Consider the following 56,934-nt stretch of genomic DNA (forward strand, 5'->3'; position numbering starts at 1 on the left):
CGTCGGGAGACGGAGACGTCCACGGTGGGCGGCGAGGCGAGCCGCTCGTTGATCGCGGCGAGGTCCTCGGGGGAGAGGCCGATGCCGGTGTCGTGGATCTCGATCAGCACCCGGCCGTCGGGCAGGGCGTGACCGGTGACCTTGACCTTGGTCTGCGGGGAGGAGAACGAGGTCGCGTTCTCCAGCAGCTCGGCGAGCAGGTGCACGAGGTCGTTGACCACACGGCCGGCCACTTCGGTGGTCGGCACCGAGGCCAGTTCGATGCGCTCGTACTGCTCCACCTCGGACGCGGCGGCGCGGAGCACGTCGACCAGCGGGACCGGGCGGGTCCAGCGGCGGCCGGGCTCTTCACCGGCGAGAACGAGGAGGTTCTCACCGTTACGGCGCATGCGGGTGGCGAGGTGGTCGAGCTTGAACAGCGAGGACAGCTGGTCCGGGTCCGCCTCGCGGGACTCCAGTTCGGAGATGAGCGAGAGCTGACGCTGGATAAGACCCTGGGAGCGGCGCGAGAGGTTGGTGAACATCGCGTTGACGTTGCCCCGCAGCAGGGCCTGCTCGGCGGCGAGGCGGACCGCCTCGCGGTGCACGTCGTCGAAGGCCGCGGCCACTCGGCCGATCTCGTCCCGGGAGTGCACACCGACCGACTCCACGGACGTGTCGACGTCCTGCGGGTCGGACTCGGACAGCTGCTTGACCAGCTCGGGCAGTCGGTCGGAGGCGACCTTGGTGGCGGTCTCCTCCAGCCGGCGCAGCGAGCGGATCATGGAGCGGGCCACCACGAAGGCGCCGACCAGCGAGACGCCGAGCACGAGGAGGATCAGCGCACCGGAGATGATGGCGTCCTGCTCGGACTCGTTGCGCAGCTCGCGCGCCTTCTGCTCCATCTGCTCCAGCAGCGTGCGCTCGACGTTGCCCATCTGCTCGATCTTGATCGAGCTGTCGTCCACCCAGTCCTTGTACGAGCGCCGGTCCACCGTGGCCAGACCACTGGTGATGGCGCGGTCGCCGTAGGTGTCGGTGGCCTGGATCGTGGAGTTGCCCTCCTCGACCGGCTTGAGCAGCTCGGCCGCCTCCTCACCGCCGTAGATCGCCTTGAAGCTGGCGAGTTCGGAGGTCTGGCTGGCCATCGACGACTGGGCGTAGAGCCGGTCGTTGTCGGAGAGCCTGCCGGAGGACTTGGTGTTGACCGGCAGGGCCGCGGCGAGCACCGCGCGCTGGATGGAGGCGTACTCCTTGGCGGAGGAGAAGGCCGCCAGCGCACGGGTCCGCTGGATCATGTCGGGGTTGCTGGTCGCCTCGGCCATGTCCTGGGAGAGGTCCAGCAGGTGCTCGATCAGCCGGTGGTACGCCTCGACCGTCTGGGTGGCGTTGTCCTCGGCCTGGTAGGCGTCCTTGCGGATGCCGCTGAGGGTGCGCAGGTCACGGACGACACCGACGAGGGTGTCGTGGACGCCCTGGAGGTTGCCGTTGCCGGTGTCGACCTCCTCGGCGGACTCGATGAAGTTGTCCACCAGGCGGTCGGTCTTGTCGGTGTAGCCCTTGACCGTGTAGCCGGTGGCCTTCTCGCCGTGCGCCAGGGGACCGGCGGACTGGTCGCGCTCCTCCTGGAGCGCGGCGGCCAGCTCGGTGGCCTGCTTGGTCATCTCCGTCAGCAGCTTCATGTTGTCGAGCTGCTGCATGTCGTCCATGGAGTCGCTGATACGCAGGGCGCCCAGCGAGGTGGCCGCGACCACCGGGAGTGCGAGCAGCGACACCAGGCGCGTGGAGATTCGCCAGTTGCGCAGGGCTATTCGCGGGCCGGGGTTGGTCGAACCCTGCGGCGGCTTGACGGGCGGGGCGGCCGGGCCCGTGGAACCCGTGCCGGCCGGTCCGCCGGGGCGCCCGGAGCCGTCACCGGACTGGACCGGGCTCTGGGCGTGCTGGGTCGAGGGACTGCCGACTTTGGGGCCAGTCCCGCCGTGCGGCTCCGGCTCCGCCGAAGCACTGCCATCCCTCTTGAAACGTCCCTGCACTAGCGTCGCAACCTCTGGACCAGGCGCTCCTCCGCGTGAACGGAATGAGCGGTGTCGGCGTATTGGGGGGCGTCCTGAATTACGTCCCCTGATGGTCTGAGTGACCGGCGCTGGCTCCCCCTTCCGCCGCCGCCCGGCGCTGCTTCGCGCCCTGCGCGCCGGGTCGTTCCTGCGGCGGTCCGTGGAATTCCAGCACAGTGCAGGATCTCCAACAAGGGCCGTGGACCGAGCCGTGACCTACGTGACACCACGTGAGTGACGAGTTACCGGTCGTAGAAAGGGATCCGTATCAAACCGGACCCAACCTGGCGATTCGCCGGAGCCCGGCGGGTGTCCCAGTCGCCATGATCAGGAGCGGAATGGTCGGTTCAGTGGCCCAATGTCCGTTTCGGAGGGCTGAATCGCCGGTCCGATTTGCCTGACTTGCGCAAGAAGCCGTGAGCAAACTCACACGAGGATCGTGGGGTCTTCACGTCTTCTCCGGGGAAACGCATGTTTAGCCTGACGCTTTACAAGATGGCGCAATCTGCCAACTCCCACCCCACCGCACACGACAGGTTACGAACAACCGTGAAGACGACGCTGATGTTCCGCTCGACCGCCAACCCGCGTCGCACGACGCTGGCCCACCTGGAGGGCGCCGCCGACCTGCGGCCCCTGGAGCAGCCGGAGCACACCCTCGACCTTCCGGCCCAGACCGCCAACCCCCGTCGCACGGTCCTCGACGTCATGCCGGTCGCCGCCACCGTCGCGGAGTAATGCCGCGAGGTGCCCGGCCCCGGTCACGTTAGCCTGGAGCGTCAGACTCCAGCCGCTTCAGTCAAGGGGCCAAGCATCCCGTGCGCATCGCCAGATTCTCCATCGACGGGAACGTCGCCTTCGGCGCGGTCGAGGGCGACAAGCCTGACGAACTCGTCCTCGACATCATCAAGGGCATCCCGTTCGCGGAGTTCCAGCTCAGCGGCGTCAAGGTGCCGCTGAGCAAGGTGCGGCTGCTGCCCCCGGTGCTCCCCAACAAGGTCGTGGCCTTCGGCCGCAACTACGCCGAGCACGCCCGGGAACTGGGCAACGAGGTCCCCGACGCGCCCTTCGCCTTCTTCAAGCCCTCCACCTCGGTGATCGGCCCCGGCGACGAGATCCAGTACCCCTCCTTCTCCGAGGAACTGCACCACGAGGCCGAACTCGCCGTGGTCATCGGCCGGATGTGCCGGGAGGTCCCGCGCGAGCGCGTGGCCGACGTGATCTTCGGCTACACCTGCGCCAACGACATCACCGCGCGGGACGTCCAGCGGCGCGAGAAGCAGTGGGCGCGCGCCAAGGGCTTCGACACCTCCTGCCCGCTCGGCCCCTGGGTGGAGACGGACCTGGACCTCGCCACCGCGTCCGACCTCACGATCCAGCTCACGGTCGACGGCCAGCAACGCCAACTCGGCCGCACCAGCGAGATGACCCACTCCATCGCGGATCTGATCGTCAACATCACCGAGGCCATGACGCTGCTCCCCGGCGACGTGATCCTCACGGGCACCCCGGCAGGGGTCGGCCCCCTGGCTGTCGGCGACGAGGTCGCCGTCACCATCGAAGGCATCGGCACTCTCACCAACAAGGTTGTCAAGCGTGGCTAGCGCACCCGCCTCCCCCGTACGCGTCCGTTTCTGCCCGTCGCCGACCGGCAACCCCCATGTGGGCCTGGTCCGCACCGCCCTGTTCAACTGGGCGTTCGCCAAGCACCACGGCGGCACGCTGGTCTTCCGCATCGAGGACACCGACGCGGCCCGCGACTCGGAGGAGTCGTACGGCCAGCTGCTGGACGCGATGCGCTGGCTCGGCTTCGACTGGGACGAGGGCCCGGAGGTCGGCGGTCCGCACGCGCCGTACCGCCAGTCGCAGCGGATGGACCTCTACAAGGACGTCGCCGACAAGCTCCTGGACGCCGGGCACGCCTACCGCTGCTACTGCTCCCAGGAGGAGCTGGACAGCCGCCGCGAGGCCGCCCGCGCCGCCGGCAGGCCCTCCGGCTACGACGGCCACTGCCGCGAGCTGAGCCAGGAGCAGGTCGACGGGTACGAGGCCCAGGGCCGCGCCCCGATCGTCCGCTTCCGGATGCCCGACGAGACGATCACCTTCGACGACCTCGTCCGCGGCGAACTGACCTTCACCCCCGAGAACGTCCCGGACTACGGCATCGTCCGCGCCAACGGCGCCCCGCTGTACACGCTGGTCAACCCGGTCGACGACGCCCTGATGGAGATCACCCACGTCCTGCGCGGCGAGGACCTGCTCTCCTCCACCCCCCGCCAGATCGCCCTGTACAAGGCGCTGACCGAACTGGGCGTGGCCAAGGCGACCCCGGCCTTCGGGCACCTGCCGTACGTGATGGGCGAGGGCAACAAGAAGCTGTCGAAGCGGGACCCCCAGGCCTCGCTGAACCTCTACCGCGAGCGCGGCTTCCTGCCCGAGGGCCTGCTCAACTACCTCTCCCTGCTCGGCTGGTCGCTCTCCGCCGACCAGGACATCTTCTCGATCGACGAGATGGTCGCGGCCTTCGACATCGCCGACGTCAACCCCAACCCGGCCCGCTTCGACCTCAAGAAGTGCGAGTCGATCAACGGCGACCACATCCGCATGCTCGACGTGAAGGACTTCACCGAGCGCTGCGCCCCGTGGCTCGCGGCCCCGTTCGCCCCCTGGGCCCCGGAGGACTTCGACGAGGCCAAGTGGCAGGCCGTCGCCCCGCACGCCCAGACCCGGCTGAAGGTGCTCTCCGAGATCACCGACAACGTCGACTTCCTGTTCCTGGCGGAGCCGGTCCTGGACGAGGCCAGCTGGGCCAAGGCGATGAAGGAGGGCAGCGACGCCCTGCTGCGCACCGCCCGCGAGCGGCTGGAGGCGGCCGACTGGACCTCCGCCGAGTCCCTCAAGGAGGCCGTCCTGACCGCCGGTGAGGCCCACGGCCTCAAGCTCGGCAAGGCCCAGGCCCCGGTCCGGGTGGCCGTCACCGGCCGCACGGTCGGCCTGCCGCTCTTCGAGTCCCTGGAGATCCTGGGCAAGGAGAAGACCCTGGCCCGCATCGACGCGGCGCTCGCGAGGCTCTCGGCCTGAGACGCGATCCCGAGGGGCGGCATCCGGAGACGGGTGCCGCCCCTCGGGCGTTCCCGGGACGCGCGCGCCGCCCGGCGGTTACGGTCGGACCATGGGCATTCGGGCGGTGGTCTGGGACGTCGACGACACGATCTTCGACTACACCACGGCGGACCGGTCCGGGATGCGGGCGCACCTGGCGGCCGAGGGGCTGCTGGAGGCCCACGGCGGCGTCGACGCGGCCCTCGACCGCTGGCGGGAGTGCACCGAGCGGCACTGGACGCGCTTCTCGGCGGGCGAGACGTCCTTCGAGGGCCAGCGGCGCGACCGGGTGCGGGCCTTCCTGGGCGAGCCGCTGAGCGACACCGAGGCCGAGCGGTGGTTCCTGCGGTACATGGGCCACTACGAGGCCGCCTGGGCCCTCTTCCCCGATGTCCTGCCGGCCCTCGACCTCCTCGCCGCCGGCCACCGGCACGCGGTGCTCTCCAACTCCAGCCTCACCGTCCAGGACCGCAAACTGCGCGTGCTCGGCGTCCGGGACCGCTTCGAGGCCGTCCTGTGCGCCGCCGAACTGGGCGTCTCCAAGCCCGAGGCAGGGGCCTTCCTGGCCGCCTGCGCCGCACTGGAGCTGGCCCCGCACGAGGTGGCCTACGTCGGCGACCACCCGGAGATCGACGGGCGGGGAGCGGCGGACGCCGGTCTGCTCTCGGTCTGGATCGACCGCGGCACCGCGCCCGCCGGCGCCGGCGGGCCGAGCGGGGCGCACCGGATCGCCACCCTCGCCGAACTCCCCGCGCTCCTCGGCTCCGATACCCGTTTTGGAGCCCCGTCCACCTTCGGGTAATGTTCTTTCTGCGCCGCCGAGGAGCGGGCCGAAAGGCCGGTGACCGGAGGCGCAAGCTAGAACGAGACCCCTTCAGGGGCTTGCGTTCCAGTGGCCTATGGTGTAATTGGCAGCACGACTGATTCTGGTTCAGTTAGTCTTGGTTCGAGTCCAGGTAGGCCAGCTCGCAGAGCTCATCTGCAAAGCCCCCGTTGTGTAGCGGCCTAGCACGCTGCCCTCTCAAGGCAGTAGCGCCGGTTCGAATCCGGTCGGGGGTACGGCAATCGTCTTCGCGATGATCGCTAGGGCCCCCGTTGTGTAGCGGCCTAGCACGCCGCCCTCTCAAGGCGGTAGCGCCGGTTCGAATCCGGTCGGGGGTACTGTCTGGTCTAAACCACATTGGTCTATGGTGTAATTGGCAGCACGACTGATTCTGGTTCAGTTAGTCTTGGTTCGAGTCCAGGTAGACCAGCTCGGACCTGCGGAAACGCAGTGTCCATCGCCCCCGTTGTGTAGCGGCCTAGCACGCCGCCCTCTCAAGGCGGTAGCGCCGGTTCGAATCCGGTCGGGGGTACAGACAGGCAAGGCCCTCCACTTCGGTGGGGGGCCTTCGTCGTGCCGCCCCGGCGACGGGGGCCGAAGAGATCGGGTGGCAGGGGAGCGGGGAGGGCCCGCCGCGGCGTTGGGGCGGGCCCTCCCCGTTGCTGTCTGGGTACGTCAACCGGTGCGGCGCAGGGCCTCCGAGAGACGGGAGGCCGCGTCGATGACCGCCTGGGCGTGCATCCGGCCCGGGTGGCGGGTGAGGCGCTCGATGGGACCGGAGACCGAGACGGCGGCCACCACGCGGTTGGAGGGGCCGCGGACCGGCGCGGAGACCGAGGCCACGCCCGGCTCGCGCTCGCCGATCGACTGGGCCCAGCCGCGGCGCCGCACGCCGGAGAGGGCCGTCGCCGTGAAGCGGGCGCCCTGCAGGCCCCGGTGCAGCCGCTCGGGCTCCTCCCAGGCCATGAGGATCTGGGCGGACGAGCCGGCCTTCATCGTCAGCGTCGAACCGACCGGGACGGTGTCCCGGAGTCCGGACAGCCGCTCCGCCGCGGCCACGCAGATGCGCATGTCGCCCTGGCGCCGGTAGAGCTGCGCGCTCTCGCCCGTGATGTCACGGAGGTGGGTGAGGACCGGGCCCGCCGTGGCGAGGAGGCGGTCCTCGCCGGCCGCCGCGGCCAGTTCCGCCAGGCGCGGGCCGAGGATGAACCGGCCCTGCATGTCGCGCGCCACCATGCGGTGGTGCTCCAGGGCCACCGCCAGCCGGTGGGCCGTGGGTCGTGCCAACCCGGTCGCCGCCACCAGACCCGCGAGGGTGGCCGGACCGGACTCCAGGGCGCTCAGGACAAGGGCTGCCTTGTCCAGGACGCCGACGCCGCTACTGTTGTCCATGAAACGATACTCGCGTCTCACTCTGTGAAACGCAAGTTCAATTTTCCGTGGAACACGCCACTCTGGATGACACGAAGGCAAAGAGGCCCGCAGACAAACGGGCCCGGTGGCGGACGCCCGAACAGGGGCGGCGGGCGCTGCTTCCTCAAGATCTCTAGTTGGGCCGGTGGACCGTATGCCGGCCGGAGGGAAAGCGATGGGTAGGACACTCGCGGAGAAGGTCTGGGACGACCACGTCGTCCGGCGCGCCGAGGGCGAGCCCGACCTCCTCTTCATCGATCTGCACCTGCTGCACGAGGTGACCAGCCCGCAGGCCTTCGACGGCCTCCGCAAGACCGGTCGCCAGGTGCGCCGCCTCGATCTCACCATCGCGACCGAGGACCACAACACCCCGACGCTCGACATCGACAAGCCGATCGCCGACCCGGTCTCCCGGGTCCAGCTGGAGACGCTGCGCAAGAACGCCGCGGAGTTCGGCGTGCGGCTGCACCCGCTGGGCGACGTCGAGCAGGGCGTCGTGCACGTCGTCGGCCCGCAGCTGGGTCTGACCCAGCCGGGCATGACCGTCGTCTGCGGCGACTCCCACACCTCCACCCACGGCGCCTTCGGCGGCCTGGCGTTCGGCATCGGCACCTCCCAGGTGGAGCATGTGCTGGCCACCCAGACGCTGCCCCTGGTCCGTCCGAAGACCATGGCCATCACCGTCGAGGGCGAGCTGCCCGACGGCGTCACCGCCAAGGACCTGATCCTGGCGATCATCGCCCGGATCGGCACCGGCGGCGGCCAGGGCTACGTCCTGGAGTACCGCGGCTCCGCCATCGAGAAGCTCTCGATGGAGGCCCGGATGACCATCTGCAACATGTCGATCGAGGCCGGCGCCCGCGCGGGCATGATCGCCCCCGACCAGACGACCTTCGACTACTTGGAAGGGCGTGCGCACGCTCCCAAGGGCGAGGACTGGGACGCGGCCGTCGCGTACTGGAAGACGCTGCGCACGGACGACGACGCCGAGTTCGACGCCGAGGTCGTCATCAAGGCCGAGGAACTGTCCCCGTTCGTCACCTGGGGCACCAACCCCGGCCAGGGCGCGCCGCTTTCGGCGTCCGTCCCCGACCCTGCTTCGTACGAAGACGCTTCGGAGCGCCTGGCCGCCGAAAAGGCCCTGGAATACATGGGGTTGGAGGCCGGCCAGCCGCTGCGCTCCATCAACGTGGACACCGTCTTCGTAGGCTCCTGCACCAACGGCCGCATCGAGGACCTGCGGGCCGCGGCCGAACTGCTCCAGGGCCGCAAAGTCGCCGACGGCGTACGCATGCTGGTCGTCCCCGGCTCCGCCCGGGTCGGTCTGCAGGCCGTCTCCGAGGGTCTGGACGTGGTCTTCAAGGAGGCCGGCGCCGAGTGGCGGCACGCGGGCTGCTCGATGTGCCTGGGCATGAACCCCGACCAGCTGGCCCCCGGGGAGCGCTCCGCGTCCACCTCCAACCGCAACTTCGAGGGCAGGCAGGGCAAGGGCGGCCGTACGCACCTGGTCTCGCCGCAGGTCGCCGCCGCGACCGCCGTGCTGGGCCATCTGGCCTCCCCGGCCGACCTGTCCGACACCGAGACCCGTACGCCCGCTGGAGTCTGAGAAGCCATGGAAGCATTCACCACGCACACCGGCCGGGCCGTCCCGCTGCGCCGTTCCAACGTCGACACCGACCAGATCATCCCCGCCCACTGGCTCAAGAAGGTGACCCGGGACGGCTTCGAGGACGGGCTGTTCGAGGCCTGGCGCAAGGACGAGACGTTCGTCCTCAACCGGCCCGAGCGCAACGGCGCCACGGTCCTGGTCGCCGGCCCCGACTTCGGCACCGGCTCCTCCCGGGAGCACGCCGTCTGGGCGCTGCAGAACTACGGGTTCAAGGCCGTCATCTCCTCCCGCTTCGCCGACATCTTCCGCGGCAACTCGCTCAAGAACGGCCTGCTCACGGTGGTGCTGGAGCAGAAGATCGTGGACGCGCTGTGGGACCTCACCGAGGAGAACCCCGAGGCCGAGATCACGGTCGACCTGGAGAACCGCGAGGTGCGCGCCGAGGGCGTCACCGCCTCCTTCGAGCTGGACGAGAACTCCCGCTGGCGGCTGCTGAACGGGCTGGACGACATCTCGATCACCCTGCAGAACGAGGCCGACATCGCCGCCTACGAGGCCAAGCGGCCCTCGTACAAGCCGCAGACGCTCCAGGCGTGAGCCGGGCGGACCTCCGCCACAACTGAACAGGTCGAGTTTCGGCCACCGAAACACCCCCGCCGTACCCCCGATCGGACCGATCGGGGGTACGGCCATGTCTGCGCCCGGACGGTCGCCGGAGGCTCGGCCGACGGCGCCAACTTCCCGTGTTAGCTGGGCTGTTGTCGGGGTAGCCGGTCATCGGGGCAACCTCTTCCACCGGTGCGGGGAGGGCCGTTCGAGGCGGCAGTTGCACCCTGGGCAGGCGACAACTCGCCCCAGATGGCACAATCTGTGCATGGAACACGACGGCCAACTCGAGCTCTATGCGGCGGTCGCGGACCAACTCAAGGAAGCGCACACAACAGTGCGCGCACTGCAAGTCCCGGAGGGCGTACGGATGGCGCTGACCCGGAAGCTGCTGGTCATTACGGCCGTGGCCAAGCACGATCTCGCCGATGCGGCAAGGCGTCTGGAGGCGTTCACGGCAGACCTCGACGCGGGTCGATTCCCCGACGAGGAACGCTGATCGCTCCGGAGACCGCCGAACCCGTTGCGGCACAAGGGTGATAAGCCCGTTTCGTGTTTGATTTGCGGTATATATCTGCCTAACGTGCGAAAAAGCTTGAACACTTTCGTTCTGGCGATGTCTCCGAAGGGGAAGACGTGAACAAGGCGCAGCTCGTAGAAGCGATTGCCGACAAGATGGGCGGCCGCCAGCAGGCCGCCGATGCTGTCGACGCAGTCCTGGACGCCGTCGTGCGCGCGGTGGTCGCCGGTGACCGGGTGTCGGTGACCGGCTTCGGATCGTTCGAGAAGGTCGACCGGCCGGCGCGTTACGCCCGGAACCCCCAGACGGGCGAGCGGGTTCGGGTCAAGAAGACCTCCGTGCCGAGGTTCCGCGCGGGTCAGGGCTTCAAGGACCTGGTCAGCGGCTCGAAGAAGCTCCCGAAGAACGACGTCGCCGTGAAGAAGGCCCCCAAGGGCAGCCTGACCGGCGGTGCTTCCGCCACGGTCAAGAAGGCCGCGGCGAAGAAGACCGCCGCCAAGAAGGCCACCACCGCCAAGAAGGTCACGGCGAAGAAGACCACCGCGGCGGCGAAGAAGACCACCACGGCGGCCGCGAAGAAGACGACCGCCAAGAAGACCACCGCGGCGGCGAAGAAGACCACGGCGGCGGCCGCGAAGAAGACGGCGGCCAAGAAGGCCCCGGCGAAGAAGGCGACCGCCAAGAAGGCCCCGGCCAAGAAGTCGACGGCCCGCAAGACCACCGCCAAGAAGACCACCGCCCGCAAGAGGTAGGGGCGCGACGGTACTCACGCGCCGGGCCGGACTCCCCAGGGAGTCCGGCCCGCGGCGTGTCGGGCGGGTGCCGGGCGCTACAGGGTCTGGAGCGTGACGAGGGTGATGCGCGGCCCGTCCTCGGGGCCCTCCACCTCGATGCGCACCCGCTGTCCGGGCCGCAGCAGGCGCAGCCCGCCCGCGTCGAACGCCCTCGCGTCGAAGGGCACCGGGGTGCCGTCGTCCAGGAGCACCTGCCCGCTCCGGGTCTCGGGGTCGTACGTGTACGCGGTCGCCTGCATGGCGGCAGCCTATGCGCTGGGCGGCGAGCGCCGCGAGGGCAGGCGCCCCGTGCTCCTCGGGCGGGGCTGGAGCCCGGTGCGAAGCGGCCTTTGTCGCGCGCCCTGGAACCCCGCGCGCCCTAGAACCCCGCGAGCAGCAGTCCCGCCGCTGCCGCCGTCGTCCGTGGGCCGACCCCGAGCGCCAGCGCGGCGCGGAGATCCTCGCCGGTGTCCACGTCCTGGCGTACGGAATCCACCGCCCCCAGGGTCAGTTCCGTCGCGCCGGAAGCCCGGTGGCGGGCGCGGGAATCCGGGCCGAATGCCGGGTGCAGCGGCCGGCCCGGAGCCGCCGAGAGCAGAGTCGTGCCGATTGCCGCGGCGTCCGGCAGGAAAGCGCGCGGGAATTCCGCCGCCGAGTCCAGGACCCGGGCCAATTCCGCCGGGCGCAGGGCCGGGAGATCCGCGTTGAGAGCGGCGACCGCGCAATCCGGACGTGCCGCGCGTACGACGGCGGCCCCGTGTGCCAGCGCGGCGTTCAGGCCGGCTCCCGGGGTGTCGGGCAGCACGCGGGCGCCGAGCGCGGACAGTTCCCGGCCCGCCAGGGCGTCGTCCGTGACGACTGCCACATCCCGGACCGGACCGCTGGCCAGCGCCGCCGCCACGGTGTCCTGCGCGAAGGCCAGGGCGAGGGCCGGGCGCAGCCCGCCGGCCGCGGTCCCCGAGAGCCTGCTCTTGGCCCGAGCCAGAGGTTTCAGGGGTATGACCAAGGTCCACTGCACGAACGTTCGTACCTCTCTCGTCGCGGCCATTGTCGCCCGGCTCTCACACGGGCCATCCGGCGGTCCGGTCCGCGGGGCGTACGGTGTTCTCGACAGACGGTCGGCCTGGAGCGACACTTGTGCGGCCCCCCAGGCCCTAGAGGAAGGTGTCCGCGTGCCCCGCCGCAGAATCGGCTTCTGGTATCGCTTGGCAGCGGTGATTGCCAAACCACCGCTGGTGGTACTGATCAAGCGGGACTGGCGCGGAATGGAACACATTCCGGCCCATGGCGGATTTATCACCGCGGTGAACCACAATTCGCACGTCGATCCTTTCGCCTACGCGCACTTTCAGTACAACACCGGCCGAGTTCCGCGATTCCTCGCGAAGAGCGGACTTTTCAAGAAGGGATTCGTCGGCGCCGTCATGCGCGGTACCGGTCAGATCCCCGTCTACCGCGAGACCACGGACGCGCTGAGCGCCTTCCGGGCCGCGATCGACGCCGTGGAGCGCGGCGAGTGCGTCGCCTTCTACCCCGAGGGCACCATCACCCGGGACCCGGACCAGTGGCCCATGACCGGCAAGACCGGTGCCGCCCGGGTCGCCCTGCAGACCAAGTGCCCGGTGATCCCGGTCGCCCAGTGGGGCGCCAACGAACTGCTGCCGCCGTACGCCAAGAAGCTCGACGTGCTGCCCCGCAAGACCTCCAAGGTCCTCGCGGGCCCCGCCGTGGACCTGTCGCGCTTCTACGACAAGGAGATGACCCCGGAACTCCTCAAGGAGGCCACCGAGGTCATCATGGCCGCCGTCACCCGCCTGCTGGAGGAACTCCGCGGCGAGAAGGCGCCCGTCGCCGCCTACGACCCGCGCAAGGAGCGGATCGAGCAGCGGCGCCGCAGCCAGGCGGAGAACGGGCACGAGGCGCAGGCCGGGCACGAGGAGAAGAGCAAGTGAGCAAGCCCGTCAAGGCGGCCGTCTTCGGCACCGGATCGTGGGGCACCGCCTTCGGCATGGTGCTCGCCGACGCGGGGTGCGAGGTCACCCTGTGGGGGCGGCGCCCCGAACTCGTCGAAGCGGTCAACTCCACGCGCACCAACCCCGACTACCTCCCCGGCGTCGAACTGCCGGCGAACCTGCGGGCCACCGCGGACCCCGCCGAGGCGGCCCGCGACGCCGACTTCACCGTCCTGGCGATCCCCTCGCAGACACTGCGCGGCAACCTCGCCGAGTGGACCCCGCTGCTCGCCCCGGACACCGTCCTGGTCTCCCTGATGAAGGGCGTGGAACTCGGTTCCACCATGCGGATGAGCGAGGTCGTCGAGGACGTCGCCGGGGTCGGCCCGGACCGGGTCGCCGTGGTCACCGGACCCAACCTCGCCCGCGAGATCGCCGCGCGGATGCCCGCGGCGGCCGTGGTCGCCTGTACCGACGCCGCCGTCGCCCAGCGGCTCCAGGCCGCCTGTCACACGGCCTACTTCAGGCCGTACACCGAGACCGACGTCATCGGCTGCGAGCTGGGCGGGGCGGTCAAGAACGTCATCGGGCTCGCCGTCGGCATCGCGGACGGCATGGGGCTCGGCGACAACGCCAAGGGCTCGCTGATCACCCGCGGCCTCGCGGAGACCGCGCGGCTCGGGGTGGCGCTCGGCGCGGCCCCGCTGACCTTCGCCGGGCTCGCGGGCCTCGGCGACCTGGTCGCCACCTGCTCCTCGCCGCTCTCCCGCAACCACACCTTCGGCACCAATCTCGGCAAGGGCATGACGCTGAAGGAGACCATCGCGGTCACCCAGCAGACCGCCGAGGGCGTCAAGTCCTGTGAGTCCGTGCTGGACCTGGCCCGCCGGCACGGCGTCGACATGCCGATCACCGAGACGGTCGTCGGGATCGTCCACGAGGGCAAGTCCCCGGTGGTCGCCGTCAAGGAACTCATGTCGCGCACAGCGAAGCCCGAACGACACTGAGTGAAGCGGGCGGGCCCTCGCGCCCGCCCGCCGCGCGGCGCTGTATCAGGCCCGTACCAACGGGTACTCTCAACGCGATATGAGCACCGAGAACCTCCCCCAGAGCCCCCAGCAGCCGTCGCGCAAGCCGCGTGTGGCCGTCGTGTTCGGCGGCCGCAGCTCCGAGCACGGGATCTCCGTGGTCACGGCCGGCGCCGTGCTGAAGGCCATCGACCGGACCAAGTACGACGTCCTGCCGATCGGCATCACCCAGGACGGCCGCTGGGCGCTCACCGCCGACGAACCGGAGCGGATGGCGATCACCGACCGCCGTACGCCCAGCGTCTCCCAGCTCGCCGAGTCGAGCGAGGGCGCCGTGGTGCTCCCCGTCGACCCCGGCAACCGCGAAGTCGTCTACAGCGAGCCCGGATCGGTGCCCAAGGCGCTCGGCGAGGTCGACGTCGTCTTCCCCGTCCTGCACGGCCCCTACGGCGAGGACGGCACCCTTCAGGGTCTGCTGGAGCTCTCCGGTGTCCCGTACGTCGGCGCGGGCGTCCTCGCCTCCGCCGTCGGCCAGGACAAGGAGTACATGAAGCGGGTGTTCACCTCCTTCGGGCTCAAGGTCGGCCCGTACGTGGTGATCCGGCCCCGCGAGTGGGCGCGGGACGAGTCCGCCGCCCGCAGGAAGATCGTCGAGTTCGCCGGCGAGCACGGCTGGCCGCTCTTCGTGAAGCCCGCCCGTGCGGGTTCCTCGATCGGCATCACCAAGGTCGACGACCCCTCCGGACTGGACGAGGCCATCGCCGAGGCCCAGCGCCACGACCCCAAGATCCTCGTCGAGGCGGCGCTGCGGGGCCGCGAGATCGAGTGCGGGGTACTGGAGTTCGAGGACGGCCCGCGCGCGTCGGTGCCCGCCGAGATCCCGCCGCCCGAGGCGCACGCCTACTACGACTTCGAGGCCAAGTACATCGACTCCACCCCGGGGATCGTGCCGGCCCCGCTCACCGACGAGGAGACCGCCGAGGTGCGGCGGCTCGCGGTGGACGCCTTCGACGCGGCCTCCTGCGAGGGCCTGGTGCGCGCGGACTTCTTCCTCACCGAGGACGGGGAGTTCGTGATCAACGAGATCAACACCATGCCCGGCTTCACGCCCATCTCGATGTATCCAAAGATGTGGGAGGCGACCGGCATCGGCTACGCGGAGCTGGTCGACCGGCTCATCCAGGCCGCGCTGCGCCGCTCGACCGGGCTGCGCTGAACCCCGGGGCCGACCGGATCAGGGGGCGATTCCTTCGGGGATCGCCTTCTTCACGGCCGGGGCCAGATCGATCAGCACCGCCGAGCTGTCCACGCCCTCGGCGACGGTGACCTCGACGTACGCCTGGCGATTGGCGGTGGTGAAACGGTACGCCCCGGAGTCCCCGCGCTCCATCAGCCAGTCCACCCCCTCGACTCCGCCGGGCACCGCGTCGGGGTCGCCCCCCTCGGCCACCTTCGGGTCCGTCATCTTCGGCGGCCGTTCCACGCCGCAGCGCAGTATGATCTCCGGGTTTCCCCAGCCCGCGGTCAGCGTGGATTCGGGCTCGGGGTCGCGGCGGCTCTCACCGGCCACCTTCGCCGGCACGGCGTCGTCCAGCTTCTGACACAGGGCGGCGACCTTCGTGCCCGGGGAGGGAACCGCCGCCGACCCGCCGTCGTCTGCTGAGGAGCAGCCCGCGACGGTGATCGACAGGGCGACGAGCGCGGGCAGACCGATGAGCCGGTGACGCGAAGTGTTCACCGGCCAAGGGTAGACGGGGGCTACAGATGGACGACCGGGCAGGTCAGGGTGCGGGTGATGCCGTCCACTTGCTGGACCTTGGCGACCACCATGCGGCCGAGGTCGTCGACGGTGTCTGCCTGCGCGCGCACGATCACGTCATACGGTCCTGTCACGTCCTCGGCCTGGATGACTCCAGGGATCTTGCTGATCGTCTCGGCGACGGTCGACGCCTTGCCGACCTCCGTCTGGATCAGGATGTACGCCTGTACCACGGAACCTCCAGGGCGGCCACGAGGATCATGTGGGGAAAAGGAACGCCACGGTATCGCGTCGTCGCTCGTCGCGGGGAGACCCGCGGGGCCGGGGGTCCCGCGCCGGGGTACAGGCACGAAAGTGGTTGACGGTCACCTCGACCGTATCGAGGACAGTAAAGACACGCGACCGGGAATCGGGCCGGGACAGAAGGGGCGTAAGGGCGATGAAGGGCACTGTTGGTGAGCTGGGGGAGTTCGGGCTCATCAGGGAGCTCACCTCCCGTCTCACCACCACCCCGGCGGTCCGGGTCGGCCCCGGCGACGACGCCGCGGTGGTCGCCGCGCCCGACCGCAGGGTCGTGGCGAGCACCGACATCCTGGTGGAGGGCCGGCACTTCCGCCGTGACTGGTCCACCGCCTACGACGTGGGCCGCAAGGCCGCCGCGCAGAACCTGGCGGACATCGCCGCCATGGGCGCCGTGCCCACCGCGCTCCTGCTCGGCCTCGTGGTCCCGGCCGAACTGCCGGTGACCTGGCCGACCGAGCTGATGGACGGCCTGCGCGACGAGTGCCAGGTGGCCGGCGCCTCCGTGGTCGGCGGCGATGTCGTACGCGGCGACTCGATCATGGTGTCGATCACCGCGCTCGGCGACCTGCGCAACCAGGAGCCCGTCACCCGGGCCGGCGCCCAGCCCGGCGACCTGGTGGCGGTGACCGGCTGGCTCGGCTGGTCCGCGGCCGGATTCGCCGTGCTGTCCCGGGGGTTCCGCTCACCGCGGGCCTTCGTGGAGGCGCACCGGCGCCCGGAACCGCCGTACCACGCGGGCCCCGCGGCGGCCGGGCTCGGCGCGACCGCCATGTGCGACGTCAGCGACGGGCTGATCGCCGACCTCGGGCACATCGCCGAGGCCAGCAAGGTCCGCATCGACATCCGCTCCGGCGCGATCGACATCCCCTCGCAGATGAACGACATCGGGCAGGCCGTCGGCGTCGACCCCATGCAGTGGGTGCTGACCGGGGGAGAGGACCACGCGATCGTGGCGACCTTCCCGCCGGACGTGAAGCTCCCCGCCCGCTGGAAGGTCATCGGCGAGGTCCTCAACCCCTCGGCGCTGCCCCAGGTCACGGTCGACGGGGCGCCCTGGACCAGCAAGGGCGGCTGGGACCACTTCGGGGACATCGAGTCGTGAGCGCGCCGCCGAGGGTGCTGACGGTCGCGGGGTCCGACTCCGGCGGCGGGGCCGGGATCCAGGCCGACCTCAAGACGATGCTCGCGCTCGGTGTGCACGGCATGAGCGTGATCACCGCCGTCACCGCGCAGAACTCGCTGGGCGTGCAGGGTGCCTGGCCGCTGCCGGTGGAGGCGGTGGTCGCGCAGTACCGCAGCGTGGTCGACGACATCGGCGTGCAGGCCGTGAAGACCGGCATGCTCGCCTCCGCGGAACTCGTGGAGGCGGTCGCCGAGTTGATCGGCGCCACCGACGCCCCCGCCGTCGTCGACCCGGTGGGCGTCTCCAAGCACGGGGACTCCCTGCTGGCCGCCTCCGCGCTGGACTCCGTCCGCACGAAACTGCTGCCGGTGGCCACCGTCGCGACCCCGAACCTCGACGAGGTGGCCCAACTCACGGGGGTACGGGTCGACTCCGAGGACGATCTGCGGCGGGCCGCGGCGGCCGTACTCGACCACGGCCCGCGCTGGGTCGTGATCAAGGGCGGCCATCTCCCGGGCGAGGCGGTGGACCTGCTCACCGACGGCTTTGAGGAGCACTGGCTGCGCGCCCCGCGCCACGACAACCGGCACACCCACGGCACCGGCTGCACCCTGGCCTCGGCCATCGCCTCGGAACTGGCCAGGGGCCGGTCCGTGCCGGAGGCGGTCACGGCGGCCAAGGCGTACGTCACCTCGGCCATCGCGGCCGGCTTCGCGCTCGGCGGGGGGATCGGGCCCGTACGCCACGGGTGGGCCCTGGGCGTACGGGACTGAGCCGGGACCGCGTAACGGCATGCAAAAAGCCGGTCCACACGAGGTGGACCGGCTCAGTGCAGCGAACCAGCAGTGGCCGCGCGCTCAGCGATGTGTCAGCGCGAGACCTTGCCGGCCTTGATGCACGAGGTGCAAGCGTTCACGCGCTTCGGCGTCCCGCCGACCACGGTACGGACGCGCTGGATGTTGGGGTTCCAGCGACGGGACGTACGGCGGTGCGAGTGCGAGATGTTGTTGCCGAAGCCCGGCCCCTTGCCGCAGACGTCGCAGTTGGCAGCCACGGGTCACTCCAAAGACTTCAGATGCACTTACGGATGATCCCGGCAGGCCGGGGATCGAGATCGCAGGATCAGACATCCGATTGGCTTTGCCAGGGGGAATGGCCCGATGTGGATCGGGCAACCGGAGCAGCATACAACGACTGCGCCAGTGGAACGAAACTACCATGGCTGCTCAGGGGCCCGCTCCCGGCCCTCTTCCGGCGGGCCCGGCCCCTGGGTCTACGCTGCGTGCCACGGCCGGCAGCTCAAGGAGGCGCAGGTGGCGCAGGTGCCGCAGACATTCCTCGATGCTCTCGCGGTACGCACCTGGTGCGGCCTCGCGCTCGACGCACTGGGGCGGGCACGCGCGGAGATCGACGCGATCAACGTCTACCCCGTGGCCGACGGTGACACCGGCACCAACCTGTATCTGACCGTGGAATCGGCCGCCGCGGCCGTCGACGCCGTCTTCGTCGGGCACGCCGCCGGCTCCGCGGGCGCGACGCCCTCCCTGGCCGACACCGTCCGCGCCATGGCGCACGGCGCGCTCATAGGGGCCCGCGGCAACTCCGGGACCATCCTGGCCCAACTGCTGCGCGGCATGACCCAGGTGCTGGCCGCCGAGAGTGACACACCTCACGCCGGCCCGGACGGGCTCCGGCTCGCCCTGCGGCACGCCGCCGACTCCGCCCGCCAGGCCGTCGCCCACCCCGTCGAGGGCACCGTCCTCACCGTCGCCTCGGCCGCAGCCGACGCCGCCGGGAGCGCCGAGGGCGACTGCGGGACCGTCGCCCGGGCCGCCTACGAAGGAGCGCGCGCCGCCCTCGCCGCCACCCCGCACCAGCTCGCCGTGCTGGAACGCGCCGGGGTGGTGGACGCCGGCGGGCAGGGGCTGGTCACGGTGCTGGCCGCGCTGGTGCAGACGCTCACCGGCGAGAAGCCGGCGGCCCCCGCGGGCCACGCGCGCGTGCCCGTCGACAGCGCCGGCGAGTGCGACGTCCCGGAGACCGGCGGGCCCGCCTTCGAGGTGATCTATCTGCTGGAGGCCGACGACACCGCCGTCACCCGGCTGCGCGAGCGCCTCGACGCCCTCGGCGACTCCCTCGTCGTGGTCGGCGGCGACGGCCTGTGGAACGTCCATGTGCACGTCGACGACGCCGGTGCCGCCGTGGAGGCGGGCGTGGAGGCGGGACGGCCGTACCGGATCAGGATCACCCACTTCGCCGACGGCGACGTGCACACCACCGGGGCGGAGCGGCCGCCCCGGGAGCGGATCCAGCGCGCCGTCGTGGCCGTCGTCCCCGGCGCCGGACTGGCCGGCCTCTACACCGAGGCCGGCGCCACCACCGTCCTCGCCCGCCCCGGGGAGCCGCCCGCCAGCGGCGAGCTCGTCCAGGCCGTACGGCGCGCCCACGCGCGCGAGGTCGTCCTGCTGCCCAACGACGCCGACCTCCGGCACACCGCGGCAGCCGCCGCCGAGCAGGCCCGCACCGAGGGCATCCGGGTGGCGCTGATCCCCACCCGGTCCGCGGTCCAGGGGATAGCCGCCCTCGCCGTGCACGAACCCGAGCGCCGCTTCGACGAGGACGTCGTCGCGATGACCTCGGCGGCCGGCGCGACCCGCTACGCCGAGGTCGCCGTCGCCGAACGCCAGTCCTGGACCATGGCCGGCATCTGTCAGGCCGACGACGTCCTCGGACTCATCGACGGGGACGTCGCCGTCATCGGCGAGGACGTCACCGCCACCGCCGAGACCGTCCTGGACCGCATGCTCGCGGCCGGCGGCGAACTGGTCACCCTCGTCCTCGGCGACGAGGCGCCCGACGGCATCGCCGAGCACCTCGAAGCCCGCGTACGGGAGTCCTACCTCGCCGTCGACACGGTCGTGTACCGGGGCGGCAGGCAAGGGGCCCTGCTGCTCATCGGCGTCGAGTAGGGGCCCTGCCTCCCGGCGGGCTCGGTCCTCTTCGCCGTCCTGTGCGCAGGCCGCCGGCAGGGCACGCGGGTGTGCCGCTGCCTCGGGCGGCGGGGTCAGTCCTCTTCGACCGTCTCCAGCAGTTGGCTCGCCTCCGCGCGTCGTTCGTCGGCCGGTCCGTCCTCCTCGCCGTCCTCTTCGCCTTCCTGTGCGTAGGCCGCCAGGACGGCGCGCGCGTGTGCCGCCGCCTCGGCCGGCCGGCCCAGGTCAGCGGCGAGCCAGCCGGCGGCCAGCTCGGCGCCGGTCCGGGCGTACCGGGCGTCGTCCCCGAGCTGCCCGAACACCGTGACCGCCTCCACCATCTGCGACAGTGCGTCTCTGAGGGCCGAGCTGATCGACTCGTCCTCGTCGTCCTCCGCCGCCGAGCGGGCCAGCAGATCACCGAACTGGCGGTGCGTATGGCCCAGCTCGCCCGTCAGCCGGTCCCGGGCCTCCTCGTCGAGCGCCGCCCGCCGGGCCGCCGCGCACTCCCCGACCGCCTCCGTCATCAGCGCCCGCGCCCGGTCCGAGCCGCCCTCGGCGCGCAGCGCGAGCCACGCGCGGGCGCGCAGGGAGCGCACCAGACCCTGGACGTTGCCCAGCGCCGCCCACAGCTCGCCCGCGCGCGCGTAGGCCCGGTCCGCCTCCTCGTGCAGACCGGCGTGGCCGAGGGACTCGGCGGCGAGGTGGGCGAGGGTGGCGTGGTCGTGCTGCTCGGGCCAGTGCCGGGCGATCTCGGCCGCCTGGAGGCGCCGCTCGGCGGCCTCCCGGTGCTCACCGAGTTCGCTCAGACAGTCACCGAGCCACCACTGGGTCTGCACGACAGCGCCGTCGCCGTGGGTCTGGGGCGTCAGGTCCGGCAGTGCCGACTCCAGCACCTCGGCGGCCTCCGCCCAGCGCCCCTGACGCAGCAGGAACCCGCCGAGCTGATGCCGCGCCCAGGCGCCGAGCGTGGGGCCCTCGCCCGCCTCGTCCGCCCAGTGCGACGCCTCCAGCGCCTGCTCGGCCGCCTCCTCCGACAGACCCCGCCCGCCCAGCACCTCGGCGAGCTGGAGGTGCAGCTGGGCCCGGCCCGGCGGCTCCAGATACGGCCCGCCGTGCTCCAGGGCCGCCCGCAGAGCCCGCTCCGCCTCCGCGATGTCGCCGAGATGGTGGGCGAGCCCGGCCAGCCGTGCCTCGTACTCGACCGCGAACCACGGCAGGCCCGCCCCGACGAACTCCGCGGCGGCCCGCGCGAACAGCCCGGCCGCCCGCTCCAGGTCCCCCGACAGCGCCGCCAGCTCGGCGAGCATCGCCCGCGCCTCCGCGGCCCGCGCGACCAGCCGCACCTCGTCCCCGGTGCGCCCCTCCACCAGCGCGACGACCTCACGCGCGGCGGCCTCGGCGGCCTGAAGCGCCGCCGCGCCGGCCGGGCCGTCGGCCTCGTGGACCTGCCGCATCAGCACCCGCGCGCGTCCCATCAGCACCGACGCCGTCTGCCGCAGACCCGTGCCGTCCTCGGCGTACAGCGCCAGCACCTCGTCGTACGGCCCGGCGACCGCGGCGAGCGCCTCCTCCGTACGGCCGGACAGCGCGCGCACGTACGCCGCACGCGTGCGGGCCGCCAGCGACTCACCCGGGTCGCCCGCCTCCGCGTACAGCTCGGCGGCCTCCTCGAACAGCTCGACGCCCTCGGGGCCCCGCTCCATGGCCAGATGGTCGGTGATCTCCGCCCGGTCGCGGGCCTCCAGCTCCACGCCCTCCGCGGCACGCGCCACCGCGGCCCACGCCTCGACGGCGTTCGGCCGCAGGGTGTCCGACAGCCGCCTGGCCTCGGCCAGCAGGGTCGGCAGATCCGCTTCCACGGGCCCATCCTGCGCCGGAACCTCCGGCACCGGAACAGCCGCGGGCACCGCCGCCGGACGCGCCGCGCGCACCCCGAGCGGCAGCCGCTCCACCAGCGGCCGCTGCGCCATGCGCGCCCGGGCCGTGTCACTGATGTGGGAGGTGCCGTTGCGCCGGTCGAACAGCGCCGCCAGTTCCAGCGCCTCGGCCCGCGCGTGCGCGGCCAGGTCCCGGGCCGTCCAGGTGCGCCCCGCCAGCCCCGGCACCGTCTGCCCGCCGAGCCCCAGCCCGGTCAGCCGCTCCATGAGCAGCGCCACCACCGACAGGAACTCCAGCCGGCTGCGCGGATGCCCGGTGTCGGTGAAGTACGCGGGACGCTCCGCGAGCAGCTCCAGACCGCGCGCCTCGTTGCCGGTCAGCGCGCAGAACTCGACGTGGTCCGCGTACGCGCCGCGCATGCTCTCCATGGGCCGCACCAGCCGGAAGCCCCGCAGATGGTGGGCGCGCGCCTCGTCGGTCCGGCCCAGCCGCAGCAGCGGTATCAGGGAGGAGGCGAGCGCCGTGTGCGGTTCGTGCGCGCAGGAGAACTCGCCGCCCAGGACCGGCCCCCACAGCTCCAGCGCCTCCTCGTCCCGCCCCCGCTCCGCCTGCCACCAGCCCTGCCCGTGCAGCTCGCAGGCGTGGCAGTCGGCCATGGAGTCGCGGTCCGCGGCCAGCCACGCGGCGTACGCCCGCTCGGCCCTCGCCAGGTCCCCGATGTGCGAGGCCACACTGAACTCACTGCTGCGCACGGCCCGTTCGGAGTGGCCGGCGAGCCGGTAGCGGTGCTCCATCTCGCCGAGCCACTTCTCTATGGAGGCCAGCGGGACGTGCGGCTGGTCGAGCATCCCGGACGTCATCCACTTGAACACCCAGTGCAGGGAGTGCGCCTCGTACGCGTCGAAGTCCTCCGGCCGTTCGTCCCACATGCGCAGCAGCCGCGCGAACGGGACGAACATCTTGTCCTTCTCGGAGCTGTAGTTGTAGACCGTCAGCTGGTGCCCGAGCGCCTCGACCACGGCCAGCGGGATGTTCAGCCGCTCCGCCTCGGCGAGCAGCCGCTCCGCGCGGGCGTTGCGGGCCGGGCCCTCCGGCTGCTCCGCGTTCTGAGCCATCGCCCGGCGCAGCGCGTCGAAGTCCGCCGTCCCGTCCGTTCCCTCGGCTCCCGACGTCATCGGCCCTCCTCCCCGTTCGTGGCCCACTCCAGCAGGCCGATGAAGGCCCGGTTCAGCAGCGCCGAGTCCGCGGGCCTGAGCGGACGCTGCGCCATCAGCAGGGCCTGGCCGTACAGCGACTCGGTCGCGGTGCCGATCAGTTCCGGATCGCCCAGTGAACTGATCCTTCTGATCAGCGGGTTGAGGTGGTTGAGCACCAGGCGCGCGCGGGGCGCGCCGCCGCGCAGCGAACCCAGGATGCCCGCCCACAGGTCGTCCGCGCCCTGCTCGGCCTCGGCCCGCGCCTGCTCGTGCCGGGCCGCCCGGTCGTCCAGGTGCAGCGCGGGCACCGACAGCGGATGGAAGGCCCGCAGGACCACGTCGCAGCCCAGCGGGTCCAGCCGGGACCGCGCGGCCGCCAGGAACCCGGCCAGCGCCAGCTCCTCGGCGGGGTCGACCGCGTCCAGATGGGCGGTCACGGTGTCCGCGTCCAGCTCGGCGACCACGGTTCCCGGGCGCACCGAGGGCAGCGCCTCGACCAGTTCGCTGTCGTAGGTGTAACCGCCGTTGATCACCCCGACGCCCTGCGCGGAGGCGATCGGCGCGACCTGCCGGTACTCCTCGACGGTCCGGGTGAAGTGCACCACCGGGTGCCGCTGCGCGAACTCCTCCAGCGACAGCCGCCCGTCGGTGGTCTCGAACGGCAGCCACGGCAGCATCGTGCGCAGCATCTCCCGGTCGTGCCGGGCCAGGGACTTCACCCCCAGGTGGTGCACGGAGAGGAACGCCGCGAGCCGCTCCGGGTCGCCGGCCGCGAGCCCGGTCAGCCAGGACCGGATCCGCTCCCCGAGCGCCTCCCGCACGGCCGCCAGCGTCTCGTCCTCGTACAGCGACTCGCGCGAGGCCGTGGGCCGCAGACTGTCGGTGTCCAGGACGCAGCGCACGAAGAACGCCCAGTCGGGCAGCAGCTGTTCGGCCCGCTCGGTGAGCAGCATGCCCTTGAGGTGCACCCGGTGACCGGCCCGCTGGGCGGGGCTGACCGCAGACGGCAGCACGTACGCCACCCCGCGGATCCCCGCCAGGGGCACGTTCAGCTCGATCGAGTCCAGCGGCGTGAACCCGAACAGGTCGTGACAGTGCCGGGCCAGCGCCACCCGCCGGTTGGCGGGGGAGGGGTAGGAACGGTCCCAGGGCGCGGGCAGATCGGTGACCTCCTCCTCGTCCACCCGCACGTCGTACGGCAGCAGCGCGCCGAAGTCCCGCGCCAGGGCGAGCACCCGCTCCCGGGCCAGCCACTCGCCGGCGCCGGCCCGGGCCACCAGGTGCACGGTGGTGCCCGGTTCGGGGTGCTCGGCGGCGGGCAGCGTCCGCACGGTGTACGAACCGTCGTCCGACGCCGTCCACTCCACCGGCGGCGCGTCCGGGGTGCGGGCGCTGCGGCTGACCACGCGGATCCGCTCGGCGACCACGAAACAGGCCAGCAGCCCGATGCCGAACTGGCCGAGGAAGTCGGAGCGGGCCGCCTGGACCCCGTCCGCGCGCTTGGAACTGCGGCCGATCGTCGCCAGCAGACTGTGTACGTCGGACTCGGTCAGTCCGATGCCCGTGTCCTCCACCCGCAGCCCGCCGCCCGGGTCGGCGTACAGCCGCACCCGCGCCGGGGCGTCGGGCTGCTCGGCCCGCCGGGCGGTGATGGCGTCCACGGCGTTCTGCAGCAGTTCGCGCAGGTAGACCCGGGGACTGGAGTAGAGGTGATGGGAGAGCAGGTCCACCAGACCGCGCAGGTCGACCTGGAACGTGTGAGGTGACTGGGATGCCTGGGATGACTGAGAGGTCTGGGAGTCCATCGTCGCTGCACCGGTGGGGGGACGGGGTCGGCGCGGGGTCGGGCGGTCCGTGTGAGGCGGAGACCGCGAGGGATGGCCGTGAGACGCGTCATCCTAGGGCCCTGGCGAACCGTCTGACCAGGGGTTTCCTAGGACTTGTACGGCTCTTGGGCGGGGATCTGCCCGCCGTTGTCAGTGCGGTGGTGTGCAATGGATCTCGTGCCCGCACTGCAAGAACCACTCCGGCAGCCACTGAAGTCGGTGCTCGGCCCCGCCACCGCGAAGGTGATGGCCGAGCATCTCGGCCTGCACACCGTAGGCGACCTCCTGCACCACTACCCGCGCCGCTACGAGGAGCGCGGGCAGCTCACCCACCTCGCCGACCTCCCCATGGACGAGCACGTCACGGTGGTCGCCCAGGTCGCCGACGCCCGGCTGCACACCTTCGCCTCGGCCAAGGCCCCGCGCGGCAAGGGCCAGCGGCTGGAGGTGACCATCACCGACGGCAGCGGCCGACTGCAACTGGTCTTCTTCGGCAACGGCGTTCACAAGCCCCACAAGGAACTGCTGCCCGGCACCCGCGCGATGTTCGCGGGCAAGGTCTCCCTCTTCAACCGCCGCCTCCAACTCGCCCACCCGGCCTACGAACTCCTGCGCGGCGACGGTGACGCCGAGGGGTCGGAGCCGGTGGAGACCTGGGCCGGCGCCCTCATCCCGCTCTACCCCGCCACCGCCAAACTGGAGTCCTGGAAGATCGGCAAGGCCCTCCAGACGGTGCTGCCGGCCGCCCAGGACGCCGTGGACCCCCTCCCCGACGGCCTCCGCGAGGGCCGCGGCCTGCTCCCGCTCCCCGAAGCCCTCCTGAAGATCCACCGCCCGCACACCAAGGCGGACATCGCCGACGCCCGCGCCCGGCTGAAGTGGGACGAGGCCTTCGTCCTCCAGGTCGCCCTGGCCCGCCGCCGCCACGCCGACGCCCTGCTTCCCGCGGTGGCCCGCAGACCCCTGCCCGACGGCCTCCTGACCGCCTTCGACGACCGCCTCCCCTTCACCCTGACCGAGGGCCAGCAGCGGGTCTCCGGCGAGATCTTCACCGACCTGGCCACGGAACACCCGATGCACCGCCTGCTCCAGGGCGAGGTGGGATCGGGCAAGACCCTGGTCGCCCTGCGCGCCATGCTCGCCGTCGTCGACGCCGGCGGACAGGCCGCCATGCTCGCGCCCACCGAGGTCCTCGCCCAGCAGCACCACCGCTCGGTCGTGGAGATGATGGGCGAGCTGGCCGAGGGCGGCATGCTCGGCGGCTCCGAGCACGCCACCAAGGTGGTGGTGCTCACCGGTTCCATGGGCGCCGCGGCCCGCCGGCAGGCGATGCTCGACCTGGTCACCGGCGAGGCCGGGATCGTCATCGGCACCCACGCGCTGATCGAGGACAAGGTCCAGTTCCACGACCTCGGCCTCGTCGTCGTCGACGAACAGCACCGCTTCGGCGTCGAGCAGCGCGACGCCCTGCGCGGCAAGGGCAAACAGCCGCCCCACCTGCTCGTCATGACGGCCACCCCCATCCCGCGCACGGTCGCGATGACCGTCTTCGGCGACCTGGAGACCTCCGTCCTGGACCAGCTCCCGGCCGGCCGCTCCCCGATCGCCAGCCATGTCGTCCCGGCCGCCGACAAGCCCCACTTCCTCGCCCGCGCCTGGGAGCGGGTGCGCGAGGAGGTGGAGAACGGCCACCAGGCGTACGTGGTCTGCCCCCGCATCGGGGACGAGGAGGACGACCCGAAGAAGTCCCGCAGGTCGGCCGAGGACGAGGCGGAGAAACGCCCGCCGCTGGCCGTCCTCGACGTCGCCGACCAGCTCGCCAAGGGCCCGCTCGGCGGCCTGAAGGTCGAGGTCCTGCACGGCAGGATGCACCCCGAGGACAAGGACGCGGTCATGCGCCGCTTCTCCGCCGGGGAGACCGACGTCCTGGTCGCCACCACCGTCATCGAGGTCGGCGTCAACGTCCCCAACGCCACCGCCATGGTGATCATGGACGCCGACCGCTTCGGCGTCTCCCAGCTGCACCAGCTGCGCGGGCGGGTGGGCCGTGGCTCGGCCCCCGGCCTCTGCCTCCTGGTCAGCGAGATGCCCGAGGCGAGCCCGGCCCGCCAGCGGCTGAACTCCGTGGCCTCCACCCTCGACGGCTTCGAGCTCTCCCGCATCGACCTCGAACAGCGCCGCGAGGGCGACGTCCTCGGCCAGGCCCAGTCCGGCGCCCGCACCAGCCTGAGAATGCTGGCGGTCATCGAGGACGAGGAGATCATCGCGGAAGCAAGGCAGGAGGCCACGGCAGTGGTGGCAACGGACCCCGAGCTGGAGAGCCTCCCCGGCCTGCGCACGGCCCTGGACGCCCTCCTGGACGAGGAAAGGGAGCAGTACCTGGAAAAGGGCTGAGGGAGGGACTCCCCGGGGCGCGGGGCCGTAATCCAGATGCGGCTACCCCCGCGCGGGCGCGACCAGCCACACTGATACCCAAAGCCGCCCACGAAGAAGGACCCAAGATGACCCGCGTGATCGCCGGCACAGCCGGCGGCCGACGCCTGTCCGTGCCGCCAGGCACCGGCACTCGCCCCACCTCCGACCGCGCACGCGAGGGTCTCCTCTCCACCTGGCAGTCCCTCCTCGGCGGAGCCCTGGACGGCGAACGCGTCCTGGACCTCTACGCCGGATCGGGCGCCGTCGGCCTGGAGGCCCTCTCCCGCGGCGCGAGCCACGCCCTCCTGGTCGAGGCGGACGCCAGGGCCGCCCGAGTGGTCCGGGAGAACGTCAGGAACCTCGGCCTGCCCGGCGCCGAGGTGCGGGCCGGCAAAGCAGAGCAGATCATCAGGACACCGGCACCCGAAGACCCGTACGACATCGTCTTCCTCGACCCCCCGTACGCCGTCACCGACGACGATCTTCGCGAGATTCTCCTCACACTCCGTACCGAGGGCTGGCTCGCCGAGGACGCCCTCGTCACCGTGGAGCGCAGCACCAGAGGCGGCGAATTCGGGTGGCCGGACGGTTTCGAAGCGATCCGGGCCCGTCGCTACGGCGAGGGAACGTTTTGGTACGGTCGCGCCGCCTCAACGTGCGAAGACGCACGATGACCGGACCGGAGAGCGAGGGACCTCAAGTGCGCCGTGCCGTCTGTCCCGGGTCGTTCGACCCGATCACCAACGGACACCTCGACATCATCGCCCGTGCCTCCAGGCTGTACGACGAGGTCTTCGTCGCGGTGATGATCAATCAGTCCAAGAAGGGCCTGTTCGAGGTCGAGGAGCGCCTCGACCTGATCCGCCGGGTCACCGCCGAGTACGGCAACGTGAAGGTCGAGGCCTTCCACGGACTCCTCGTCGACTTCTGCAAGCAGCGCGACATCCCCGCCATCGTCAAGGGCCTGCGCGCGGTCAGCGACTTCGACTACGAACTGCAGATGGCCCAGATGAACAACGGCCTCTCGGGCGTGGAGACCCTCTTCGTCCCCACCAACCCGACCTACAGCTTCCTGTCCTCCTCGCTCGTCAAGGAGGTCGCGACCTGGGGCGGGGACGTCTCGCACCTGGTGCCCCCGGCCGTACTGGAAGCCCTGAACGAGCGTCTGCACAAGGACTGATGGGGCTACAGTCGTCCCGTCCGTCTCCAACACAGCTGTAGAGAGTGGCGAGCACACGATGGACGTGCAGAAGAAGCTCGACGAGATCGTGTCGGCGGTCTCCGGCGCCCGGTCGATGCCCATGTCGGCCTCGTGCGTGGTCAACCGCGCCGAGCTGCTCTCGCTGCTCGACGAGGTCCGCCAGGCGCTGCCCGGCTCCCTCGCGCAGGCGCAGGAGCTGATCGGCGACCGCGAACACATGGTCGAGCAGGCCCGTCAGGAGGCCGAGCGGATCATCCAGGGCGCTCACGCCGAGCGCGGCTCGCTGATCTCGGACACGGAGGTCGCCCGCCGCTCCCGGGCGGAGGCCGACCGCATCCTCTCCGAGGCGCAGAAGGAGGCCGAGGACGTCCGCGCCGAGGCCGACGACTACGTCGACTCCAAGCTCGCCAACTTCGAGGTCGTCCTCACCAAGACCCTCGGCTCGGTGGGCCGCGGTCGCGAGAAGCTCCTCGGCACCGGTCCCGGCCTCGACGAGCAGGGCTACGAGGACGAGGACGCCCCCGAGCGCTCCCACGACCCGGAGACCCTGCGCCGCAGCGCCGACGAATACGTCGACGTCAAGCTCGGCGCCTTCGAGGCGGTCCTGGCCAAGACCCTGGAGGCGGTCGGCCGCGGCCGCCAGAAGCTGCACGGCCGGATCGCCTCCGACGACCTCGGCTCCCTCGCCGACGACCTCGGCACCGTCCAGCACTCCAGCGACGCCGACTACCTCGCCGACCTCGCCGCCCTCGCCGAGCAGGACTCCCCGCAGCGGCAGCAGCCCGAGCCGCCGGCCTACTCCCCGCCCCAGCAGCCGGCGTACGACCCCGGCTACGGCGGCTACCAGCAGCCCGCCTACGCCCAGCAGGACGCCTACGGCTACCAGCAGGCCGACCCCTACGCCGCCGCCTACGCCCCGGCGGAAGACACCACCTACGCCCCGGCGGAAGACGCCGCCTACCAGGGCTACGACGCCCAGCAGGCCGCGTACGACCCGCACCAGGCGCACCAGCAGGCGCAGCAGCCCCAGCAGGGGTACGCCCTCGACGAGACCAGCCTCTTCGACACCAGCATGATCAGCGCGGACCAGCTGCGCGCCTACGAGCAGGGCCGCGGCCAGGGCTGAGCCCGCCGGCCGGTGACCGCGGGCACCGGATTGGGCTGACAGCGAAAGGTCCAGTATCCTGGCTCTTCGGTCGCTTGCACGTCCGCGATCAGCGCTGCCCGGGGACACCGAGGGCAGCGTCCCCCTGAGCTTGGAAGATCGAAACAGGAATGGCACTGAACGCCCGCCTCGACCACCGCAACCCTCTCGTGTTCGACACGCACGAGCTGGGCCGGCGGCCCGGCGCGCTCCAGCGCCTGACCCGGACGATCGACGCCCCCAAGGACCTCGGTCTGAAGGACGTCATCGGAGTGCCGGAAGGCACCCCGGTGGAGCTCGAACTCCGGCTCGAGTCGGTCATGGAAGGTGTGCTTGTCACAGGCACCGCCCGTGCGCAGGCCGAGGGGGAGTGCGTAAGGTGTCTGGAGCCGCTTCGGCAGGAGCTCGAAGCGGACTTCCAGGAGATGTTCTCGTACCCTGACGCCGACCAGCGGGGCCGTGTCACAGCGGATCCCGAGGACGACGCCGAGGAGGACGAGGACAGGCTCCATCTCGAGGACGGCCTGTTCGACCTCGAACCCGTGCTGCGTGACGCGGTGGTGCTCGCACTGCCGATGCAGCCGGTGTGCCAGGAAGACTGCCCTGGTCTGTGCGCCGAGTGCGGCGCGCGCCTCGCGGACGACCCGGACCACCACCATGACGCCGTCGACATCCGTTGGGCGGCACTGCAGGGACTCGCCGGTTCACTCGGAGACGGCGAGAAGGACGAGATGAGCGGCGCCGAAGCGGAAGCGGGCGTCGACGAGAAGCAGGAGAAGTAGCCGTGGCTGTTCCGAAGCGGAAGATGTCGCGCAGCAACACGCGCCACCGCCGGTCGCAGTGGAAGGCTGCGGTCCCCACCCTGGTTGCGTGCGAGCGCTGCCACGAGCCCAAGCTGCAGCACATCGCGTGCCCGTCTTGCGGCACCTACAACAAGCGCCAGGTCCTCGAGGTCTGAGCGGCTGGTGAGAGGCACTGTGTCCACGCCGAAGAAGAACTCTGCGGAGACCACGGCCTCGTCCCACACGCTGTTGGAAGGGCGGCTCGGGTACAAGCTCGAGTCCGCCCTTCTGGTGCGTGCGCTGACCCATCGGTCGTACGCGTACGAGAACGGCGGTCTGCCGACGAACGAGCGGCTGGAGTTCCTCGGGGACTCCGTGCTCGGCCTCGTCGTCACCGACACGCTGTACCGGACCCACCCCGACCTGCCCGAAGGCCAACTGGCCAAGTTGCGGGCCGCGGTGGTCAACTCTCGTGCGCTGGCGGAAGTCGGGCGCGGTCTCGACCTGGGCTCCTTCATCCGGCTCGGCCGGGGTGAAGAGGGCACGGGCGGACGGGACAAGGCATCCATCCTCGCCGACACCCTTGAAGCGGTGATCGGCGCGGTCTATCTCGACCAGGGACTGGACTCCGCGGCGGAGCTGGTCCACCGCCTGTTCGACCCCCTGATCGAGAAGTCATCGAACCTCGGAGCCGGCCTGGACTGGAAGACCAGTCTCCAGGAGCTCACCGCGACCGAGGGGCTCGGGGTCCCCGAGTACCTGGTCACGGAGACCGGCCCCGACCACGAGAAGACCTTCACTGCTGCCGCCCGCGTCGGAGGCGTCTCGTACGGCACCGGCACCGGCCGCAGCAAGAAGGAGGCGGAGCAGCAGGCCGCCGAGTCCGCCTGGCGGTCCATCCGGGCCGCCGCGGACGAGCGCGCCGCGAAGGCTGCCGCGGAGGCGGACACCGCCGCCGCGGACGCCGACGAGGCCTCCGCCTCCGCCTGACCCAACCAGCGAGCTCCGCACGCCCGCCCCCGTACCCATGGGGCGGGCGTTCGGTTCCTGCACCGGCCTGTACGGGGGATCGATCCATGCCCGAGTTGCCCGAGGTCGAGGTCGTCCGGCGCGGACTCGAGCGCTGGGTCGCCCACCGCACCGTCGCCGAGGTCGAGGTCCTGCATCCGCGCGCGGTGCGCCGGCACCTCGCCGGAGCCGACGACTTCACGCACCGGCTGAAGGGGCACCGCCTCGGCGTGCCGAGCCGCCGCGGCAAGTACCTGTGGCTGCCGCTCGAGGACACCGGCCAGTCCGTCCTCGCCCACCTCGGGATGAGCGGCCAGCTCCTGGTCCAGCCGCACGAGGCGCCCTCCGAGAAGCACCTGCGCATCCGGGTCCGGTTCGCCGACACGCTGACATCAGCCGCTGCCGAGGCGGGCGGCACCGAACTCCGCTTCGTCGACCAACGCACCTTCGGCGGACTGTCGTTGCACGACAACACCCCCGACGGACTGCCCGACGTCATCGCGCACATCGCCCGCGACCCGCTCGACCCGCTCTTCGACGACGAGGCGTTCCACCAGTCGCTGCGCCGCAAGCGCACCACCGTCAAACGGGCCCTGCTGGACCAGTCGTTGATCAGCGGCGTCGGCAACATCTACGCGGACGAGGCCCTTTGGCGCTCGCGCCTGCACTACGACCGCGCGACGGCGACCCTCACCCGCCCCCGCACCGCCGAACTCCTCGGCCATGTACGGGACGTGATGAACGCGGCCCTCGCCGTCGGCGGCACCAGCTTCGACAGCCTGTACGTCAACGTCAACGGGGAATCGGGCTACTTCGACCGCTCCCTGGACGCGTACGGCCGCGAGGGCCTGCCGTGCAGGCGGTGCGGTACGACGATGCGCCGGCGCCCCTGGATGAACCGGTCGAGCTACTTCTGCCCGAAGTGTCAGCGGGTGCCGCGGGCCGTGTCGTAACGGTCGCGCGCCTGAAGGACACCGTCCATCCGCCCCTCCACGAAGTGGATGAGATCGAGCAGCCGCTCGGCGACCCCGCGTCCCAGCGGGGTCAGCTCGTAGTCCACCCGCGGCGGATTGGTCGGCTGGGCCTCACGGTCGACCAGACCGTCGCGCTCCAGCGCGTGCAGGGTCTGGGACAGCATCTTCTCGCTCACCCCGTCGACCCGCCGACGCAGCTCGTTGAAGCGCAGCGGCCCCTCGTGCAGCGCGCCGAGGGTCAGCGCCCCCCAGCGGCCCGTGACGTGCTCCAGCGTGGACCGCGAGGGACACACCTTGGCGAACACGTTGTACGGCGGCGCCGGTTCCGCCGCGGGCTCCCGCGCAATGTCCATACCGAAAGCGTATGCGAGCACAGCGCTGACCAGAAGGTTGCGCTAACCGACGGTTAGCGCAACCGGCGCCGACGCCGGCGCCGGGCCGCGGTCAGTAGCCGAAGTTCTGCGTCCACCAAGGGCCGCCGGTGCCGAGCTTGACGCCCACGCCCAGGGTCTTGAAGTCGCAGTTCAGGATGTTGGCGCGGTGGCCGGGGCTGTTCATCCAGGCGTCCATCACCGCGGCCGCGTCGGCCTGGCCGCGGGCGATGTTCTCGCCGCCGAGGTTGGTGATGCCGGCCTTGGCGGCCCGGTCCCAGGGGCTCAGGCCGTCGGGGTCGGTGTGGTCGAAGAAGTCGCGGTCGGCCATGTCCTGGCTGAAGGCGGCGGCCAGCTCGGCGAGCGCGCTGTTGGCGGCGACGGCGTCGCAGCCGGCCTTCGCCCGCTCCTCGTTGACGAGCTTGAGCACCTGGGCCGCGGCGGCGGCCTCCTCGGAGAGGGTCACCGGAGCGCTCGGAGCCTCGGGCGCCTTGGGCTCGGCCTTCGGCGGCGTGGTGGCCTTCGGCTTCTTGCTCGGGGTGGCCTTCGGCTCCTTCGTCGGCTGCTCGGTCGGCTCGGCCGAGGCGGTCGGCTCCGTGGCCGAGGGCTTCGGCGAGGCGGACCGCTCCTGGTCCCGGCTGGCCGGCGGGGCCTCCTCGGTGCGGCTCTCGGCGCTGCCGGAGGTGCCGCCCTGCTCGCTCGGCGAGCTGGTCGGGGAGCCGGCGGACTGCACCTTGTCGCTGCTGCCGCCGCCGAGGGTGTAGTTGTCGCCGCCGGGCAGCACGCCCGTGGCGACCGCGACGGTGCCGATGGCGACGGCCGCGGAGACCCCGAGCAGCCCGGTGCGGACCGGGGTGGCGGCCTTCTTCTTCTTGCGGCGCGATCCGCCGCGCGCGGAAGCGTCCCTGGGGGCGAAACCGTCGCTCGCGAAGACCGCGGTCTCCGTCACCCGGGCGAAGTCCTCGGCGTAGCCGTCGTCGCGGCCCTCGCCGGGCGCGAAGAGGTACGCCTCGGTCGTCGCATAGGCGCCGGCGTAGTCGTCCTGGTGGAGGTAGGAGGCGATGCCCACCGTCTCGCCGGACCAGGCGTCCGCGTACGAGTCCTTCGGGTCGCGGTCCCAGCCTGCGGAACCGTCGGTCTGGCTGACCCCCGTGGCGCGGCCCGTGGCGGCGCGGCCGGCGGCGGAGCGTCGGTGGCGTCCCATGTCCTGGCCTTCCTCGTCCGTTCGGGCGACGCGTCCTGTGCGATCAACCCAACTCACCTGATCGAGTGAGTTTCATATGAGATTCATTGGGTGGGGACGGTACCGCATGACGCTGGGTGAGGAAGTGCCCAGTGGGACATTGGGCGGTTAGGTTTCAGTCATGAGCGAGGATGTGCGACTGGTCGCCTGGGTACGGGGACGCGTCCAAGGTGTGGGTTTCCGCTGGTTCACGCGTGCCAAGGCGCTGGAGATCGGCGGCCTGAGTGGCTTTGCTCTCAATTTGGGCGACGGACGCGTCCAGGTGGTCGCCGAGGGGCCGCGCACGGGCTGCGAGGGGCTCCTCGACTGGCTCCAGGGAGCCGACACGCCCGGCCGCGTCGACGGAGTCACCGAGATCTGGGACACACCTCGCGGCGGATACGACGGCTTCGCCATCCGGTGATCCGAGGGGGTCGGCCCGCCCCCGCCCCGCGGAGGATTCTGCCCATGGCAACTGCCCCGGAGGAAAAGGGGCAGGTCGTTGCCGAGAAACGCTTGCGCGGGCAAGCTCCGCACGCAAGGATGATCGCCACGCCCTCAGGGCCCCGCAGGAGTCGCAGCGCCGCCGCTCAGGCCGCGCGCCCCCGGGACGCCCGCCAATACGGGGCGTGATCGTGTTGACCGTCAAACTTTTTGGTGAGACGCTGAAAGCCCCGCGCACCTTAGCTGTTTGGCATGTAAGAACGGCAGCAAGAACTCAAGAGTGCCAAGCACCGTGGGTGCGAATCCCTCACGACCCACACCGCTTCGGTCGGTCACTCATTGTGGAGGACCATCCATCATGGCAAAGGCGCTTCTCGGTTACGTCGGCGGCTCCGACCCTCGACTCCTCGCCGAGATGCGACGGCTCCAGCAGCGCGTACAGGACCTGGAATCCGAGCTCGTACGGATCCAGGCGGAGAACGACGCGCTGACGGCTGCCGCTTCTCACGACAGTCTCATGGAGAGCATCGACGCACACCAGGCGGAGCCTGCGCTCACCTGATCGCTGCACTGCTCCACGACAGCACACGCAACGGTTGGGCAGCCTGTATCAACCGCTGAGTTGTCAGAAGTTGCAAGGGACGCTTCGGCGTCCCTTCTTTCTTTCCCGCCCCCTTCACCAGAGCCCGCGTCGCCCCCTCCCAGACTCTTTAACGTCTGGTGTGCCCTGCACGTTCATGGGTGAAACCGCGGGTTCATGGAGTGAGACAACGCCGGAAGGTAGAGTCCGGCGGCGTGCACCTCAAGGCCCTGACCCTCCGCGGCTTCAAGTCGTTCGCCTCCGCGACCACACTCCGGTTCGAACCGGGCATCACATGTGTCGTCGGACCGAACGGCTCGGGCAAGTCCAATGTCGTGGACGCGCTGAGCTGGGTGATGGGGGAGCAGGGCGCCAAGTCGCTGCGCGGCGGCAAGATGGAGGACGTCATCTTCGCGGGCACCACCGGCCGCCCGCCGCTGGGCCGCGCCGAGGTGTCGCTGACCATCGACAACTCCGACGGGGCGCTGCCCATCGAGTACGCCGAGGTCACCATCACGCGGATCATGTTCCGCAACGGCGGCAGCGAGTACCAGATCAACGGGGACACCTGCCGGCTCCTCGACATCCAGGAACTGCTCTCCGACTCCGGCATCGGCCGCGAGATGCACGTCATCGTCGGGCAGGGCCAGCTCGACTCGGTCCTGCACGCCGACCCCATGGGCCGCCGCGCCTTCATCGAGGAGGCCGCCGGCGTCCTCAAGCACCGCAAGCGCAAGGAGAAGGCCCTGCGCAAGCTCGACGCGATGCAGGCCAACCTCGCGCGCGTGCAGGACCTCACCGACGAACTGCGCAGACAGCTCAAGCCCCTCGGCCGCCAGGCGGCCGTCGCCCGCCGCGCCGCGGTCATCCAGGCCGACCTCCGCGACGCCCGCCTGCGCCTGCTCGCCGACGATCTCGTACGGCTGCGGCAGGCGCTGCAGACCGAGGTCGCCGACGAGGCCGCGCTGAAGGCGCGCAAGGAAGCCGCCGAACTGGAGCTGAAGAAGGCGCTCCAGCGCGAGTCCCTCCTGGAGGAGGAGGTGCGCCGGCTCGCCCCCCGCCTCCAGCGCGCCCAGCAGACCTGGTACGAGTTGTCGCAGCTCGCCGAGCGGGTCCGCGGCACCGTCTCCCTCGCCGACGCGCGCGTGAAGAGCGCCACCTCCGCCCCGCCCGAGGAGCGGCGCGGCCGTGACCCCGAGGACATGGAGCGCGAGGCGGCCCGCATCCGGGAGCAGGAGGCGGAGCTGGAGGCGGCCCTGGAGGCGGCCGAGCGCGCCCTCGACGACACCGCCGCCCACCGCGCCGACCTGGAACGCGAACTCGCCCACGAGGAACGGCGTCTGAAGGACGCGGCCCGTGCCATCGCCGACCGGCGTGAGGGACTGGCCCGGCTCAACGGACAGGTGGGCGCCGCCCGTTCCCGCGCCGCCTCCGCCCAGGCCGAGATCGACCGGCTCGCCTCCGCCCGGGACGAGGCGCAGGAGCGGGCCGCCGCCGCCCAGGAGGAGTACGAGGCGCTCAAGGCGGAGGTCGACGGCCTCGACGCCGGTGACGCGGAGCTGGCCGAGCGGCACGACGCGGCGAAGGCGGCCCTGGCCGAGGCGGAGAGCGCGGTCACGGCGACCCGGGAGGCGGTCACCGCGGCCGAGCGCAGACGCGCCGCGACCCAGGCCCGCCACGAGGCCCTCGCCCTGGGCCTGCGCCGCAAGGACGGCACGGGCGCGCTGCTGGGCGCCAAGGACCGGCTCACCGGGCTGCTGGGGCCGGCCGCGGAACTGCTCACCGTCACCCCGGGCCAGGAGGTCGCCCTCGCGGCTGCCTTCGGCGCTGCGGCGGACGCGCTCGCGGTCACCTCGCCGGCCGCCGCGGCCGACGCGATCCGCCTGCTGCGCAAGCAGGACGCCGGCCGAGCCTCCCTCCTGCTGGCCGGAGCCCCGGCGGACAGCGAACCGGACGGCCACGACGCCCCCGGGGCCGCCGGACCCCACAGCCACGCCGCCGACCCCGACACCCACACCGCCCCCGTCGGCTCCCCGACCGTCCACCCGGGCGGCCCCGGTGAACTCGCCGACGTCACCCGCCCCTACGCCGCCGACCTCGTCCGCGGCCCCGCCGAGCTGATGCCCGCCGTGCGGCGCCTGCTGCGCGGCATCGTCGTGGTGCCCACGCTGGAGGACGCCGAGGACCTGGTCCACCTCCACCCCCACCTCACCGCGGTCACCGCCGAGGGCGACCTCCTCGGCGCCCACTTCGCCCACGGCGGCTCCGCCGGCACCCCGAGCCTGATCGAGGTGCAGGCCTCCGTCGACGAGGCCGCCGCCGAACTGGAGGAGCTGGCCGTGCGCTGCGAGGCGCTCGGCGAGGCGCAGCACGCCGCGGCCGGGCGGCGCACCGAATGCGCCGCGCTGGTCGAGGAGCTCGGCGAGCGGCGCCGGGCCGCCGACCGGGAGAAGTCGGCCGTGGCCCAGCAGCTCGGCCGGCTCGCCGGGCAGGCGCGGGGCGCCGCCGGGGAGGCCGAGCGCGGTGTCGCCGCGGCGGCCCGGGCGCAGGAGGCGCTGGACCGGGCCCTGGAGGAGGCCGAGGTGCTTGCCGAGCGGCTCGCCGTCGCCGAGGAGATGCCGGTCGAGGAGGAGCCCGACACCTCCGTACGGGACCGGCTCGCCGCCGACGGCGCCAACGCGCGGCAGACCGAGATGGAGGCCCGTCTCCAGGTCCGTACGCACGAGGAGCGGGTCAAGGGGCTCGCCGGACGGGCGGACTCGCTCGACCGGGCCGCCCGCGCCGAACGCGACGCACGCGCGCGGGCCGAGCAGCGGCGGGCGCGGCTGAGGCACGAGGCCGCCGTCGCCGAGGCCGTCGCCCTCGGCACGCGTCAGCTGCTGGCGCATGTGGAGGTGTCCCTGGGCCGGGCCGACGAGGAGCGGTCCGCCGCCGACGCCGCCAAGGCCCTGCGGGAGCAGGAGCTGGCCGCCGCCCGGAACACCGGCCGCGACCTGAAGGCCGAGCTCGACAAGCTGACCGACTCCGTGCACCGCGGTGAGGTGCTCGGCGCCGAGAAGCGGATGCGGATCGAGCAGCTGGAGACCAAGGCGCTGGAGGAGCTCGGCGTGGAGCCCGCCGGGCTCGTCGAGGAGTACGGCCCCCACCAGCCCGTACCGCCCTCGCTGCCGGCCGAGGGCGAGGAGCTGCCGGAGGATCCCGGGCATCCGCGCAACCGGCCGAGGCCCTTCGCGCGGGCGGAGCAGGAGAAGCGGCTGAAGGCGGCCGAGCGGGCGTACCAGCAGCTCGGCAAGGTCAACCCGCTCGCGCTGGAGGAGTTCGCCGCGCTGGAGGAGCGTCACAAGTTCCTCAGCGAGCAGCTGGAGGACCTGAAGAAGACCCGGGCCGATCTGCTCCAGGTCGTCAAGGAGGTCGACGAGCGGGTCGAGCAGGTCTTCACCGAGGCCTACCGGGACACCGCCCGCGAGTTCGAGGGCGTCTTCGGCCGGCTGTTCCCGGGCGGCGAGGGGCGGCTGGTGCTCACCGACCCCGACAACATGCTCACCACCGGGGTGGACGTCGAGGCGCGTCCGCCGGGCAAGAAGGTCAAGCGGCTGTCGCTGCTGTCGGGCGGGGAGCGCTCGCTGACGGCGGTCGCGATGCTGGTGTCGATCTTCAAGGCGCGGCCGAGCCCGTTCTACGTCATGGACGAGGTCGAGGCGGCCCTCGACGACACCAACCTCCAGCGGCTGATCCGCATCATGCAGGAGCTCCAGGAAGCCTCCCAGCTGATCGTGATCACCCATCAGAAGCGGACCATGGAGGTCGCCGACGCGCTGTACGGCGTCTCCATGCAGGGTGACGGCGTGTCGAAGGTCATCTCCCAGCGCCTGCGCTGACCCCCTGGGCACCGCCCTTCTTTACCAACTCTTCAACTCTTGAAGACAAGGTGACTTCCCCTGCCTCTTTTCTCACACCCGATCAAGTATTGACTTCGAAACTTGAAGGCATAAGGTCTGCAACGTTGCTTTTACCTTCAGGTGGTGGCGGGCGTGCCGTCCGATGCCACGGGAAGGGCTCACCCCCCACCCGGCGATGTTGCCGGGGGCCCGAGGAGTAGTACTTCGTGACCAGCACAGCGCAGGCACCCCAGTCAGGAGCGAAGGCGTCGCACCCCGAACACCTCGGGCACGTCGTCTTCATCACGGCCGCGGCCGCCATGGGCGGCTTCCTGTTCGGCTACGACAGCTCCGTCATCAACGGCGCCAACGGCGGCATCCAGGACAGGTTCGACCTCAGCTCGGGAGCCACCGGCACGGTCGCCGCCTGCGCCCTGCTCGGCAGCGCGGTCGGCGCCGCCGTCGCCGGCCGGATCGCGGACCGGATCGGCCGTATCCGGGTCATGCAGATCGCGGCGGTGCTGTTCGCCGTGTCCGCGGTCGGCTCGGGCCTGCCGTTCGCCGCGTGGGACCTGGCCGCCTGGCGGGTCCTGGGCGGCATAGCCATCGGCATGGCCTCGGTCATCGGCCCCGCCTACATCGCGGAGGTCGCCCCACCGGCCTACCGCGGCAGGCTCGCCTCCTTCCAGCAGGCCGCCATCGTCATCGGCATCGCCGTCTCCCAGCTCGTCAACTGGGCCATCCTCAACATGGCCGACGGCGAGGAGCGCGGGAAGATCGCCGGCATGGAGTCCTGGCAGTGGATGCTGGGCGTGATGGTCGTACCGGCCCTCGTCTACGGCCTGCTGTCCTTCGCCATCCCCGAGTCCCCGCGCTACCTGATCAGCGCCGGCCGCGTCGACGACGCCAAGAAGGTCCTCGCCGACGTCGAGGGCGACATCGACCTCGACGCCCGGGTCGCCGAGATCGACCGGGCCATGCGCAGCGACCACAAGTCGACGTTCCGGGACCTGCTGGGCGGGAGGTTCGGCCTGCTGCCGATCGTCTGGATCGGCATCGGACTCTCCGTCTTCCAGCAGCTCGTCGGCATCAACGTCATCTTCTACTACTCGAACCTGCTGTGGCAGTCCGTCGGCGTCGACCCGTCGAGCTCGTTCTTCTACTCGTTCGAGACCTCGATCATCAACATCATCGGCACCGTGATCGCGATGATCTTCGTCGACCGGCTCGGCCGCAAGCCGCTCGCGCTGATCGGCTCGGTCGGCATGGGCGTCTCCCTCGCGGTGGCCGCCTGGGCCTTCTCCTACCAGAACGGCAGCGACCCGCTCCCGACCGCGCAGGGCGCCGTGGCACTGGTCGCCGCCAACGCCTTCGTGCTCTTCTTCGCCCTGTCCTGGGGTGTCGTGGTCTGGGTCATGCTCGGCGAGGTCTTCCCGAACAAGATCCGCGCCGCCGCCCTCGGTGTGGCCGCCTCCGCCCAGTGGCTCGCCAACTGGGTCATCACCATCACGTTCCCGGACCTGTCGGAGTGGAACCTCTCGCTCACCTACGTCATGTACGCGGTGTTCGCCTTCCTCTCCATCCCCTTCATCCTCAAGTTCGTGCCCGAGACCAAGGGCAAGAAGCTGGAGGAGATGGGCTGATCCCCACCGGGAAGCCCCGAAACTCGGGGGGAAGGGCCAAGTCCCCGCTGCCCCTCTCCCCGTACTCGTAGGACCCGTACTGCCCCGGCTCGGTCAGGCGAGCCGGGGCAGTACGTCCTCGCACAGCAGCCGCAGACTGCGCCACCCCTCCTCCACCGGCATCCCCCCGCACAGCGGATGCAGCACCAGGCTCTCCGGCGGCCGGGCCACGCACTCCTCGGGCGTGACGACGCGGTAGACGCCCTCGGCGCGCAGTTCCGCCACCGTCGTGGCCGCCGACCGCACCGCCGACCGGATGTCGGAGGACTGCCACGAGGCGTACGTGCGCGCCTCGTGCAGGAAGTGCCCGCCGTACTGCGCCCACGCCCGGTCCGGATCCTCGGCGAGGTGCAGCAGCGGCGTCTCGACGGCCGGCATCATCGTCCAGCCCTCGGTTCCGTACTCGCCGAGCAGCTCCTTGTAGTACGCCTCCAGCTCAGGCAGATGGGCGCTCGGGAAGAGCGGCAGCCCCAGCCGGGCGGCCCGGCGGGCGGCGGCCCGGGAGGAGCCGCCGACCAGCAGCAGCGGGTGCGGCTCGGTGAACGGGCGCGGCGTGACCCGCACCGTGCGGCCCCGGTACGCGAACTCCTCGCCCGTCCACGCCTTCAGCAGCGTCTCCAGCAGCTCGTCCTGGAGCCGGCCGCGCCGCTTCCAGTCCACCCCGCACCGGTCGTACTCCTCGGGGCGGTACCCGATGCCGGCCACCGTGACCAGACGGCCGCCGCTGACCAGGTCCAGTACGGCGATGTCCTCGGCGAGGCGCAGCGGGTCGTGCAGCGGGCCGATGACCGCCGAGACCGTCACCGCGATCCGCCGGGTCGCGCCGAAGACCGCGCCGGCGAACGTGAACGGCGACGGCAGCCAGTTGTTCTCGGCGCCGTGGTGCTCCTCGGTCTGCACGGTCGTCACCCCGTGCTCGTCGGCGTACGCGGCCATCTCCAGGGCGGTGCGGTAGCGCGCGCCGAGCGACGCGGGGGTGGCGCCGGGCTCGACGAGGTTGAAACGGACGACCGTGACGGGCATGGCGGGTCCCTTCACCCGGGGGAGTGTGGAGGGCGACCGTAGCTGACGGTGCGTCAGATCACCAGGGCCGCGGGCCGGGGCGAGAGGACGCGGGCGTCCCGCGACCGGCGCGCCCCGCACGAAGCCGCAAACTGGGTCCGGCGATCGCCCATGACCGATACTGGACGCGTTATGGACATCGTCATCCTTGCTGTAGTCATCGCCGTGGTCGTGTTCGGCGTGCTCGGCGGGCTCGTCGTCGGCAGCCGGCGCAAGAAGCAGCTGCCCCCGCCGCCCCCCGCAGCGCCCGACATCACCGCCCCTCCGGCCGAGCCGCACGTCGGCGACGAGGCCGAGACTCCGCGCGACGAACCGCGCCGGACGATAGAGGAGGTGGACCTTCCCGACGGCTCGGCCCCGGCCGCCGTCGAGGAACCGCCCGTAGTCGAAGAGCTCCCGCCGGTCGAGATCGAGGTCCCGGAGCCCACCACGGGCCGCCTCGTCCGGCTCCGAGCCCGGCTCTCCCGCTCCCAGAACGCACTCGGCAAGGGCCTGCTCACGCTGCTCTCGCGCGAGCACCTGGACGACGACACCTGGGAGGAGATCGAGGACACCCTGCTCACCGCCGACGTCGGGGTGATGCCCACCCAGGAGCTGGTCGAGAGCCTGCGCGAGCGGGTGAAGGTGCTCGGCACCCGCACCCCCGCGGAACTGCGCGGCCTGCTGCGCGAGGAACTCCTCAAGCTGGTCGGCACCGACCTGGACCGCACCGTGCGGACCGAGCCGGAGGGCCGCAAGCCGGGCATCGTGATGGTCGTCGGCGTCAACGGCACCGGCAAGACCACCACCACGGGCAAGCTCGCCCGGGTCCTGGTCGCCGACGGCAACACCGTCGTCCTCGGCGCCGCGGACACCTTCCGTGCCGCCGCCGCCGACCAGCTCCAGACCTGGGGCGAGCGGGTCGGCGCCCACACCGTGCGCGGCCCGGAGGCCGGTGACCCCGCCTCCGTCGCCTTCGACGCGGTGAAGGAGGGCAAGGAGCTGGGCTCCGACGTCGTCCTGATCGACACCGCCGGCCGGCTGCACACCAAGACCGGCCTGATGGACGAGCTCGGCAAGGTCAAGCGGGTCGTGGAGAAGCACGCGCCGCTCGACGAGGTGCTGCTCGTCCTGGACGCCACGACCGGGCAGAACGGTCTGGTCCAGGCCCGGGTGTTCGCCGAGGTCGTCGACATCACCGGCATCGTGCTGACCAAGCTGGACGGTACGGCCAAGGGCGGCATCGTGATCGCCGTGCAGCGCGAGCTGGGCGTGCCGGTCAAGCTGGTCGGTCTGGGCGAGGGCCCGGACGACCTGGCGCCGTTCGAGCCGGAGGCGTTCGTGGACGCCCTGATCGGCGAGTAGAACCCGCCCGCGTTCGCGAGGAAGCGCCCGCGCCGGAGACTCCGGCGCGGGCGCTTCGCTGTGTGCGGGTGCGGGTGCGGGTGCGGGTGCGGGTGCGGGTGCGGGTGCGGGTGTCGGGTGCGGCTATGGCTGCGGCTGCGCGTTCTCGCGGGCCGCGGTGGTGCGCGCTACGCGCGGGACCGGTGGGCCACGTAGGCCAGCGTGCCCAGCAGCAGGCGGGCGGCCGGTGGCTCGGTCGCCGAGTCCAGCGCGGGGGAGCGCAGCCAGCGCACCGGACCCAGGCCGCCGCGGTCGGAGGGCGGGGCGGTGATGTGCGTACCGGGGCCGAGGCCCCGCAGGTCCAGGGAGGCCGGGTCGTCCCAGCCCATGCGGTAGAGCAGCTCGGAGAGGTCGGCGGCGGCGCCGGGGGCGACGAAGAAGTGGGCGCGGCCGTCGGGGGTGGCGCAGACCGGGCCGACGGGCAGGCCCATGCGCTCCAGCCTGGCCAGCGCGCGGCGCCCGGCGGGTTCGGCCACCTCGATGACGTCGAAGGCCCGGCCGACCGCCAGCATCACGGCGGCGCCGGGGTACTCGGCCCAGATCCGGGAGACGTCGTCGAGGGTGGCCCCGGCCGGGACCAGGGGGGCGAAGTGCAGGGGGTGGGCGCCGGGTTCCGGGCAGTCCGCGCGGCCGCAGGAGCAGGCGCCGGCCGACGCCCGGGCGCCCGGGACCACGTCCCAGCCCCACAGGCCGGTGAACTCGGCGACGGAGGTGCACTCCGAGGCGCGGCCGCGTCGTCGCGTGCCGGAACGGATCTCGCGGATGCCGGCGATCGTGAAGCCCATGCCCCCTCCAACGGGTCCGGCGCGCCGGTGGTTACGACGCGAATGCGGATGGTGACTCCCTGTGTCCACCCTGTGTCTCCTCGCGCCCGGCTTCACGCACCCCGGGCGGCGCTCGGAGGCGCTCCGGGTCGTGCGCCCGGCGATGCGCGCCCCTGAGTGCATCGCTCCGCCCACTGCCGGTCGTTCTCTGTCAAGTGAATCGTGCGGAGGCGACCGTGAGTTCATTCGAAGGGGTGGCGAATGGTGGCGTTTCCGGGATCGCCATGGCTGGACGGGTGATCGTAGGATTACTTTGAGTGCACGAGTCCTGGGGGCACATGCACTTCTGGGTATGCCGGAGGCAACTCGGCTCTCCGTTCGAAGGGTGAGAACTCCGGGACGGGCGGCCGTATTTACCGGCATTCTGATAGGGCTTGGCGCACTCGGTGACAAGTGGTCCAAGGGATGGGGGCTTCCAGTGAGCGGCACCAGCGGAAGCGACACGAACGCTACGAACGCTGACAAGCGCCCGAACGAGCTGCTCACGTCCTGGTTCGTGCGCAGCGGCTGGTCGAAGGGCGAACTCGCCCGCCAAGTCAACCGCCGGGCACGCCAGTTGGGCGCTCACCACATCTCGACCGACACCTCCCGGGTGCGCCGCTGGCTGGACGGCGAGAACCCGCGCGAGCCGATCCCGCGGATCCTGTCCGAGCTGTTCTCCGAGCGCTTCGGCTGCGTCGTCTCCGTCGAGGACCTCGGCCTGCGCGCCGCGCGCCAGGCGCCGTCGGTGTCCGGCGTCGACCTGCCGTGGACGGGCCCGCAGACCGTGGCCCTGCTCAGCGAGTTCTCCCGCAGCGACCTGATGCTGGCGCGCCGCGGCTTCCTCGGGACGGCGCTCGGCCTGGCCGCCGGCCCGTCCCTCATCGAGCCCATGCAGCGCTGGCTCGTCCCCTCGCCGACCGCCCCGCGCACCGAACCCGAGCCCCCCGCCCCGGCCCGCCGCGGCCGGCTCTCCAGGCCCGAACTGGAACTGCTGGAGTCCACCACCGTGATGTTCCGGCAGTGGGACGCCCAGTGCGGCGGCGGCCTGCGCCGCAAGGCGGTCGTCGGCCAACTGCACGAGGTGACCGACCTCCTCCAGGAACCCCAACCCGACTTCGCCACCCGCACCTTGTTCAAGTGCGCCGCCGAACTCGCCGAGCTGGCCGGCTGGATGTCCTACGACGTCGGCCTCCAGCCCACCGCCCAGAAGTACTTCGTGCTCGCCCTGCACGCCGCCAAGGAGGCCGGCGACCGCCCGCTCGGCTCGTACATCCTCTCCAGCATGAGCCGCCAGATGATCCACCTCGGCAGGCCCGACGACGCCCTGGAACTGGTCCACCTCGCCCAGTACGGCAGCCGCGACTGCGCGAGCCCGCGCACCCAGTCGATGCTGTATGCGATGGAGGCCCGCTCGTACGCCAACATGGGCCAGCCCGGCAAGTGCAAGCGGGCCGTGCGGATGGCCGAGGACACCTTCGCCGAGGCCGACGAGTGGGACGAGCCCGACCCCGACTGGATCCGCTTCTTCTCCGAGGCCGAGCTGTACGGCGAGAACTCCCACTCCTACCGCGACCTCGCCTATGTCGCCGGCCGCAGCCCCGCCTACGCCTCGCTCGCCGAGCCGCTGATGGAGCGGGCCGTGGACCTCTTCGCCAAGGACACCGAACACCAGCGCTCCTACGCGCTCAACCTGGTCGGCATGGCCACCGTGCACCTGCTGCGGCGCGAGCCCGAGCGCAGCGTGCGCCTCGTCACCGACGCGATGCGGGTCGCCAAGAAGGTGCGCTCCGAGCGCGTCAACACCCGCATCCGCAAGACGGTCGACACGGCCGTACGCGATTTCGGTGATCTGCACGAGGTCGTCGATCTCACCGACCGGCTGGCCATCGAGCTGCCCGAGACGGCGGAGGCCGTCTGAGACCACGCACCACCGCATGAACCCCGGCCGCGGCCGGCCCTCCCGAACTGCCCGACTCGGCTCCCCCATGCCAGGTCATCGGAAGGCCGACCGCGGCCGGTCCATACCTTCGAAGAAGGTTGCGCCACGATAACGATCGACGTGGCGGTAATCCGGCAGTTCATCGACGCGTAACACCCGGAGTGTCTTCGTCACGGCGGCGAAACAACGAGGGGCTTCCACCGAAACGGCGCTGCGCGAATCTCATGGCGCATAACCGGCCCACCCCTCAAATCCCGCTCAGGCTTCGCCCGCACGGGGCCGTACCAACGACGAGGAGACGCCGATGGCACCAGCCATCACGCTTGCCGCAGAGACCGAGCTCTCTGCCGCCAACACAGGTTTCATGCTCATCTGCTCCGCCCTGGTGATGCTCATGACCCCGGGCCTCGCCTTCTTCTACGGGGGCATGGTCCGCGTCAAAAGCACGCTGAACATGCTGATGATGAGCTTCATCAGTCTGGGAATCGTCACCATCCTGTGGGTGCTGTACGGCTTCTCCATGGCGTTCGGCACGGACTCCGGCGGAATCATCGGCTGGAACTCGGACTGGGTCGGCCTCAGTGACATCGGCCTGACGGAACTGTGGGACGGCTACACCATCCCCGTCTTCGTCTTCCTGGTCTTCCAGCTGATGTTCGCGATCCTCACGCCCGCCCTGATAAGCGGTGCGCTCGCCGACCGCGTGAAGTTCAGCGCCTGGGCGCTCTTCATCACGCTGTGGGCCACGGTCGTCTACTTCCCCGTCGCCCACTGGGTCTGGGGCGCCGGCGGCTGGGCCTTCGAGCTCGGTGTGATCGACTTCGCCGGTGGTACGGCGGTGCACATCAACGCCGGTGCCGCGGCCCTCGGCGTGATCCTCGTCATCGGCAAGCGCGTCGGCTTCAAGAAGGACCCGATGCGCCCGCACAGCCTGCCGCTGGTCATGCTCGGCGCCGGTCTGCTGTGGTTCGGCTGGTTCGGCTTCAACGCCGGCTCCTGGCTCGGCAACGACGACGGCGTCGGCGCGCTGATGTTCGTCAACACGCAGGTCGCCACCGCCGCCGCCATGCTGGCCTGGCTGCTCTACGAGAAGATCCGCCACGGCGCGTTCACCACGCTGGGCGCCGCCTCCGGCGCGGTCGCCGGTCTGGTCGCCATCACCCCGGCTGGCGGCGCGGTCACCCCGCTCGGCGCGATCGCGGTCGGCGCCATCGCCGGTGTGCTCTGCGCCATGGCGGTCGGCCTGAAGTACAAGCTGGGCTACGACGACTCGCTCGACGTCGTCGGCGTCCACCTGGTCGGCGGTGTCGTCGGCTCCCTGCTCGTCGGCTTCTTCGCCAGCGGCAAGGGCCAGTCCGACGTCGAGGGCCTCTTCTACGGCGGCGGCCTGGACCAGTTCTGGAAGCAGTGCGCCGGTGTCTTCGCGGTCCTCGCCTACTCCCTGATCGTCTCCGCGGTCCTCGCCTTCGCCCTCGACAAGACCATCGGTATGCGGGTCTCCGAGGACGACGAGATCGCCGGCGTCGACCAGGCCGAGCACGCCGAGACCGCATACGACTTCAGCGGGGCCGGCGGTGGCGCCGCCCGCACGACCGCCGTCCCGGCCCCCGTCGCCGACGCCGCGAGCAAGAAGGTGGACGCATGAAGCTCATCACCGCAGTCGTCAAGCCCCACCGGCTCGACGAGATCAAGGAAGCCCTCCAGGCGTTCGGGGTCCACGGTCTGACGGTCACCGAGGCGAGCGGCTACGGTCGTCAGCGGGGCCACACCGAGGTCTACCGCGGTGCCGAGTACACCGTCGACCTGGTCCCGAAGATCCGCATCGAGGTGCTGGCCGAGGACGACGACGCCGAGCAGCTGATCGACGTCATCGTCAAGGCGGCCCGCACGGGCAAGATCGGTGACGGCAAGGTCTGGTCGCTGCCGGTCGAGACGGCCGTACGGGTCCGCACCGGCGAGCGCGGGCCGGACGCGCTCTAATCGGCAGAAGTGAAGACGGGAGTCGCTGGGTGACGAGTACGGACGTGCGCAAGGAAGCAGATGACTCGGGACCCAGCGGCTACGCGGCGGCCCGGCTGCGCCTCCTCACCGAGGGGGCGCGGTCCGGGCCGCCGCGCCGTACCGCCCTCGCGGAACTGACCGACGACTGGCTCACCGGCCTGTTCGCCGCGGGCGCCGAGGGCCTGCGCGGGGTCTCCCTGGTGGCCGTCGGCGGCTACGGCAGGGGCGAGCTGTCCCCCCGCAGCGACCTCGACCTGCTGTTGTTGCACGACGGCACCGACAACGACGCGGTCGCCGCCCTGGCCGACCGGATCTGGTACCCCGTCTGGGACCTCGGCCTCGACCTCGACCACTCGGTGCGCACCCCCGTCGAGGCCCGCAGGACGGCCGCGGAGGACCTCAAGGTCCAGCTCGGCCTGCTGGACGCCCGCCACATCGCCGGCGACCTCGGCCTGACCGCGGGACTGCGCACGGCCGTCCTCGCCGACTGGCGCAACCAGGCGCCCAAGCGCCTGCCCGAACTCCAGGAACTGACCGCCGAGCGCGCCGAGCGCCAGGGCGAGCTGCAGTACCTCCTGGAACCCGACCTCAAGGAGGCCCGCGGCGGCCTGCGCGACGCCACCATCCTGCGCGCCGTCGCCGCCTCCTGGCTGGCCGACGCCCCGCGCGAGGGCCTCGACGACGCCCGCCGCCGCCTCCTCGACGTACGCGACGCCCTCCACCTGGCCACCGGCCGGGCCACCGACCGGCTCGCCCTCCAGGAACAGGACCAGGTCGCCGCCGAACTCGGCCTCCTCGACGCCGACACCCTCCTGCGACAGGTGTACGAGGCCGCGCGCGTCATCTCGTACGCCAGTGATGTCACCTGGCGCGAAGTGGGGCGCGTGCTGCGGTCGCGCGCCGTGCGACCGAGGCTGCGCGCCATGCTGGGCGGCGGCAAGCCCGTCGCCGAACGCTCACCGCTCGCCGAGGGCGTCGTCGAGCAGGAGGGCGAGGTGGTGCTCGCCCGCGCCGCGCGCCCCGAACGCGACCCCGTGCTTCCCCTGCGCGCCGCGGCCGCCGCCGCCCAGGCCGGCCTCCCGCTCTCCCTGCACGCCGTACGGCGGCTGGCGGCCACCACCCGCCCGCTGCCCACGCCCTGGCCCGCCGAGGCCCGCGAACAACTGGTCACCCTGCTCGGATCGGGCCGCCCCACCATCGAGGTCTGGGAGGCGCTGGAGGCCGAAGGGCTGATCACCCGCCTGCTGCCCGACTGGGAGCGCGTGCGCTGCCGCCCCCAGCGCAACGCCGTCCACATCTGGACCGTCGACCGGCACCTGATCGAGACGGCCGTCCGCGCCTCCGAGTTCACCCGGCGCGTCAACCGCCCCGACCTGCTCCTGGTCGCCGCGCTGCTCCACGACATCGGCAAGGGCTGGCCCGGGGACCACTCGGTGGCCGGCGAGATCATCGCCAAGGACGTGGCCGCCCGGATCGGCTTCGACCGCGAGGACGTCGCCGTACTCGCCGCCCTCGTCCGCCACCACCTGCTGCTCGTCGACACCGCCACCCGGCGCGACCTGGAGGACCCGGCCACGGTCCGCTCGGTCGCCGACGCCGTCGGCACCCAGTCCACGCTGGAGCTGCTGCACGCGCTGACCGAGGCGGACGCCCTGGCCACCGGGCCCGCCGCCTGGTCCTCCTGGCGCGGCTCGCTCGTCGCCGACCTGGTCAAACGCGTCTCGGCCGTACTCGCGGGCGACGCGCCCCCGGACCCGGAGGCCGCCGCGCCGACCGCCGAGCAGGAGCGGCTCGCCATCGAGTCCGTCGCCACCGGCAGCCCGGTGCTGGCCCTGCGCGCCCACACCGAACCGCCCACCGACGACGAACCCACCGGCGACCCCGAGCCGCTCGGCGTGGAACTGCTCATCGCGGTCCCCGACCAGCCGGGCGTCCTGCCCGCGGTCTCCGGCGTGCTGGCCGTGCACCGCCTCACCGTCCGCACCGCCGAACTGCGCGCCCTGAAACTCCCCGACGGCGTCGAGGGCTCGGTCCTGCTGCTGAACTGGCGGGTCGCCGCCGAGTACGGCTCCCTGCCCCAGGCCGCCCGGCTCCGCGCCGACCTGGTCCGCGCCCTGGACGGCACCCTCGACATCGCCGGCCGCCTCGCCGAGCGGGACGCGGCCTACCCGCGCCGCCGGGGCGTGGTGGCACCGCCGCCCAGGGTGACGGTCCACCCGGCCGCCTCCCGCCTGGCCACCGTCATCGAGGTCCGCGCCCAGGACGCGCCGGGCCTGCTCTTCCGGATCGGCCGCGCGCTGGAGGACGCCCGGGTACGGGTGCGCAGCGCGCACGTCAGCACGCTGGGCGCGAACGCCGTGGACGCCTTCTACGTGACGGGATCCGAGGGGGCACCGCTGCCCCGCGAGGAGGCGGCCTCGGTGGCACGGAAACTGGAGGAGACGTTGCGCGGCTGAACGGGTATCCCGGCTACACGCGTGGCCGGGATACCCTGGAGGGCGATTCCCAGCAGCCACCGACCCCGAGGACCGACGCCGCCGTGTTCGATACTCTTTCCGATCGCCTTGCAGCCACCTTCAAGTCCCTGCGGGGCAAGGGCAGGCTCAGCGAGGCGGACATCGACGCCACGGCGCGCGAGATCCGCATCGCACTCCTCGAAGCCGATGTGGCCCTGCCCGTCGTGCGGACCTTCATCAAGAGCGTCAAGGAGCGGTCGCTCGGCGCAGAGGTCTCCAAGGCGCTGAACCCGGCGCAGCAGGTCCTGAAGATCGTGAACGAGGAGCTCGTCACGATCCTCGGCGGCGAGACCCGGCGTCTCCGCTTCGCCAAGCAGCCGCCCACCGTGATCATGCTGGCCGGTCTCCAGGGTGCCGGTAAGACCACCCTCGCGGGCAAGCTCGGCCGGTGGCTGAAGGAGCAGGGCCACTCCCCGCTGCTGGTGGCCTGTGACCTCCAGCGGCCCAACGCCGTGAACCAGCTCAGCGTCGTCGCCGAGCGCGCCGGTGTGGCCGTGTACGCCCCGGAGCCGGGCAACGGCGTGGGCGACCCGGTGAAGGTCGCCAAGGACTCGATCGAGTTCGCGAAGTCCCGGGTCCACGACATCGTCATCGTCGACACCGCCGGCCGCCTGGGCATCGACCAGGAGATGATGCAGCAGGCCGCGGACATCCGCGACGCCGTCAGCCCCGACGAGATCCTCTTCGTCGTCGACGCGATGATCGGTCAGGACGCGGTCAACACCGCCGAGGCCTTCCGCGACGGCGTCGGCTTCGACGGCGTGGTGCTCTCCAAGCTCGACGGTGACGCCCGCGGTGGTGCCGCGCTGTCGATCCGCTCGGTCACCGGCAAGCCGATCATGTTCGCCTCCAACGGCGAGAAGCTCGACGAGTTCGACGCCTTCCACCCGGACCGGATGGCCTCCCGCATCCTCGACATGGGTGACCTGCTCACCCTGATCGAGCAGGCGGAGAAGACCTTCGACCAGGCCGAAGCCCAGAAGATGGCGGAGAAGCTGGCCTCCAAGAAGGGCCAGGACTTCACCCTCGACGACTTCCTGTCCCAGATGGAACAGGTCAGGAAGATGGGCAGCATCAGCAAGCTGCTCGGCATGCTCCCCGGCATGGGCCAGATCAAGGACCAGATCAACAGCCTCGACGAGCGTGACGTCGACCGCACGGCCGCGATCATCAAGTCGATGACCCCGGGCGAGCGCCAGGACCCGACGATCATCAACGGCTCCCGGCGGGCCCGTATCGCCAAGGGTTCCGGTGTCGAGGTCAGCGCGGTGAAGAACCTGGTCGAGCGGTTCTTCGAGGCCCGCAAGATGATGTCCCGCATGGCCCAGGGCGGCGGTATGCCGGGCATGCCGGGGATGCCGGGCATGGGTGGCGGTCCGGGCCGTACGAAGAAGCAGCCGAAGCAGGCCAAGGGCAAGCAGCGCTCCGGGAACCCGATGAAGCGCAAGCAGCAGGAGCAGGAGGAGGCCGCCCGGCGCGCGGCCGCCGCCCAGGGCGGGGGCGCCTTCGGGGTGCCCGGCCAGCAGGGTGGCCAGGACTTCGAGCTGCCCGACGAGTTCAAGAAGTTCATGGGCTGACACCCCGGCCTACGCAAAGAGGGCGCCCCCGGTCATCGGGGGCGCCCTCGGCGCATGCTGGTGCCCCGCGCGCCGGATCAGCCGTTGGGGAAGGTCCACACGTACGGCTCCCCCTCGGCCTCCTCCCAGTGCACCTCGACGTTCTCGGCGTCGGCGGGGACCAGGTAGGTCTCGCAGAAGGTGTGGCTCTCGCCCTGCTTCCAGCTCTCCACGTCGTAGGGGTCCTCGCAGCCGGCCGCGTCCTCGGCGGCGCCGATGAGGATCGATCCGCGCCGGCCGTCGGCCCAGACCGTGGTCTCGTCGCCGACCTGCGGGGAACCGGTCAGGGCCGGGCCACTTTGGTGGGTGAAGGTGACATGGGCGACGGCCAGGGCGAGGCCCTCGGCGTCCGCGGGGTCCGCGACGGCCCGCGCGGCCTCGGCCTCGGTGCCGATGTCGACCCGCTCGGCGAGGATCCCGTAGGTGACCTGCCCCGGGTCCTCCTCGTACCGGCCCGTCGCCTTCTGCCCGGTCTCCATCTCGCCGCCCTTCGACGCCAGGGCGGGGGTCGCCGAGGCCTCGGCGACCGGGGTGGCCGGGCTCTTCGCGTCGGCCTCGTCGTCCCCTCCCGAACAGGCGGTGAGCGCCAGGGAGAGGACGGCGACGGGCGCGGCCAGACGCAGCGCGGTCTTGCGGTACAGCACAACAGCTCCTGTATGCAGGTGTGTAGATCCCCCGAGCGGTTCGTCAGGCTAAGGGGAAGATGTGCAGTACAACGAAGCGAGAGGGCCTCGGCTCCGCTTTCTTCACGCCATTCACACGTGCATCTCCAGGAACGTTTTCAGCCGGACCGGCGGCTCAGGGCACACGGGCGACCAGGTACCGGAACACGTTCGGCATCCAGACGGTGCCGTCCGGCCGCTGGTACGGATGCAGTGCCTCCGTCAGTTCCTTGTCCAGGTGCGCAGGATCGGCCGCGGCGAGCGCCTCGTCGAACAGGCCGGTCGACAGCAGGCCCCGTACCGCGCTCTCGGTGTCGGCGTACCCGAACGGGCATGCGACCCGCCCGGAGCCGTCCGGGCGCAGTCCGGCCCGCTCGGCGATCTCCTCCAGGCCGTCGCGCGGGGCCGCGCGGGGTGGATCGGCCGGTCCGGTGGTCGCGCGCAGCACGGAGAGCGTGGTGCAGCGCTCCGGCGGACCCCAGCCCGCCAGCACCACCGGTGCCCCGCGCTCGGCGAGCGGTGCCGCTTCGGCCAGCAGGTCACCGAGTCCGTCCGGGTCACCCGGCCGGTAGCCGACCGGCTCGAACGCGGTCACCAGGCTGTACGCCGGCGTCCTGGCGTCGGCCGAGCCTGCCGCGTCCGCCGGTGGGCCGACCGCGAGCCGTACGTCCGCACCCGCACCCGCGCCCGCGCCCCACGCCTCGGGCAGCAGCCGCTGCCGGGCGAGGGCGAGCCGCTCGGGGGAGGAGGGTTCGACGCCGGTGACGGCCGCTCCTCGGCCGGCCGCCATCAGCAGGGCGAGCCCGGAGCCGCATCCGAGCCCCAACAGCCTTGTGTCGGGCCCCACTTCGAGCCGCTCATAGACGGCCTCGTAGAGCGGGACCAGCATCCGCTCCTGGATCTCGGACCAGTCACGCGCGCGTGCCCACAGGTCCACGCGGGACGGGGGTCCCGTGTGGAACAGGTGCTGCCGCACGAGCGTAGGTGTCATCGAAAGCGCCCCAATCCGCCGAGAGTTGCCTTTGTGCCGTTTCCAGTGCCCCCGTGACGTGCGCTCGTTCTTCCCCCGTATGCCAGGTAACTCCGCGCTCGACCCGGCGTCCAGGGGTCGTCGGGCCCTGCTTGCGAGCGGACCGTGCCTGTGGCAAGAATTCACATTCCGGCAACGCGGGCCCGTACCATCTCGCCATGGCGAAAGCACCCGTACTGACCCCGCGGGCCGACGACTTCCCGCGCTGGTACCAGGATCTGATCAACAAGGCCGAGCTGGCCGACAACGGTCCGGTGCGCGGCACCATGGTCATCCGACCGTACGGGTACGGGCTGTGGGAGCGGATGCAGGCGGAGATGGACGCCCGCATCAAGGAGACGGGCACCCAGAACGCGTACTTCCCGCTACTGATCCCGCAGTCCTACTTCGCCAAGGAGGCGGACCACGTCGAGGGGTTCGCCCCCGAGCTGGCCGTGGTCACCCACGGCGGCGGCAAGGAGCTGGAGGAGCCGGCCGTCGTACGGCCCACCTCCGAGATGATCGTCAACGACTACTTCTCCAAGTGGGTGCAGAGCTACCGCGACCTGCCGCTGCTGATCAACCAGTGGGCGAACGTGGTGCGTTGGGAGCTGCGCCCCCGGCTGTTCCTGCGCACGACGGAGTTCCTGTGGCAGGAGGGCCACACCGCGCACGCCACCTACGAGGAGGCCCGCGACTTCGCCGCGCACATCCAGCGCGAGGTCTACGGCGACTTCCTGCGAAGCGTCCTCGCGATGGACTTCGTCTCCGGTCGCAAGACCGTCAAGGAGCGGTTCGCCGGGGCCGTCAACACCCTCACGCTGGAGAGCATGATGGGTGACGGCAAGGCCCTGCAGATGGTCACCAGCCACGAACTGGGCCAGAACTTCGCCAGGGCGTTCAACACGACGTACCTGTCGAAGGAGGGCAGGCAGGAGCTGGTCTGGCAGACCTCCTGGGGATCGACCACCCGCATGATCGGCGCGCTGGTGATGACCCACGGGGACGACGACGGACTGCGGGTCCCGCCGCGGCTGGCGCAGATCCAGGTCGTCGTCCTGGCGGTCAAGGACGACGAGGCGGTTCTGGCCAAGGTCCACGAGATCGGGGACCGGCTGCGGGCGGCGGGTGTCCGGGTCAAGGTCGACGACCGCACCGACACCCCCTTCGGGCGGCGCGCGGTGGACTGGGAGCTCAAGGGCGTGCCGGTGCGGATCGAGATCGGGCCGCGCGACCTGGAGAACGGCACCGCGATGCTGGCCCGCCGGATTCCCGGGGGCAAGGCGCCGGTGGCCGTGGACTCCCTGGTGGCACTGGTGCCCGGGATGCTGGAGGAGGACCAGGCGCTGCTGCTGGAGCAGTCCCGGCAGCGGCGGGAGTCCCGCACCGTCGAGGTGTCCACCCCGGGCGAGGCCGTCGAGGCCGCCGCGCACGGCTGGGCGCGCATCCCCTGGTCGGCGCTGGGCACGGAGGGCGAGGCGAAGCTGGCCGAGCACTCGGTGACCGTACGGTGTCTGCTCGCCGAGGACGGGTCGGTGCCTGCGGACGAGGACGCCCCCGGTAACGTCGCGGTCGTCGCGCGCGCCTACTGAGACGCGGCGGCCCGCGCGAGAGCGGCCGAAAGACCTCTTGCGCCCCTGCGGCACACTGGTACCCCGGCGTGCGGATGACCCCTACGCGCCGGTGCGTACGTCAGGCTACGCACCGGCTTGGTAGGAGCTGCGAGGGTTCTCCGCAGATCAGCGCACCCGCCCTCGTCGCGACGCATCAGCGGCAACTGACGGGTACGTGCAAATTATTTGGGATGGCCCGGAATCGGAACACTGGGGCACTCCGGCTCGTTGTCATTACGTGAGCACGACACAGACACCACCTGTTCTCGCCGCGGAACTGGCGCAGGCGTGGGCCGACATTCAGCGGCACCACCCCGAGCTGCCCGATCTCGCCGCGCCAGAATCACTGATCGGAGAGTCGTCGTCCGCGTGCGGGCACGAACTCTCCTTCGAGCGCCTCCTCCACGAGGCGGTGCACGGCATCGCCGCCGCCCGTGGGGTGCGCGACACCTCCCGCGCCGGCCGGTACCACAACCGCAGATTCCTGGCCATCGCCGAGGAGCTGGGCCTGGACCATCCCGACGAACCCCATCCGAGCAGCGGCTTCTCGCTGGTCGTCCTCAACCCGGAGGCCAAGCGCCGTTACCGCCCGACGATCGAGCGCCTCCAGCGCGCCCTGAAGGCGCACACGGCGGCGACCTCGGCGGACACCGCCCGCAGCTTCCGCGGACCGGCGGCCCGCCACGGCTCCTCCGGCGGCGGCGTACGCGTCAAGGCGGTCTGCGACTGCGGCCGCAACGTCCGCGTCGTGCCCTCGGTGCTGGCACAGGCCCCGATCGTCTGCGGCGGCTGCGGCAAGCCGTTCCGGATCCCGGAGGTCGCGGGCGCGGCGTGACGCCCCTTCCGTCGGACACCGGCAACTCGTGGCTGTCGGTTCGAAACGGAAGAGGACGGCGGGGTGCCGCACCGGCACCCCGTGAGCGCCGGGCCGCGCGCGACCGGCCCAGGGCACCCGAACCGCCGGGTGCCCCTCAGTGATGCCCGTCCACGCCCCGGTCCGAGGCGCCCCGCGGGGTGTGGCACAATGGCTAGCTGTACTCGACAGCCGCACAGGACCCCTCTCTCCTCCGGCTGACGCGTCCATCGGGCACTCGGGTACCGCATCCCCACGCGGCAATCTCGCCGTGCCCAACCACGTCAAAACCAGGAGAACCCACTCCCGTGGCAGTCAAGATCAAGCTGAAGCGTCTGGGCAAGATCCGTTCGCCTCACTACCGCATCGTCGTCGCCGACTCCCGCACCCGCCGTGACGGCCGTGCGATCGAGGAGATCGGCAAGTACCACCCGACCTACAACCCGTCGGTCATGGAGGTGGACGCCGACCGCGTCGCCTACTGGCTGGGTGTCGGCGCGCAGCCGACCGAGCCCGTCCTCGCCATCCTGAAGAAGACCGGCGACTGGCAGAAGTTCAAGGGCGAGCCCGCCCCGGCTCCGCTGCTCGTCGCCGAGCCCAAGAAGGCGCGCCCCTCGTTCGAGGCCCTGGGTGGCGACGACGAGGGCAAGGGTGAGGCCATCACCCAGAAGAAGAAGGCGGAGAAGAAGGACGAGGCCGCCGCCGAGTCCGCGTCGGCCGAGGCCTGAGCATGCTCGAGGAGGCTCTCGAGCACCTCGTGAAGGGCATCGTCGACAACCCTGACGATGTGCAGGTCGCTTCCCGCAACCTGCGCCGCGGGCGCGTGCTGGAGGTCCGGGTCCACCCCGACGACCTCG

The 56,934-nt window shown here is 71.5% G+C and carries 51 protein-coding genes and 5 tRNA genes (2 of these 56 only partly in view); 41 read left to right on the forward strand and 15 right to left on the reverse strand.

Annotated features, from left to right (window positions below; genetic code table 11):
• Positions 1-2,012 carry the 5' portion of a sensor histidine kinase gene (locus tag ABT296_RS10400; protein WP_351925388.1) on the reverse strand. The gene continues 1,603 nt to the left of window position 1, outside the view, so the window shows 2,012 of its 3,615 coding nt (coding positions 1-2,012); its start codon is at positions 2,010-2,012; its stop codon lies beyond the left edge, outside the window.
• Between the two features lie 570 nt (positions 2,013-2,582).
• Between ABT296_RS10400 and ABT296_RS10405 the strand changes: the two genes are divergently transcribed.
• The 9 genes from ABT296_RS10405 (at position 2,583) to ABT296_RS10445 (ending at position 6,490) form a co-directional block, all read left to right on the forward strand.
• Complete coding sequence (locus ABT296_RS10405) at positions 2,583-2,771, forward strand: hypothetical protein (protein ID WP_351925390.1); 189 nt, start codon at positions 2,583-2,585, stop codon at positions 2,769-2,771.
• A gap of 80 nt (positions 2,772-2,851) precedes the next feature.
• On the forward strand, positions 2,852-3,637 hold the full coding sequence (locus ABT296_RS10410; RefSeq protein ID WP_351925392.1) for a fumarylacetoacetate hydrolase family protein: 786 nt from the start codon (positions 2,852-2,854) through the stop codon (positions 3,635-3,637).
• Entirely contained in the window at positions 3,630-5,114 is a 1,485-nt protein-coding gene (gltX, locus tag ABT296_RS10415) for a glutamate--tRNA ligase (protein ID WP_351925393.1), read from the forward strand. Before ABT296_RS10410 ends, gltX begins: the two co-directional genes overlap by 8 nt.
• Before the next feature lie 91 nt (positions 5,115-5,205).
• Complete coding sequence (locus ABT296_RS10420) at positions 5,206-5,937, forward strand: HAD family hydrolase (protein ID WP_351925395.1); 732 nt, start codon at positions 5,206-5,208, stop codon at positions 5,935-5,937.
• Between the two features lie 91 nt (positions 5,938-6,028).
• A tRNA-Gln gene (locus tag ABT296_RS10425) sits at positions 6,029-6,100 on the forward strand.
• A 21-nt stretch (positions 6,101-6,121) separates the two neighbouring features.
• Positions 6,122-6,194 (forward strand) — tRNA-Glu (locus ABT296_RS10430).
• Positions 6,195-6,223: 29 nt separating this feature from the next.
• Positions 6,224-6,296 (forward strand) — tRNA-Glu (locus ABT296_RS10435).
• Between the two features lie 20 nt (positions 6,297-6,316).
• Positions 6,317-6,388 (forward strand) — tRNA-Gln (locus ABT296_RS10440).
• Between the two features lie 29 nt (positions 6,389-6,417).
• Positions 6,418-6,490: transfer RNA gene (locus ABT296_RS10445), tRNA-Glu, on the forward strand.
• 143 nt (positions 6,491-6,633) lie between these two features.
• Here the strand turns inward: ABT296_RS10445 and ndgR are convergent.
• A complete protein-coding gene (gene ndgR, locus ABT296_RS10450) occupies positions 6,634-7,350 on the reverse strand; it encodes an IclR family transcriptional regulator NdgR (protein WP_171142008.1) in 717 nt (238 codons plus the stop codon).
• A 196-nt stretch (positions 7,351-7,546) separates the two neighbouring features.
• On the opposite strand from ndgR, the gene leuC reads away from it, so the two are divergent.
• The 4 genes from leuC to ABT296_RS10470 all read left to right on the forward strand — a co-directional run bounded on the left by leuC (position 7,547) and on the right by ABT296_RS10470 (position 10,858).
• Positions 7,547-8,977, forward strand: coding sequence for a 3-isopropylmalate dehydratase large subunit (gene leuC, locus ABT296_RS10455; protein ID WP_351925397.1), 1,431 nt, complete (start codon positions 7,547-7,549; stop codon positions 8,975-8,977).
• Between the two features lie 6 nt (positions 8,978-8,983).
• Positions 8,984-9,577: a 3-isopropylmalate dehydratase small subunit gene (gene leuD / locus ABT296_RS10460; protein WP_351925399.1), complete on the forward strand. Its 594-nt coding sequence runs from the start codon at positions 8,984-8,986 to the stop codon at positions 9,575-9,577.
• A 277-nt stretch (positions 9,578-9,854) separates the two neighbouring features.
• Complete coding sequence (locus tag ABT296_RS10465; RefSeq protein WP_351925401.1) at positions 9,855-10,085, forward strand: SCO5555 family protein; 231 nt, start codon at positions 9,855-9,857, stop codon at positions 10,083-10,085.
• Between the two features lie 137 nt (positions 10,086-10,222).
• Complete coding sequence (locus tag ABT296_RS10470; protein WP_351925403.1) at positions 10,223-10,858, forward strand: HU family DNA-binding protein; 636 nt, start codon at positions 10,223-10,225, stop codon at positions 10,856-10,858.
• A 77-nt stretch (positions 10,859-10,935) separates the two neighbouring features.
• On the opposite strand, the gene ABT296_RS10475 is transcribed toward ABT296_RS10470, so the two are convergent.
• Both ABT296_RS10475 and cofC read right to left on the reverse strand, forming a co-directional pair.
• Positions 10,936-11,139 carry a cold-shock protein gene (locus ABT296_RS10475; protein ID WP_351925405.1) on the reverse strand — a complete coding sequence of 68 codons (204 nt, stop codon included), beginning with the start codon at positions 11,137-11,139 and terminating at the stop codon, positions 10,936-10,938.
• Between the two features lie 119 nt (positions 11,140-11,258).
• Positions 11,259-11,897 (reverse strand): 2-phospho-L-lactate guanylyltransferase, encoded by a 639-nt coding sequence (gene cofC / locus ABT296_RS10480; protein WP_351925407.1) that lies wholly within the window; start codon positions 11,895-11,897, stop codon positions 11,259-11,261.
• Positions 11,898-12,051: 154 nt separating this feature from the next.
• Between cofC and ABT296_RS10485 the strand changes: the two genes are divergently transcribed.
• The 3 genes from ABT296_RS10485 to ABT296_RS10495 all read left to right on the forward strand — a co-directional run bounded on the left by ABT296_RS10485 (position 12,052) and on the right by ABT296_RS10495 (position 15,075).
• The gene (locus ABT296_RS10485; RefSeq protein ID WP_351925409.1) at positions 12,052-12,831 is read left to right on the forward strand and encodes a lysophospholipid acyltransferase family protein; all 780 of its coding nucleotides are present in this window, start codon (positions 12,052-12,054) and stop codon (positions 12,829-12,831) included.
• Complete coding sequence (locus tag ABT296_RS10490; protein WP_351925411.1) at positions 12,828-13,838, forward strand: NAD(P)H-dependent glycerol-3-phosphate dehydrogenase; 1,011 nt, start codon at positions 12,828-12,830, stop codon at positions 13,836-13,838. Before ABT296_RS10485 ends, ABT296_RS10490 begins: the two co-directional genes overlap by 4 nt.
• A 79-nt stretch (positions 13,839-13,917) precedes the next feature.
• A complete protein-coding gene (locus ABT296_RS10495) occupies positions 13,918-15,075 on the forward strand; it encodes a D-alanine--D-alanine ligase family protein (protein ID WP_351925413.1) in 1,158 nt (385 codons plus the stop codon).
• Positions 15,076-15,093: 18 nt separating this feature from the next.
• Here the strand turns inward: ABT296_RS10495 and ABT296_RS10500 are convergent, their stop codons facing one another.
• Positions 15,094-15,597 (reverse strand): DUF3515 domain-containing protein, encoded by a 504-nt coding sequence (locus ABT296_RS10500; RefSeq protein WP_351925415.1) that lies wholly within the window; start codon positions 15,595-15,597, stop codon positions 15,094-15,096.
• Between the two features lie 20 nt (positions 15,598-15,617).
• Entirely contained in the window at positions 15,618-15,851 is a 234-nt protein-coding gene (locus ABT296_RS10505; protein ID WP_003997603.1) for an Lrp/AsnC family transcriptional regulator, read from the reverse strand.
• Between the two features lie 206 nt (positions 15,852-16,057).
• Between ABT296_RS10505 and ABT296_RS10510 the strand changes: the two genes are divergently transcribed.
• A complete protein-coding gene (locus ABT296_RS10510) occupies positions 16,058-17,023 on the forward strand; it encodes a thiamine-phosphate kinase (protein ID WP_351925417.1) in 966 nt (321 codons plus the stop codon).
• Entirely contained in the window at positions 17,020-17,817 is a 798-nt protein-coding gene (gene thiD, locus ABT296_RS10515; RefSeq protein WP_351925419.1) for a bifunctional hydroxymethylpyrimidine kinase/phosphomethylpyrimidine kinase, read from the forward strand. Before ABT296_RS10510 ends, thiD begins: the two co-directional genes overlap by 4 nt.
• Before the next feature lie 95 nt (positions 17,818-17,912).
• On the opposite strand, the gene rpmB is transcribed toward thiD, so the two are convergent.
• Positions 17,913-18,098 carry a 50S ribosomal protein L28 gene (gene rpmB / locus ABT296_RS10520; RefSeq protein ID WP_003993230.1) on the reverse strand — a complete coding sequence of 62 codons (186 nt, stop codon included), beginning with the start codon at positions 18,096-18,098 and terminating at the stop codon, positions 17,913-17,915.
• A 259-nt stretch (positions 18,099-18,357) separates the two neighbouring features.
• Here rpmB and ABT296_RS10525 point away from each other — a divergent pair, with 259 nt between their 5' ends.
• Complete coding sequence (locus tag ABT296_RS10525; protein ID WP_351925421.1) at positions 18,358-20,013, forward strand: DAK2 domain-containing protein; 1,656 nt, start codon at positions 18,358-18,360, stop codon at positions 20,011-20,013.
• Between the two features lie 95 nt (positions 20,014-20,108).
• On the opposite strand, the gene ABT296_RS10530 is transcribed toward ABT296_RS10525, so the two are convergent.
• Positions 20,109-23,069, reverse strand: a complete 2,961-nt coding sequence (locus ABT296_RS10530) for a tetratricopeptide repeat protein (protein WP_351925423.1) — start codon at positions 23,067-23,069, stop codon at positions 20,109-20,111.
• Positions 23,066-24,895: an HSP90 family protein gene (locus tag ABT296_RS10535; RefSeq protein WP_351925425.1), complete on the reverse strand. Its 1,830-nt coding sequence runs from the start codon at positions 24,893-24,895 to the stop codon at positions 23,066-23,068. Before ABT296_RS10535 ends, ABT296_RS10530 begins: the two co-directional genes overlap by 4 nt.
• A 189-nt stretch (positions 24,896-25,084) precedes the next feature.
• Here ABT296_RS10535 and recG point away from each other — a divergent pair, with 189 nt between their 5' ends.
• From recG to mutM, 8 genes are all read left to right on the forward strand, one after another.
• Positions 25,085-27,310, forward strand: a complete 2,226-nt coding sequence (gene recG, locus ABT296_RS10540; RefSeq protein ID WP_351925427.1) for an ATP-dependent DNA helicase RecG — start codon at positions 25,085-25,087, stop codon at positions 27,308-27,310.
• Positions 27,311-27,417: 107 nt separating this feature from the next.
• Positions 27,418-28,005: a 16S rRNA (guanine(966)-N(2))-methyltransferase RsmD gene (rsmD, locus tag ABT296_RS10545; protein ID WP_351925429.1), complete on the forward strand. Its 588-nt coding sequence runs from the start codon at positions 27,418-27,420 to the stop codon at positions 28,003-28,005.
• Between the two features lie 26 nt (positions 28,006-28,031).
• Positions 28,032-28,511 (forward strand): pantetheine-phosphate adenylyltransferase, encoded by a 480-nt coding sequence (gene coaD, locus ABT296_RS10550; RefSeq protein WP_351925653.1) that lies wholly within the window; start codon positions 28,032-28,034, stop codon positions 28,509-28,511.
• Between the two features lie 58 nt (positions 28,512-28,569).
• A complete protein-coding gene (locus ABT296_RS10555; RefSeq protein WP_351925431.1) occupies positions 28,570-29,658 on the forward strand; it encodes a cell division initiation protein in 1,089 nt (362 codons plus the stop codon).
• Between the two features lie 149 nt (positions 29,659-29,807).
• Positions 29,808-30,458 carry a YceD family protein gene (locus ABT296_RS10560; RefSeq protein WP_351925433.1) on the forward strand — a complete coding sequence of 217 codons (651 nt, stop codon included), beginning with the start codon at positions 29,808-29,810 and terminating at the stop codon, positions 30,456-30,458.
• A gap of 2 nt (positions 30,459-30,460) precedes the next feature.
• A complete protein-coding gene (gene rpmF, locus ABT296_RS10565; RefSeq protein WP_007493396.1) occupies positions 30,461-30,634 on the forward strand; it encodes a 50S ribosomal protein L32 in 174 nt (57 codons plus the stop codon).
• A gap of 7 nt (positions 30,635-30,641) precedes the next feature.
• Positions 30,642-31,448, forward strand: a complete 807-nt coding sequence (rnc, locus tag ABT296_RS10570; RefSeq protein ID WP_453168933.1) for a ribonuclease III — start codon at positions 30,642-30,644, stop codon at positions 31,446-31,448.
• Between the two features lie 86 nt (positions 31,449-31,534).
• The gene (mutM, locus tag ABT296_RS10575) at positions 31,535-32,419 is read left to right on the forward strand and encodes a bifunctional DNA-formamidopyrimidine glycosylase/DNA-(apurinic or apyrimidinic site) lyase (RefSeq protein WP_351925436.1); all 885 of its coding nucleotides are present in this window, start codon (positions 31,535-31,537) and stop codon (positions 32,417-32,419) included.
• Here the strand turns inward: mutM and ABT296_RS10580 are convergent.
• Positions 32,392-32,793 carry a winged helix-turn-helix transcriptional regulator gene (locus ABT296_RS10580; protein WP_351925438.1) on the reverse strand — a complete coding sequence of 134 codons (402 nt, stop codon included), beginning with the start codon at positions 32,791-32,793 and terminating at the stop codon, positions 32,392-32,394. The two genes, mutM and ABT296_RS10580, sit on opposite strands and share 28 nt — an antisense overlap.
• 91 nt (positions 32,794-32,884) lie before the next feature.
• Positions 32,885-34,015, reverse strand: a complete 1,131-nt coding sequence (locus ABT296_RS10585; protein ID WP_351925440.1) for a CAP domain-containing protein — start codon at positions 34,013-34,015, stop codon at positions 32,885-32,887.
• Positions 34,016-34,175: 160 nt separating this feature from the next.
• On the opposite strand from ABT296_RS10585, the gene ABT296_RS10590 reads away from it, so the two are divergent.
• The 4 genes from ABT296_RS10590 to ABT296_RS10605 all read left to right on the forward strand — a co-directional run bounded on the left by ABT296_RS10590 (position 34,176) and on the right by ABT296_RS10605 (position 40,578).
• On the forward strand, positions 34,176-34,457 hold the full coding sequence (locus tag ABT296_RS10590) for an acylphosphatase (protein ID WP_351925442.1): 282 nt from the start codon (positions 34,176-34,178) through the stop codon (positions 34,455-34,457).
• A 378-nt stretch (positions 34,458-34,835) separates the two neighbouring features.
• Positions 34,836-35,039: a hypothetical protein gene (locus ABT296_RS10595; protein WP_009327638.1), complete on the forward strand. Its 204-nt coding sequence runs from the start codon at positions 34,836-34,838 to the stop codon at positions 35,037-35,039.
• 233 nt (positions 35,040-35,272) lie between these two features.
• Positions 35,273-38,935 (forward strand): SMC hinge domain-related protein, encoded by a 3,663-nt coding sequence (locus tag ABT296_RS10600; RefSeq protein ID WP_351925444.1) that lies wholly within the window; start codon positions 35,273-35,275, stop codon positions 38,933-38,935.
• Positions 38,936-39,162: 227 nt separating this feature from the next.
• Positions 39,163-40,578, forward strand: a complete 1,416-nt coding sequence (locus ABT296_RS10605; RefSeq protein WP_351925446.1) for a sugar porter family MFS transporter — start codon at positions 39,163-39,165, stop codon at positions 40,576-40,578.
• 93 nt (positions 40,579-40,671) lie between these two features.
• On the opposite strand, the gene ABT296_RS10610 is transcribed toward ABT296_RS10605, so the two are convergent.
• The gene (locus ABT296_RS10610; RefSeq protein WP_351925657.1) at positions 40,672-41,640 is read right to left on the reverse strand and encodes an LLM class flavin-dependent oxidoreductase; all 969 of its coding nucleotides are present in this window, start codon (positions 41,638-41,640) and stop codon (positions 40,672-40,674) included.
• Between the two features lie 171 nt (positions 41,641-41,811).
• Between ABT296_RS10610 and ftsY the strand changes: the two genes are divergently transcribed.
• Positions 41,812-43,023 (forward strand): signal recognition particle-docking protein FtsY, encoded by a 1,212-nt coding sequence (gene ftsY, locus ABT296_RS10615; RefSeq protein WP_351925448.1) that lies wholly within the window; start codon positions 41,812-41,814, stop codon positions 43,021-43,023.
• A gap of 167 nt (positions 43,024-43,190) precedes the next feature.
• On the opposite strand, the gene ABT296_RS10620 is transcribed toward ftsY, so the two are convergent.
• Positions 43,191-43,847 (reverse strand): bifunctional DNA primase/polymerase, encoded by a 657-nt coding sequence (locus tag ABT296_RS10620; RefSeq protein ID WP_351925450.1) that lies wholly within the window; start codon positions 43,845-43,847, stop codon positions 43,191-43,193.
• A 457-nt stretch (positions 43,848-44,304) separates the two neighbouring features.
• Here ABT296_RS10620 and nsdA point away from each other — a divergent pair, with 457 nt between their 5' ends.
• From nsdA to ffh, 5 genes are all read left to right on the forward strand, one after another.
• Positions 44,305-45,786, forward strand: coding sequence for a transcriptional repressor NsdA (gene nsdA, locus ABT296_RS10625; protein WP_351925452.1), 1,482 nt, complete (start codon positions 44,305-44,307; stop codon positions 45,784-45,786).
• Between the two features lie 325 nt (positions 45,787-46,111).
• Positions 46,112-47,452, forward strand: coding sequence for an ammonium transporter (locus ABT296_RS10630; protein ID WP_351925454.1), 1,341 nt, complete (start codon positions 46,112-46,114; stop codon positions 47,450-47,452).
• On the forward strand, positions 47,449-47,787 hold the full coding sequence (locus ABT296_RS10635; protein WP_003997576.1) for a P-II family nitrogen regulator: 339 nt from the start codon (positions 47,449-47,451) through the stop codon (positions 47,785-47,787). Before ABT296_RS10630 ends, ABT296_RS10635 begins: the two co-directional genes overlap by 4 nt.
• 29 nt (positions 47,788-47,816) lie before the next feature.
• Entirely contained in the window at positions 47,817-50,264 is a 2,448-nt protein-coding gene (locus ABT296_RS10640) for a [protein-PII] uridylyltransferase (protein ID WP_351925456.1), read from the forward strand.
• Between the two features lie 83 nt (positions 50,265-50,347).
• Positions 50,348-51,901, forward strand: a complete 1,554-nt coding sequence (gene ffh, locus ABT296_RS10645; protein WP_351925458.1) for a signal recognition particle protein — start codon at positions 50,348-50,350, stop codon at positions 51,899-51,901.
• A gap of 77 nt (positions 51,902-51,978) precedes the next feature.
• Here ffh and ABT296_RS10650 read toward each other — a convergent pair whose 3' ends face one another.
• Positions 51,979-52,584 carry a hypothetical protein gene (locus tag ABT296_RS10650; RefSeq protein ID WP_351925460.1) on the reverse strand — a complete coding sequence of 202 codons (606 nt, stop codon included), beginning with the start codon at positions 52,582-52,584 and terminating at the stop codon, positions 51,979-51,981.
• A gap of 154 nt (positions 52,585-52,738) precedes the next feature.
• Positions 52,739-53,593, reverse strand: coding sequence for an SAM-dependent methyltransferase (locus ABT296_RS10655; protein ID WP_351925462.1), 855 nt, complete (start codon positions 53,591-53,593; stop codon positions 52,739-52,741).
• Positions 53,594-53,790: 197 nt separating this feature from the next.
• On the opposite strand from ABT296_RS10655, the gene proS reads away from it, so the two are divergent.
• From proS to ABT296_RS10675, 4 genes are all read left to right on the forward strand, one after another.
• Entirely contained in the window at positions 53,791-55,203 is a 1,413-nt protein-coding gene (gene proS / locus ABT296_RS10660) for a proline--tRNA ligase (protein WP_351925464.1), read from the forward strand.
• 259 nt (positions 55,204-55,462) lie between these two features.
• Positions 55,463-56,059, forward strand: a complete 597-nt coding sequence (locus ABT296_RS10665) for a hypothetical protein (RefSeq protein ID WP_351925466.1) — start codon at positions 55,463-55,465, stop codon at positions 56,057-56,059.
• Positions 56,060-56,385: 326 nt separating this feature from the next.
• On the forward strand, positions 56,386-56,805 hold the full coding sequence (gene rpsP / locus ABT296_RS10670) for a 30S ribosomal protein S16 (protein ID WP_351925468.1): 420 nt from the start codon (positions 56,386-56,388) through the stop codon (positions 56,803-56,805).
• A gap of 2 nt (positions 56,806-56,807) precedes the next feature.
• On the forward strand, positions 56,808-56,934 hold the 5' portion of the coding sequence (locus ABT296_RS10675) for an RNA-binding protein (RefSeq protein ID WP_003973401.1). The gene runs 113 nt beyond the window's last position; only the first 127 of its 240 coding nucleotides appear in the window; the start codon lies at positions 56,808-56,810; its stop codon lies beyond the right edge, outside the window.

Source organism: Streptomyces sp. NPDC000983 (assembly GCF_040299205.1).
Lineage (GTDB): Bacteria > Actinomycetota > Actinomycetes > Streptomycetales > Streptomycetaceae > Streptomyces.

What these genes read in the sequence shown, in the direction of transcription:
- ABT296_RS10420 (WP_351925395.1), top strand. Translation starts at nt 5,206, where the DNA reads ATGGGCATTCGGGCGGTGGTCTGGGACGTCGACGACACGATCTTCGAC.
- ndgR (WP_171142008.1), bottom strand. Translation starts at nt 7,350, where the DNA reads ATGGACAACAGTAGCGGCGTCGGCGTCCTGGACAAGGCAGCCCTTGTC.
- leuC (WP_351925397.1), top strand. Translation starts at nt 7,547, where the DNA reads ATGGGTAGGACACTCGCGGAGAAGGTCTGGGACGACCACGTCGTCCGG.
- leuD (WP_351925399.1), top strand. Translation starts at nt 8,984, where the DNA reads ATGGAAGCATTCACCACGCACACCGGCCGGGCCGTCCCGCTGCGCCGT.
- ABT296_RS10465 (WP_351925401.1), top strand. Translation starts at nt 9,855, where the DNA reads ATGGAACACGACGGCCAACTCGAGCTCTATGCGGCGGTCGCGGACCAA.
- ABT296_RS10475 (WP_351925405.1), bottom strand. Translation starts at nt 11,139, where the DNA reads ATGCAGGCGACCGCGTACACGTACGACCCCGAGACCCGGAGCGGGCAG.
- ABT296_RS10495 (WP_351925413.1), top strand. Translation starts at nt 13,918, where the DNA reads ATGAGCACCGAGAACCTCCCCCAGAGCCCCCAGCAGCCGTCGCGCAAG.
- ABT296_RS10510 (WP_351925417.1), top strand. Translation starts at nt 16,058, where the DNA reads ATGAAGGGCACTGTTGGTGAGCTGGGGGAGTTCGGGCTCATCAGGGAG.
- ABT296_RS10530 (WP_351925423.1), bottom strand. Translation starts at nt 23,069, where the DNA reads ATGACGTCGGGAGCCGAGGGAACGGACGGGACGGCGGACTTCGACGCG.
- ABT296_RS10535 (WP_351925425.1), bottom strand. Translation starts at nt 24,895, where the DNA reads ATGGACTCCCAGACCTCTCAGTCATCCCAGGCATCCCAGTCACCTCAC.
- recG (WP_351925427.1), top strand. Translation starts at nt 25,085, where the DNA reads ATGGATCTCGTGCCCGCACTGCAAGAACCACTCCGGCAGCCACTGAAG.
- rsmD (WP_351925429.1), top strand. Translation starts at nt 27,418, where the DNA reads ATGACCCGCGTGATCGCCGGCACAGCCGGCGGCCGACGCCTGTCCGTG.
- ABT296_RS10555 (WP_351925431.1), top strand. Translation starts at nt 28,570, where the DNA reads ATGGACGTGCAGAAGAAGCTCGACGAGATCGTGTCGGCGGTCTCCGGC.
- ABT296_RS10560 (WP_351925433.1), top strand. Translation starts at nt 29,808, where the DNA reads ATGGCACTGAACGCCCGCCTCGACCACCGCAACCCTCTCGTGTTCGAC.
- mutM (WP_351925436.1), top strand. Translation starts at nt 31,535, where the DNA reads ATGCCCGAGTTGCCCGAGGTCGAGGTCGTCCGGCGCGGACTCGAGCGC.
- ABT296_RS10580 (WP_351925438.1), bottom strand. Translation starts at nt 32,793, where the DNA reads ATGGACATTGCGCGGGAGCCCGCGGCGGAACCGGCGCCGCCGTACAAC.
- ABT296_RS10585 (WP_351925440.1), bottom strand. Translation starts at nt 34,015, where the DNA reads ATGGGACGCCACCGACGCTCCGCCGCCGGCCGCGCCGCCACGGGCCGC.
- ABT296_RS10590 (WP_351925442.1), top strand. Translation starts at nt 34,176, where the DNA reads ATGAGCGAGGATGTGCGACTGGTCGCCTGGGTACGGGGACGCGTCCAA.
- ABT296_RS10595 (WP_009327638.1), top strand. Translation starts at nt 34,836, where the DNA reads ATGGCAAAGGCGCTTCTCGGTTACGTCGGCGGCTCCGACCCTCGACTC.
- ABT296_RS10610 (WP_351925657.1), bottom strand. Translation starts at nt 41,640, where the DNA reads ATGCCCGTCACGGTCGTCCGTTTCAACCTCGTCGAGCCCGGCGCCACC.
- ftsY (WP_351925448.1), top strand. Translation starts at nt 41,812, where the DNA reads ATGGACATCGTCATCCTTGCTGTAGTCATCGCCGTGGTCGTGTTCGGC.
- ABT296_RS10620 (WP_351925450.1), bottom strand. Translation starts at nt 43,847, where the DNA reads ATGGGCTTCACGATCGCCGGCATCCGCGAGATCCGTTCCGGCACGCGA.
- ABT296_RS10630 (WP_351925454.1), top strand. Translation starts at nt 46,112, where the DNA reads ATGGCACCAGCCATCACGCTTGCCGCAGAGACCGAGCTCTCTGCCGCC.
- ABT296_RS10635 (WP_003997576.1), top strand. Translation starts at nt 47,449, where the DNA reads ATGAAGCTCATCACCGCAGTCGTCAAGCCCCACCGGCTCGACGAGATC.
- ABT296_RS10655 (WP_351925462.1), bottom strand. Translation starts at nt 53,593, where the DNA reads ATGACACCTACGCTCGTGCGGCAGCACCTGTTCCACACGGGACCCCCG.
- proS (WP_351925464.1), top strand. Translation starts at nt 53,791, where the DNA reads ATGGCGAAAGCACCCGTACTGACCCCGCGGGCCGACGACTTCCCGCGC.